This is a genomic window from Streptomyces abikoensis (assembly GCF_014648775.1).
Lineage (GTDB): Bacteria > Actinomycetota > Actinomycetes > Streptomycetales > Streptomycetaceae > Streptomyces > Streptomyces abikoensis.
This window is the reverse complement of the sequence record NZ_BMRT01000016.1, coordinates 1-57,258: the sequence shown is the minus strand read 5'-3', so window position 1 is coordinate 57,258 and position 57,258 is coordinate 1. Positions and strand designations below refer to the sequence as shown.

Genomic DNA, 57,258 nt, shown 5'->3' with positions numbered 1-57,258 from the left:
ATCCAGGCGTAGGGGGTGCCCGGGGGCAGGTCCGCGGCGCGGACGGCGTCCAGGGTGGGCGCCTCGCGGTGGGTGCCGCGGATCAGCCAGGTGATGTCCGCGTCGGCCTCCGTCTTGAGGTCCTGGACGTCGTCCGGGTGGCCGACCTCGATCCAGACGCGGGCCGGGGTGCCCACCGGGAGCCAGGCGAGGATGCCCGCGACGGCGGGCAGCGCGGACTCGTCGGCGGTGAGCAGCACCCAGTCCGTGCCGGCCGGCGGCTGGAAGTCGGCGCCGCCGTTGTCCTCGGCCACCGGGCCCAGGACGGCGACGCGGTCGCCGGGGCGGGCCGTGCGGGACCAGAGCGACGCGGGCCCGCCCCGGTGGCCGTCGCCGTCCCCGTGCTGGACGAAGTCGACGTCCAGCTCGTCCGGGTCGTGGCGCAGCTCGCGCACGGTGTACGAGCGCATGACGGCCCGGACCGCCGGGTCCTGGCGGCGCCACTCCGCGTACCAGCCGGTGCCCAGGTCGTCCGGCAGGACGGGGGCGTCCTGGCCGGGCTGCGGCAGGAAGAGCTTGAAGCGCTGGTCGCGGCCGTCGGTGACCATGTCGCCGAGGCGGTCCCCGCCCAGGGTGACGCGGACGAGCGAGGGGCTGACCCGCTCGGTCCGTATGACGTGGAGGTCGAACCAGCGGTAGGGCGGGGTGGGGGCGGCGTCGCTCATCGCGGGGGCGGTCCTTTCCGGGGGCGGGGGTCAGGAGGTCTTCTTGGCCTTCTCGACGGCCGCGGCGAGGCCTTCGAGGAGCGGCGCGCAGCCGGCGTAGGAGAAGCGGGGCTCGCTGAGCCAGGGGGTGACCTGGCCGGCCTTGACGGCGGGGAGCCGTTCCCAGGTGGGCTTGGCCGCGAGGTCCTTGGGCTGGAGGGCGGAGGTGCGGCTGTCCAGCAGGATCACGTCGGGCCGGTACTTGTCGGCGTTCTCCCAGCTGAGGCTCTCGAAGTAGCCGCCCTGGTCGGTCTTCTCGGGGACGACGAAGTCGATGCCGAGCTCGCGGAAGTACATGAGGTCGGCGTTGACGGCGGGGTTGGAGACGTAGAAGAGGTCGGCGCTGCCGGAGGCGGCCATGACCTTGACGGGGTTGCCCTTGGCGGCCTTGCGCAGGGTCTCGGCGGCCTTCTCGAAGCGGGCCTTGGCGTCGGTGACCTTGCGGTCCTTCAGGTCCGCGCCGAGGGATTCGGCGAGGGCCGCGTAGCGCTTGACGGTCTCCAGCATGGGGACGCGGGAGGCGGTGAGGGCGACGCTGGGGGCGAGGGCCAGGATCTTCTTCTTGCTGTCGTCGGGCACGTACCAGAGGGCGTCCGGCTCGTACATGTTGGTGACGAGCAGGTCGGGGTTCAGCCCGGCGTACTTCTCGACGTTGAACTCGCCCCAGGCGTTGCCGAGGACGGTGAGCTTGTCGACGGCGAGGTCGCCGGCCTGGGGGTCGGGCTTGCCGTCCTTGAGCTTGGTGGGGCCGAAGACGCCGACGCATTCGACGCCGAAGTCGTGGAGGGCGGCCGCGGTGCCGGTGAAGGCGACGATGCGGCGCGGCGTCCGGTCCTTCCTGACGGTCCGTCCGCGGTCGTCCTTGAAGGTCCAGGGGCCCTTCTTGCCGGCCGCCTGCCCGCTCTCCTCACCGGAGTCCGACGATCCGCCGCCCCCGCAGGCGGTGAGGAGGGCGCTGAGGCCCAGGGCGCCGCCGGCGGCCAGGAGGCCACGGCGGGAGGGGTTCGCGATGCGGGGGGTGCTCATGGGTGGTGCTTCTCTCCGTGAGGATCAAGAGTGTGAGGGTAGGCTAACCTAACCAGGTGTTGGTCGACACTTCTCCTCAAACCAGTAACGCCCCCCGAACCGCCGCCGCCCCCGAGGCCGTACCCCGTGGCAGAGGCGCCCGGCGCCTCGCCGGGCTGGTCGTCTCGACGGGCGTGCTCCTGCTGGTCGTCGTCGCGTCCCTGGCCGTCGGCGCCAAGCAGATCCCCGTCGACCAGGTCTGGCACGGGCTGTTCCACTACACCGGCGCCGACGCCGACGTGGTCGTCCGCGACGTCCGCGTCCCCCGCACCGCCCTCGGGCTGCTCGTCGGTGCCGGACTCGGCCTCGCCGGCACGGTGATGCAGGCCCTCACCCGCAACCCCCTCGCCGACCCCGGGCTGTTCGGCATCAACGCCGGCGCCGCGGCCGCCGTCGTCTCCGGCGTCAGCTTCCTCGGCGTCACCTCGCTCACCGGCTACGTGTGGTTCGCCTTCCTGGGCGCCGCCGCCGTCTCCGTCGTGGTGTACGCGCTGGGCGGCAGCCGGGGCGCCACGCCCGTACGCCTCGCCCTCGCCGGCACCGCCGTGACGGCCGCGCTCAACGGCTACGTCTACGCGGTGCAGCTGATGGACACCGCCGCCCTGGACCGGATGCGCTTCTGGACCGTCGGCTCCCTGGCCTCCGCCAACGCCACCGTCGTCCGGCAGGTCGCCCCCTTCGTCGTCGCCGGCATCGTGCTCGCCCTGCTCCTGGCGCGGCCGCTCAACGCCATGGCCCTCGGCGACGACCAGGCCCGCGCCCTGGGCACCCGGCTGACCGCGACCCGCGTCCTCGCCCTGCTCACCGTCACCCTCCTGTGCGGCGCGGCGACCGCCGCCTGCGGGCCCGTCGTCTTCGTCGGCCTGATGGTGCCGCACGTCGTCCGCTCCTTCACCGGCCCCGACCTGCGCTGGGTCCTGCCCTACGCGGCCGTCCTCGCACCCGTGCTGCTCCTCGGCTCGGACATCGCCGGCCGGATCCTCACCCGCCCCTCCGAACTCCAGGTCGGCATCGTCACCGCGCTGATCGGCGGGCCCGTCTTCATCCACCTCGTACGCCGCCGGAGGATGGCCCAGCTGTGAACACCACCGATTCCCGGCCGGCCGTACGGGCGCTGCGCACCCGCGGCGGGCTCTCCATACGCTTCGCGCCGCGCGCCGTGCTCGTCGCGGCCCTGCTGCTGGCCGCCGCGCTCGCCGCCTCCGTGGCCCTCATCGGCACCGGCGACTACCCCATGACCTTCGCCGACGTCCTCCGCACCCTCACGGGCGGCGGGACGGAAGCGCAGGAGTTCATCGTCCACGACCTGCGGCTGCCGCGCGTCCTCGTCGGCCTCCTGGTCGGCACCGCCCTCGGACTGGCCGGCGCCGTCTTCCAGTCCGTCTCCCGCAACCCGCTCGGCAGCCCCGACGTGATCGGCCTCGGCCAGGGCTCCTCCGTGGGCGCGCTCACCGTCATCGTCCTCTTCCACGGCGACCCCGCGGCCGTCGCCGCCGGAGCCGTCGCCGGCGGACTGCTCTCCGGCGCCGCGATCTACGCCCTGGCCTGGCAGCGCGGCGTGCACGGCTACCGGTTCGTCCTCGTCGGCATCGCCATGTCCGCCGTCCTCGTCGCCGTCATCGGCTACCTGCTCACCAAGGCCAACCTCACCGACGCGGCCCGCGCCACCGTCTGGATGGTCGGCTCCCTCAACGGCCGCGACTGGAGCCAGGTCTGGCCCCTGCTCGGCGTCTGCGCCGTGCTCGTCCCCGCCGTCCTCGGCCACGGGCGGAGCCTGCGCATGCTGGAGATGGGCGACGACTCCGCCTACGCGCTCGGCGTGCCCGTCGAACGGACCCGGCTGGTCACCACGGGCGCCGCCGTCCTGCTCACCGCCGTCGCCACGGCCGCCGCCGGACCCATCTCCTTCGTCGCCCTCGCCGCGCCCCAGCTGGCCCGGCGCCTCACCCGCTCACCGGGCCCCAACCTCACCGCCGCCGCCTCCACCGGCGCGGCCCTGCTGGTCGGCGCCGACTGGGCCGCGCAACGCCTCTTCGGCGCCGACCAACTGCCCGTCGGCGCGCTCACCGGCATGCTCGGCGGCTGCTACCTGCTGTGGCTGCTCCACACCGAGCGCAGGGCGGGACGGGTATGAGCACGTACGCACAAGGAGAGAACCCCATGAGCCGGCTGTCCGCCGAATCCGTCACCCTCGCCTACGACGGGCGGGTCATCGCGGAGGACCTCTCCGTCGCCGTCCCCGACAACTCCTTCACCGTCATCGTCGGCCCCAACGCCTGCGGCAAGTCCACCCTGCTGCGCGCCCTGTCCCGGATGCTCAAGCCGCGGGCCGGCTCCGTCCTGCTCGACGGCGCCGCCATCGGCTCGTACCCGGCCCGCAAGGTCGCCCGTACGCTCGGTCTGCTGCCGCAGTCCTCGGTCGCGCCCGACGGCATCACCGTCGCCGACCTCGTCGCCCGCGGCCGCCACCCCCACCAGGGGCTGCTGCGGCAGTGGTCGCCCGAGGACGAGCGGATCGTCCAGGAGTCGATGGCCGCCACCGGCGTCGCCGCCCTCGCCGACCGGTACGTCGACGAACTCTCCGGCGGCCAGCGCCAGCGCGTGTGGATCGCCATGGCCCTCGCCCAGCGCACCCCGCTGCTGCTCCTCGACGAGCCGACGACCTTCCTCGACATCCAGCACCAGATCGAGATCCTCGACCTGTGCGCCGAGCTCCACGAGAACCAGGGCCGGACCCTTGTGGCCGTTCTGCACGACCTCAACCACGCGGCCCGCTACGCCACCCACCTGATCGCCATGCGCGACGGGCGCGTCGTCGCCGAGGGGGCGCCCGGCGACATCGTGACGGCCGAGCTCGTGGAACGGGTCTTCGGGCTGCGCTGCCAGGTCATCGACGACCCGCAGACCGGGACCCCGCTCGTCGTGCCGGCGGCGCGGCGCGTTTCCACGGGGGTGCGCGTCTCCACCGGGGTTACAGGATCGAGCGCAGCCGCAGCACGTCCCGCAGGCCCGCCTTCAGCCTGACCCGGCCACCGGCCCAGGCCCGCGCGAAGTTCAGCTTTCCGTCGACCAGGGCCACCAGATCGTCCCCGGTCATCTCCAGGGCGATCTCGGCCCGCCGCTCCGGGACGCCCTCCACGGTCCGCACCTCCTTGAGGTGCCCTTCCCGGAGATGGCCCACGAAGGTGACGTCCAGGTCCGTCACATGGCAGCTGAGCGAGCGGTCGGGCGCGGCGGCGGCCCGGAGCTCGCCGCTCGCGCCCGCGAGGTGCTCCGCCAGCCGGTCGAGTGCGCCCCGGCACTCTTCGATCGTCGCCATCGCCATGGACGGTACCCCAGGCGGGCGGGAACGCAGGAGTAACACCCGCGACCGGGTAGCGTCGGGTTCATGACCGACTCGACACCGCCCTCCCTGGAGTCTCCGGAGTCTCTGGAGGCCCTGAAGTCTCTGGAGGTCCTGGAGACCCTGGAGGCCCTGAAGTCTCTGGAGGTCCTGGAGACCCTGGAGGCCCTGGAGTCCCTGGGGGATCCGGAGACCCCGGGGGCCGCCGTGCAGGCACCGGAGGCACCGGAGGCCCCGGAGCCTCAGCCGCTCGGCGTCGAGCGCGTCCCCACCGGCGACCCCGGCGTGGACGCCCACCTGGCCCGGCTCGCGGACGCCGACCACCTCGACGCGAGCGGTCACCTCGCGGTGTACGAGGATGTACACCAGGGGCTGCGCGACGCGCTCGGCGCGCTCGACCGGCCCCCGGGGCCGCCGCCCGGCCCCGCACGTCCGTACGACAACAGGAGCTGAACCGCCCGTGGCAGTGACCCGCCGCCGACTCGACGCGGAGCTGGTGCGCCGCAAGCTGGCCCGTTCCCGCGAGCACGCGAGCCAGCTGATCGCCGCCGGCCGGGTGACGGTGGGAGGGACGACGGCGACCAAGGCCGCCACCCAGGTGGAGACCGCCGCCGCCATCGTCGTCTCCCAGGACGACAGCGACCCCGACTACGTCTCGCGCGGCGGCCACAAGCTCGCCGGCGCGCTGGCGGCCTTCGTGCCGCTCGGCCTGAAGGTCGAGGGGCGCCGCGCGCTCGACGCCGGTGCCTCCACCGGCGGGTTCACCGACGTGCTGCTGCGGTCCGGTGCCGCGCACGTCGTCGCCGTCGACGTCGGTTACGGGCAGCTCGCCTGGTCCCTGCAGAGCGACGAGCGCGTCACCGTGAAAGACCGTACGAACGTACGCGAATTGACGCTGGAGCAGATCGACGACGAGCCTGTCGATCTGGTCGTCGGTGATCTGTCCTTCATTCCGCTCGGGCTGGTGCTGCCCGCGCTCGTGCGCTGCTCCGCGCCCGACGCGGACCTGGTCCTCATGGTCAAGCCGCAGTTCGAGGTCGGCAAGGAACGCCTCGGCGCCGGCGGCGTGGTGCGCAGCGCCGAGCTGCGGGCCGAGGCGGTGCGCGCGGTCGCCGGGCGCGCGGCCGAGCTCGGGCTCGGCGTACTCGGGGTTACCGCGAGCCCGCTGCCCGGGCCGTCCGGCAACGTCGAGTACTTTCTGTGGCTGCGCGCCGGTGCGCCTCAACTGGACCCGGCGGATGTCGACCGTGCAGTGGCGGAGGGGCCCCGTTGACCACTTCAGAAGCACCATCCGGACGTACTGTCTTCCTGCTCGCCCACACCGGTCGCCCGGCGGCGATCCGCAGCGCCGAACTCGTCGTCCAGGGGCTGTTGCGTTGCGGCATCGGCGTGCGGGTGCTCGCCGAGGAGGCCGCGGACCTGCCGCTGCCGGCCGCGGTCGAGCGCGTCGAGGCCGGGCCGGGGTGCGGCGACGTTCTGGCGGGTTGTGAGCTGTTGGTCGTGCTCGGCGGCGACGGCACGCTGCTGCGGGGCGCGGAGTTCGCGCGCAGCTCGGGGGTGCCCATGTTGGGCGTCAACCTCGGGCGGGTCGGCTTCCTGGCGGAAGCCGAGCGGGACGATCTCGACAAGGTCGTCGACCGGGTGGTCACGTGTGCCTACGAGGTCGAGGAGCGGATGACCCTCGACGTGCTGGTCCGTACGGACGGGCGCGTCGTGCACACCGACTGGGCGCTGAACGAGGCGTCGGTGGAGAAGGCGGCGCGGGAGCGGCTGCTGGAGGTCGTGACCGAGGTCGACGGGCGGCCGGTTTCCCGTTTCGGCGGGGACGGGGTGGTGTGCGCCACGCCCACCGGGTCGACGGCCTACGCCTTCTCGGCCGGTGGGCCCGTGGTGTGGCCCGAGGTGGAGGCGCTGCTGATGGTGCCGATCAGTGCCCACGCTCTTTTCGCCAAGCCGCTGGTGACGGCGCCGGACTCGGTGCTGGCGGTGGAGGTGCAGCCGCAGACGCCGAAGGGTGTGCTGTGGTGCGACGGGCGGCGCAGTGTGGAGCTGCCGGCGGGGGCGCGGGTGGAGGTGCGGCGGGGAGCCGTGCCGGTTCGGCTGGCGCGGCTCCATCACGCCTCGTTCACGGACCGTTTGGTCGCGAAGTTCGCCCTTCCCGTGGCGGGGTGGCGGGGGGCGCCGCACTAGGCCGCCGGGCCGTACCCACCGTCCCGCGCCGTCAGGCGCGGGAGACCCCCACCGGCGGTCAGTTGGACGTCAGGCGTGCCCGCGCCTCCGCGAGAGCGGAGTCGCGGCCCGACGCCAGCTCGTCGTCCGTGAAGACCGGCGTACGAACGTCCGGCGCGATGCCGTCCCCGTCGTACGACACCCCCGTCCGCGGGTCGCGGAACTCCTCGTTCGGCAGCCCGAACGTCCAGCCGTTGGGCAGCCGGCGTTCCATGACGTCGGAGAACGAGCCGTTCGTGTTCGCGCCGATGCGCGTGGGCCGGGAGGGGCGGCCCATGAGGGCCTGGGTCGTGGTTTCCCCCGCGCTGATCGTCAGGCGGCCGGTGAGGACGGCCAGCGGGCCGGTGTAGACCGGACCGCCGCGGTGCGGGAGCACCCGGACCGGTTCGGCCGGGGTGAACTTCCGGGGGTCCTTCGCGTCGTCGCGCGCCTGCTTCAGGTACGCCGTGTACGGCCGGTCCGTCAGCCGTTCGGCCACGTGGAGGCCGAGGCGGTCCGAGCCGCCGCCGTTGAAGCGGAGGTCGAGGACGAGGCCGCGCAGGGCCTTCGGGCCGGTGGTCCGCTCGTGGGTGAGGACGGCGTCGAGGGCGCGGTCGAGCTCGGCGCGGTCCGCCGCGAAGGTCTCGTCGTCGGTGTAGTTCAGGAAGCCGGTCAGACGGAGGTAGCCGATGCCGTCCGGGAGCTCGGCGAAGGAGATCTTGCCCCTGCCCCATCGCTGGAGGCGGTCCTCCCCGACGCTGTGGGCGATCGACGTGTCGATGCGGCGGATCAGCTCGCCCGTCGGGAACGGGGTGTCCTCGCGGTGGCCTCCGAAACGGTCCTCCGGGCCCTCGCCCTTGACCAGGTACGTGTGGCCGTCGTGCAGCGGCTCGATCATCGCTCGCAGGATGCCGAACAGCTCCTGGTCGGTGGTCCGGTCGGTGACCATCGGCCGGTAGTGGTCGCGGACGGCCCGCCAGTCGATGTGCTTCATGGCGAAGAAGGGGTAATTCTCCGCGTACGTCTGCCAGAAGACGTCGAAGACCGCCCGGGGGTCCTTCGCCGGGCGCGGGGCGCGGCACGCGTCCGGCAGCGCGGGGATGCGCCGCAGGACGCGGTGGCCGACGCTGCTCGCGTAGCTCAGCCGGGCCCGGCCCGGGCCGTCGGGGGCGACCGTGGCGGTGGCCTCCCCGAGCGCGGTGACCTCGCCGGGCAGACAGCCGACGGACGTCGTCTCGTATGCGCGCAGGAGCCGGCCCCCGTTCTCGACCGAGACGACCGTGCCGTAGCCGTCCGTCCGCCACACCCCGTCGAGGGAGGCCGTGGGGCGGGCGGTCGCCGTCGGCGTGGCGGTGAGGACCACGGACGAGGCCAGGAGGGCGAGGGAAACGCTTTTGATCATGATGTAAGCCTGATGCCGCAAGGGTCCCCGTGCCCATGGGGCCGTCACCCGGAACGGTGGTGGGGTTCTCCCCCGGGGCGATCGGTGGGGGAGGCCGTCGCGAGCCGCCCCCGGAACCTCGTATGGTCGTATCCGTGTTGGAGGAGATGCGGATCCGGTCCTTGGGCGTCATTGACGACGCGGTGGTCGAGCTGTCGCCCGGTTTCACGGCGGTGACCGGCGAGACCGGTGCCGGCAAGACCATGGTCGTCACCAGCCTCGGGCTGCTGCTCGGCGGGCGCGCCGACCCCGCGCTGGTGCGGGTGGGCGCCAAGGCGGCCGTGGTCGAGGGGCGGCTCGCCGTCGGCGGCCGGTCGTCCGTGGCCGTGCGGGCCGAGGAGGCCGGCGCCGAGCTGGACGACGGGACGCTGCTCGTCAGCCGCACCCTGTCCGCCGAGGGGCGCTCCCGCGCCCACCTGGGCGGGCGGAGCGTGCCCGTCGGGCTGCTGGGCGAGCTGGCCGACGACCTGGTGGCCGTGCACGGGCAGACCGACCAGCAGGGGCTCCTGCGGCCCGCCCGGCAGCGGCAGGCCCTCGACCGGTACGCCGGTGACGCCGTGGCCGCCCCGCTGGCCAAGTACGCCGACGCCTACCGGCGGCTGCGGGCCGTCGTCGCCGAGCTGGGCGAGATCACCGAGCGGGCGCGGGAGCGCGCCCAGGAGGCCGATCTGCTGCGGTTCGGGCTCGACGAGATCGCCGCGACCGAGCCCCTGCCCGGTGAGGACGCCGAGCTGGCCGCCGAGGCCGAGCGGCTCGGCCACGCCGAGTCCCTCGCCTCCGCCGCCACCGCCGCGCACGCCGCGCTCGCGGGCGACCCCGAGGACCCCGAGGGCGTCGACGCCGGCACCCTCGTCGCGGGCGCCCACCGGGCCCTCGCGGCCGTGCGCTCCCACGACCCGGCCCTCGCCGCGCTGGCCGACCGGCTCGGCGAGCTCGGCATCCTCCTCGCCGACGTGGCGGGCGAGCTCGCCTCGTACGCCTCCGGCCTGGACGCCGACCCCCGCCGCCTCGCCACCGTCGAGGAGCGCCGCGCCTCGCTCGCCCACCTCACCCGCAAGTACGGCGAGGACATCGCCGGGGTCCTGGCCTGGGCCCGGGCGAGCGCCGACCGGCTCGCCGAGCTCGACGGCGACGACGACCGCATCGGCGAGCTCACCGCCGAGCGCGACGCGCTCCGCGCCGAACTCGGCGGGCTCGCCCAGGAGCTGACCGACGCCCGTACCGAGGCGGCGAAGCGATTCGCCGACGCGGTCACCGCCGAGCTCGCCTCGCTCGCCATGCCGCACGCCCGGGTGACCTTCGCCATCCGGCAGAACGAGACGGCCGACCCGGAGTCGGGCGTCGAGGTCGGCGGGCGCGCCGTCGCCTACGGGCCGCACGGTGTCGACGACGTGGAACTCCTGCTCGCCCCCCACCCCGGTGCCCAGCCCCGGCCCATCGCCAAGGGCGCCTCCGGCGGTGAGCTCTCCCGGGTGATGCTCGCCGTCGAGGTCGTCTTCGCCGGGTCCGATCCCGTGCCGACGTACCTCTTCGACGAGGTCGACGCCGGTGTCGGCGGCAAGGCCGCCGTCGAGGTCGGCCGGCGGCTGGCCAAGCTGGCGCGCACCGCCCAGGTCGTGGTCGTCACCCACCTGCCGCAGGTGGCCGCGTTCGCCGACCGCCACCTCGTCGTGGAGAAGACCGTCGACGGCGCCGTCACCCGCAGCGGGGTGAAGGCCATGGAGGGCGAGGACCGCATCCGCGAGCTCTCCCGGATGCTGGCCGGCCAGGAGGACTCCCAGCTGGCCCGGGCACACGCGGAGGAACTGCTGCAGGCGGCCCGGGCGGGAAGCTGAGCACCCGGCCGGGTAGCTTGGGACGCACCGGAACGATCTTCAGGAGCGCCATGACTGCCCGGCCCCGCGTCCTCTACGTAACCGACCTCGCCTACGAGGCCAAGGGACGGCGGTACTGCGACGAGGACATCTTCCTCACCTCCCGGCTCCGCGCGGACTTCGACATCGCGCTGTGCCACCCCGGGGACGCGCTCGCCCTCATGGACGCCTTCGACGCCGTCGTCGTCCGCAACAGCGGCCCCGTGCTCACCCACCAGGAGCAGTACGACGCCTTCCGCGCCCGCGCCCTCGAGACGGGCAAGCCCGTCCACAACCAGCTGACCGGCAAGGCCGACATGCGCGGCAAGCGGTACCTGCTCGACCTGACCGCCGCCGGGTACCCGGTCATCCCGACCGTCGACCGCGCCGAGGACCTCCACCGCCTCCCCGAGGCCGCCGGGTACGTGCTCAAGCCCAAGGCGGGCGCGGACTCCATAGGACTGCGCTTCGTCCCCCGCGTCGAGCCGGCCGACCTGACCGGCGACGTCCTCGCCCAGCCGCGCGTCGACTTCCGCTACGAGGTGTCGTTCTACTTCGTCGACGACGACTTCCAGTACGCGCTGTACGCGCCCCACCCCGACCGCCGCTGGGCCCTCGAACGCTACGAGCCCACGGCCGAGGACCTGGACTTCGCCCGGCGCTTCATCGCCTGGAACGACATCGAGCACGGCATCCAGCGCGTCGACGCCTGCCGCACGCCCGAAGGCGGCCTCCTCCTCGTCGAGCTGGAGGACCTCAACCCCTACCTCTCCCTGGACCTCCTCGACGCCCCGACCCGGGACGCCTTCGTCGACCGGTTCGCCACGTCCCTCCGCGGCCTGCTCGCGTGATCGGCACCCTGGCCGCGGCGGCCACGACGGCCCGGGGAACGTACGAGGCCCTGCGCCGCGCCCGCCCCGGCGGCCCCGCCGTCTGGGACCGCGTGAACCACGCCGGCCGCACCGTGACCCTCTGCGCCGGACCGGCGGCCGCGCTCGGCACGGCGGTGGCCACCGCCGCCGCCCGCGCCCTGCCGGCCCGGCACCGCCTGGCCGGCGCGCTGACCGTGCTGGCGGCCGGGGCCTGCGGGGCGTACGACGACGTCGCCGGGGACGACCGGCGCGGCTTCCGGGCCCATCTGTCGGCGCTGCGCCGGGGCGAGGTCACCAGCGGCGCGGTCAAACTCCTGGGCATCGGCGCGGCGGGCCTCGCCGCCGGGGCGGCGCTCAAGGAGCGGCCCCTCGACCGGCTGCTGGCCGGAGTGGTGATCGCCGGTTCGGCCCACGCGGTCAACCTGCTGGACGTCCGCCCCGCCCGGGCCGTCGGCGCGACGCTGGCGCTCGGCGCGGGCGGGCTGCTGCGCGGCGGCCCCGGCGCCGCCCTGGCCGCCGCCCCGGTGGGCGCGGCGGCGGCCCTGCTGGCCGACGACGCGGCCGGGCGCACGATGCTGGGCGACTCCGGCGCGCACGCGCTCGGCGCGGGGCTGGGCCTGGCCGTCGTGGGGGCCAACGGCCGTGCGGGGCTGGCCCTCCACGCCGCCGTACTGGTGGCCGCGACCATCGCCGCCGACGTACGGAATCCCCAAAGCGGGTGAATCCGGGGAACTACGGGCGAGGTAGGACGGGCCGACCTCGCGCCAGTGGTGCCCCGACACCGGCGGGGGCTGGCATCCTGGCCTGAGCACCTCGCCGTACGCCCCGCCCGACGTCGACCCAGGAGCTTCCCCCGCGTGAGCAGTACACCCGTTCCCTCGCACGGGCGGCCGCCGCTGCACGCCGTTCAGGTCCTGGGCAGCGGGAGCGCGGGCAGCGGGGCGCACGTACGGTCGCTGGCGGGCGGGCTGGTGGCCCGGGGCCTGCGGGTGACGGTGTGCGGGCCGTCGACGACGGGGGAGCGGTACGGAATCCCGGAGTCGGGGGCGGCCTTCTCCCCGCTGGACCCGGAGGCGAGCGCCCAGGCGGTGGCGGGGATCCGCGCCGCGAGCGAGGGCGCCGACGTGGTGCACGCGCACGGGCTGCGCTCCGGGACGCTCGCGGCGCTGGCCCTGCGCGGGCGGCCCACGCCGCTGGTGGTCACCTGGCACGCGCGGGCCCGCACGGAGGGGTTCCTGCTCCGGCTGATGGAGCGTCAGGCCGCGCGGGGGGCGGCCGTGCTGCTCGGCGCCACGCCCGATCTCGTCGACCGGGCCCGGCGGCGCGGCGCGCGGGACGCCCGGCTGGCCCCGGTGGCCCTCCCGGCGCCGCGCCGGGCGCCGCCGCCGACCGAGGACGACGAGTACCTGCGCTTCAAGGCCCGCGCCGAACTGGGCGCGGTGGCCCGCCCCCTGCTCGTCACCGTCGGCCGCCTGGAGCCGGACCAGGGCCACGGCCCCCTCCTGGACGCCGCCCGGCTCTGGCGGGACCTCGACCCCGAACCGCTGCTCATCATGGCGGGCGAGGGCGGCGAACGGTCCGCTCTGCAGCGGCGCATCACGGAGGAGGAACTTCCGGTGCTGCTCGTGGGGCGGCGGGACGACGTTCCCGAGCTGCTCGCCGCGGCGGACGTGGCGATCCTGCCCAGCCGCTGGGAGGGCAGCTCGCTGCTGGCGCAGGAGGCGTTGCTGGCGGGGGTGCCGTTGGTTGCCACGTCGGTGGGGGGCGTCCCTGACTTCGTCGGGGACGCGGCCGAGTTGGTCCCGTACGGGGACGCGGACGCCCTCGCGGGGGCGGTCGCTCGCCTGCTGGCGGACCCGCTGCGGTGCGCGAGGCTTGCCGCGGCCGGGAGGGTGCGGGCGGCGGGGTGGCCGTCGGAGGACGACACGGTGGCGCACGTCCTCGCCGTCTACGACGAGCTCAGCGCCCGGTAGTTCCGGGCGCCCGTGGCGTTCCGGCTGCCCGCCGGTGGGGGTGCCCGCGCCTTCGGCGCGGGTTCTACCCCACCCGCCCGCCCGATTGCCCGGCACGGGTTGCCCGGGTACGGGGCCGGCCCGGCTGGGGTGACGTGAGGGGGCGGGGTGGGGTGGATGGGCCCTGGTAGGGGCGTAAGGAGCTCTTCGCCGCTGGTGACAGGGGCCGGGTGCCCCTACTGGATACCAGGGGCCGCGAAGAGCTCAGCCCCGTAAGGGCCCGTCCGCCCCACCCCGCCCCCGACCACCCACATGCCGCCGTGCCCGCAGCGCCAGCCCCAGTGCCAGTGCCGTCTCCGGATCCTCCAGGTCCACCCCCAGCAGCCGCCCGATCCGGCCCAGCCGGTCGTACAGCGTCTGCCGGTTCACATGCAGCTCCCGTGCCGTCTCCGCCTTTCGCCCGCCACAGGCGAGATACGCCTCCAACGTCGGCAGCAGCTTGTGGGCCAGGAGCGGCCCGAGGACCCGGTCCACGAACGCCGCCAGCTCCCCGTCGCCGTGCGAGCGCAACCGCCACAGCAGAACGTCGACCGCCAGCCGCCGCACGTCGTGCCACGGACGGTCCGGACGCGCGGCCTCCGCCGCCTCCGCCCCCTCCGCCGCGTGCCGCAGCTCCGCCCCCGCCGTCGCCCACGTCGCCGTCCCGCCCACGACCACCACCGGCGGCCGCAGCCCCGCCCGTGCCGCCCCCGCCCGCAACGCCGCCGCCACCCGCCCCGCCACCGCCTCCCGTTCGTCCTCCCCGCGCTCCCCGCGCTCCCCGCGCAACCCCACGAGCAGCGGCACCCGCCCCTCCGGCAGCCGGACGCCCACCAGCACCGGCGCCCCCACCCCCGCCAGCTCCTGCCGCACCGCGCCGGCCAGCGCGGACCAGCCGTCGGCCGGTACGAGCTCGGCGGGCAGCCGCATCACGACCGGGAGCAGCGGCCCCGGCCCCGGCCGGAACCCCAGTACCCGCGCCTGGGCGGGGGCGTCCGCGACCTCCAGCCGCCCCTCGGCGAGGTCGGTGAGGAAGTCGCCGCGCCCGCGCGCCGCCAGCTCCTCCTCCTGCCGGGCCTGGAGGAGGACGACCGCAAGCAGCCCGGCGGCCCGGTCGGCGGCGATCCGGTGGACGGGGGCGAGCGGCGCGTTCACCGGCAGGACGGACAGCCGGGCCCGCACGCCGGGACCGTGCCCGGGGACGTCCACGACGACGCCGCCGGGCAGCCCGGCGGCCCCCAGCCCGTCCCAGACCTGGAGGGGCTCGGCGGCCCCCGGCGGCGCGGGGGAGGGCCCGGCGGCGTACAGCAGCCGCCCTTCCGGGGTCTGGAGGAAGACCGGGTTGCCCGTGAAGTCGGCGAAGAGCCGCAGCACTTCGGGGACGCCACCCCCGCCGAGCAGCACCTCCGTGCAGCGCCGGTGGACGTCCTCGGCCCGCCGCAGCAGCGCGTAGTGCTCGTTGACGAGCTCGGTGTGGATCTCCTCGGTGACCGCCACGAACGGCACCTCCCGGTGCAGCTGCACCAGCGGCAGCCCGCAGGAGCGGGCGGTGTCCACGACCGCGGCGGGCAGGGTCGGCAGGTGCGAGCCGAGCTCGACGACGAGCGCCGCGATGTCCCGCTCGGCGAGCCGCCGGACGAAGGCCCGCTGCTCGGCGGGGCGGCCGCCGAGCCCCAGACCGGTGGTCAGCAGCAGCTCGCCGCCCTTGAGCAGGTCGGCGATGTGGGGCACCTCGCCCGCGTGCACCCAGCGCACCGGCCGGTGCAGCCGGTCGCCGCCCGCCATCACCTCGGGCAGACCCCGGCGCAGGGCGGGCAGCTCCAGGGCGCGGGCCACGGTGACGGCCCCGGCGGAGGACGGAGCGTACGGTTCCATGGCGGGAATTTATGCCACGACCGCGAGGGCCCGACGCCCCTACCCTGTCCCGCATGACGTCAGCCGCCGAATCCCGCTCCTCCGCCGCCCCGGGCATACCCGGCAGACCCGACCTCGCGGCGGTGCAGCGCCATACCGTCCGCGTCCTGATGACGGCTCAGGTCGTCGCCGGGATCGGCATGGGCTCGATGCTCTCCTCGGGTGGCCTGCTGGTGGAGCACCTGACGGGTTCCCGCTCGGTGGCGGGCCTCGCCACGACGCTCACCACGCTGGGCGCCGCGCTGATGTCCGTACCGCTGGCGGCCCTCTCCCGGGCCCGGGGCCGGCGGGCCGGGCTGGGCGCGGGCTGGCTGGTGGCGGCGGCCGGCGCGGTGGTCGTGCCGGTGGGGGCCGGGCTGGGGCTGCTGGGGCCGACGCTGCTGGGGATGCTCCTCATCGGCGCGGCCTCGGCCGTGAACCTCCAGTCCCGCTACGCGGCCACCGATCTGGCGGGGCCGGACACGAGGGCGGGGGCGCTCTCGCTGGTCGTGTGGGCCACGACGGCGGGCAGCGTGCTGGGCCCCAACCTGAGCGGGCCGGGGGAGGCGGTGGCCCGCCCGCTGGGGCTGCCGGACGCGGCGGGCACGTTCGTCTTCTCGGTGGGGGCGTTCCTCGCGGGCTGGGCGGTGATCCACAAGGGGCTGCGCCCGGACCCGCTGCTGCTGACGCGTGCGGCGCCCGCACCCGGAACGGCGGTCGAAGGCGTCGGAACCCGCCGCTTCCGCACCCGGATGCGCGAGGCGACCCGGCACGTCCTCGCGTCGCCCGCGGCCCTGACGGGCCTCGGCGCGCTGGTCGTCGGCCATGCCGTGATGGTGTCGGTGATGACGATGACGCCGGTCCACCTGGCCCATCACGGGGCCTCGCTGAGCGTGGTCGGCTTCACGATCAGCCTTCACATCCTGGGCATGTACGGGCTGTCCCCGCTGGTGGGCCGGGCGGCCGACCGGCTGGGCCGGATACCGGTGATCCTCGCGGGGCAGGTGGTCTTCACGGCGGCCACGGTGCTGGCGGGGACGTCGGGCGGCCGGCAGTGGCCGGTGACGGCGGGGCTGTTCCTGCTGGGTGTGGGGTGGTCGTGCGCGACGGTCGCCGGGTCGGCGCTGCTCAGCGAGTCGGTGGCGGGGGAGCACCGCTCCGAGGTGCAGGGCCTGTCGGACATGCTGATGAATCTGGTGGGGGCGGCGGGGGCGGCGCTGTCGGGGGTGGTCCTGGCGGGGTACGGGTACGGAGGGCTCAACGTCGCCGCGGGTGCGCTTGTCGTGCCGGTGAGCGCGTTGGCGCTCGTCTTCGCCCTCCGGCGGCGCCGCTGAGCGTACGACTGCGGGCCCGTCGTGGCTGATCGCGCAGTTCCCCGCGCCCCTTACGGGGCACACGCCGGGTGTGCGATCGCGCAGTTCCCCGCGCCCCTTGCGGGGCGCGGGAGCACTGTCAGCCGCCGAACGCGCTCGACGCCGTCAGCCTCAGCGCCGTGTCGATCAGCGGCACGTGGCTGAAGGCCTGCGGAAAGTTGCCCACCTGCCGCTGGAGCCGCGGGTCCCACTCCTCCGCCAGCAGCCCCAGATCGTTCCGCAGGGCGAGCAGCTTCTCGAAGAGCTGGCGGGCCTCGTCGACCCGGCCGATCATCGCGAGGTCGTCCGCGAGCCAGAACGAGCAGGCGAGGAACGCGCCCTCGTCGCCCTCCAGCCCGTCCACGCCCGCCTCGTGGCCCGCCGTCGGGTAGCGCAGCACGAACCCGTCCGGGGTGGACAGCTCCCGCTGGATCGCCTCGATGGTGCCGATGACGCGCTTGTCGTCGGGCGGCAGGAAGCCCATCTGCGGGATGAGCAGCAGGGAGGCGTCCAGCTCCCGGGAGCCGTAGGACTGGGTGAAGGTGTTGCGCTCCTTGTCGTAGCCCTTCTCGCAGACGTCCCGGTGGATGTCGTCGCGCAGCTCGCGCCACCGCTCCAGGGGGCCGTCGACGTCGCCGGACTCGATGAGCTTGATGGTCCGGTCGACGGCCACCCACGCCATGACCTTGGAGTGGACGAAGTGCCGGCGCGGGCCGCGGACCTCCCAGATGCCCTCGTCGGGCTCGTTCCAGTGGTCCTCCAGATAGCCGATGAGGCGCAGCTGGAGCACCGAGGCGTAGTCGTTGCGGGCGAGCCCGGTCATATGGGCCAGGTGGAGGGCCTCGGTGACCTCGCCGTAGACGTCCAGCTGGAGCTGGCCGGCGGCGCCGTTGCCCACCCGCACCGGGGTGGAGTTCTCGTAGCCCGGCAGCCAGGGCAGCTCCGCCTCGCCGAGCTCGCGCTCGCCGGCGATGCCGTACATGATCTGGAGGTTCTCGGGGTCGCCGGCGACCGCGCGCAGCAGCCACTCGCGCCAGGCGCGGGCCTCCTCGCGGTAGCCGGTGCGCAGCAGCGAGGAGAGGGTGATGGCGGCGTCGCGCAGCCAGGTGTAGCGGTAGTCCCAGTTGCGGACGCCGCCGATCTCCTCGGGCAGCGAGGTCGTCGGGGCGGCGACGATGCCGCCGGTGGGGGCGTACGTCAGCGCCTTGAGGGTGATCAGCGAGCGGACCACGGCGTCCCGGTAGGGGCCGTGGTACGTACAGTGGCCGACCCACTCCCGCCAGAACTCCTCCGTGGCCGCGAGCGAGCCCTCGGGGTCGGGCAGGGCGGGCGGCTCGCCGTGGGAGGGCTGCCAGCTGATGGTGAAGGCGATCCGCTCGCCGGGGGAGACGGTGAAGTCGGAGTAGGTGGTCAGGTCCTTGCCGAAGGTGTCGGCGGTGGTGTCCAGCCACACGGAGTCGGGGCCCGCGACGGCCACCGTGCGCTCGCCCCGCTTGTGCACCCAGGGCACCACGCGCCCGTAGGAGAAGCGCATCCGCAGGGCGGAGCGCATCGGCACCCGGCCGCTGACGCCCTCGACGATGCGGATCAGCTGGGGGGCGCCGTCGCGCGGGGGCATGAAGTCGATGACGCGGACGGTGCCGCGCGGGGTGTCCCACTCGGATTCGAGCACGAGGGAGTCCCCCCGGTACCTGCGGCGGTCGGCGGCCGGCGGGGCGGCCCCCGAGGGGTGCGCCGGGCCGATCCGCCAGAAGCCGTGTTCCTCCGTGCCGAGGAGCCCGGCGAAGGCCGCGTGCGAATCGAAGCGGGGCAGGCACAGCCAGTCGGCCGTACCGTCCCGGCAGATCAGTGCGGCGGTCTGCATATCGCCGATGAGTGCGTAATCCTCGATACGCCCGGCCACGGTCATCTCCAGTCGAACGGCATCCAGGACCCCTGGGGGTCGAACGGCAACCAGGACCCCATCCCCATGGTGGGGTCCGTATGACGGTGAAGCGATTGATGGTGAAGCGATCTTCGACGAGCTCTTGTTCCGGAGGTGAGGGTGCCTTCCAGCGGTAGCTGGGAGGGGCGCCCGGGTGGTGCCGCGCCGGCCGGCTCGCTGCGTGTGTCCGAGCAGGATACGACGCGGAGTTGGGACACGCGCGACGGTTCGCGGGGGAACATGTGCCGAATGGGTGGCCCGGTGCGCGCCGGGCGCGCGGCCCGTGACGGGCTCCCGAGGCGCGCGGTGACACAGCGCCCACGGAGGCGTCGCGCCCCGTCACGACGGGCCTCGGGCGAGGTCGCCGGACGCGTCACCGGACGCGTCCGGGCCCGGGCGCTGATACCCTGGTACCCCGTGGACCGGTGGGTGCAAGACCCCCCAACCGCAGCGACGGCACCCCCGGAATCGACCGGGTGATCGCCGGTACGCACCTTCACCTCGCGACCACGGGAGCCCCCCTTTGGCCATTGCCGCAAAGCCCACGACGACCAAGCACCTCTTCGTCACCGGGGGTGTCGCCTCCTCGCTCGGCAAGGGCCTGACGGCCTCCAGCCTGGGCGCGCTGCTCAAGGCGCGGGGCCTGCGGGTGACGATGCAGAAGCTCGACCCGTACCTGAACGTCGACCCGGGCACGATGAACCCGTTCCAGCACGGTGAGGTGTTCGTCACCAACGACGGCGCCGAGACCGACCTGGACATCGGCCACTACGAGCGCTTCCTCGACGTCGACCTGGACGGCTCGGCCAACGTGACCACCGGCCAGGTGTACTCCACGGTGATCGCCAAGGAGCGCCGCGGCGAGTACCTGGGCGACACGGTGCAGGTGATCCCCCACATCACCAACGAGATCAAGCACCGCATCCGCCGCATGGCCACCGAGGACGTCGACGTCGTCATCACCGAGGTCGGCGGCACGGTCGGCGACATCGAGTCGCTGCCCTTCCTGGAGACCGTCCGCCAGGTGCGCCACGAGGTCGGCCGGGACAACGTCTTCGTCGTCCACATCTCGCTGCTGCCCTACATCGGCCCCTCCGGCGAGCTGAAGACCAAGCCCACCCAGCACTCGGTGGCCGCGCTGCGCAACATCGGCATCCAGCCCGACGCGATCGTGCTGCGCGCCGACCGCGAGGTGCCCACCGCGATCAAGCGCAAGATCTCGCTGATGTGCGACGTGGACGAGGCCGCGGTGGTCGCCGCGATCGACGCCCCGTCGATCTACGACATCCCCAAGGTGCTCCACGCCGAGGGCCTGGACGCGTACGTCGTGCGCAAGCTGGACCTGCCCTTCCGTGACGTGAACTGGACCCAGTGGGAGGACCTGCTGGACCGCGTCCACAACCCCTCCCACGAGGTGACCGTCGCGCTGGTCGGCAAGTACATCGACCTGCCCGACGCCTACCTGTCGGTGACCGAGGCCATCCGCGCGGGCGGTTTCGCCAACCGCGCCAAGGTCAAGATCAAGTGGGTCACCTCGGACGACTGCAAGACCCCCGAGGGCGCCGCCGCCCAGCTCTCCGACGTGGACGCCATCTGCGTCCCCGGCGGCTTCGGCGACCGCGGTGTCAACGGCAAGGTCGGCGCGATCACCTACGCCCGTGAGAACAAGATCCCGCTGCTGGGCCTCTGCCTGGGCCTGCAGTGCGTGGTCGTCGAGGCGGCCCGCAACCTGGCCGGCATCGAGGGCGCCAACTCCACCGAGTTCGACCCCGCCACCGCCCACCCGGTCATCTCCACCATGGCCGAGCAGATGGACATCGTCGCCGGTGAGGGCGACATGGGCGGAACGATGCGCCTGGGCATGTACCCGGCCAAGCTCGCCGAGGGCTCCATCGTCCGCGAGGTCTACGGCGACGCCGCCTACGTGGAGGAGCGCCACCGCCACCGCTACGAGGTGAACAACGCCTACCGCGCGGAGCTCGAGAAGAAGGCCGGCATCGTCTTCTCCGGCACCTCCCCGGACAACAAGCTCGTCGAGTACGTCGAGTACCCGCGCGAGATCCACCCCTACCTGGTGGCCACCCAGGCCCACCCGGAGCTGCGCTCCCGCCCGACCCGCCCCCACCCGCTCTTCGCGGGCCTGGTGAAGGCGGCCGTCGAGCGCCAGCAGCAGGGCTGATCCGTCCGGCCTATACGGTTGACCGGGGTGAGCGCCTCTCGCACGAGAGGCGCCCGCCCCGGTTTCCGTATTCCTGGAGGACGTAACCATGGCGCACGAGTCCGTCGACGAGCCCATCAAGGACACCGCCGAGGAGTGGCGGGTCATCGCCAGCGAGACCCCGTTCACCGGCAACAAGACCGGCGTCCGCACGGACACCGTCGTCATGCCCGACGGCTCCACGGCCAAGCGCGACTACCAGACCCACCCCGGCTCGGTCGCCGTCCTCGCCCTCGACGAGCAGGACCGGGTGCTCGTCCTCAACCAGTACCGCCACCCCGTCCGGCAGCGGCTGTGGGAGATCCCGGCCGGCCTGCTGGACGTCCCCGGGGAGAACCCGCTGCGCGCCGCACAGCGCGAGCTCTACGAGGAGGCCCACGTCAAGGCCGAGGACTGGCGGGTGCTGACCGACGTCTACACCACGCCGGGCGGCTGCGACGAGGCCGTGCGGATCTTCCTGGCGCGCGGGCTCTCCGACGCCGAGGGCGAGCGCTTCGCCGTCGAGCACGAGGAGCTCGACATGGAGGTCGCGCGGATTCCGCTGGCGCTGCTGGCGCGCGGCGTCCTCAAGGGCGAGCTCCACAACAACTGCCTGGTCGTCGGGGTCCTGTCCACCATGGCCGCGCTCGCGGGCGACGGGCTGGAGGCGCTGCGCCCGGCCGACGCCCCCTGGCCGGCCCGCCCCTTCGAGGCCTGACGGCCCGTCGGGCCGGTGGTCCGGCCGGGCCCTGCGGTCCGACCATCAGCCAACCCGAATAGGTGATCTTCAGCAACGCGGTACCGCGTTACCCGGAGTGCGGTGGGTGGTGAACTAGGCTCGACGCATCCCCCACCGCGGCCGCGGCGGGGGTTGAGCGTGCAGCAGGTTCCCGTGCGTGCGGGTCGGGGGATCCCCCACCGCGGGCAGGGGAAGGGAGTGGACCCGTGGCGGAGCGGACGGTGGAGACCGGCGGACCGGCGGTGGTCCCGCCCGAGCGGCGGCCGGCGGGCGCCGCTCCCGTGGTGAGCCCCCGTCAGCGGCCCGCCCGCACACCCTCCTTCACGACCCAGCGCACCGAGCTGTTCGTCGGCCGGCAGCGCGAGCTCAAGGAGCTGCGCGCCGACATCGTGCGCGCGGGCCTCGACACCCTCTCCGGCCGCAAGAAGCCGCGCGGCCGGGTGCTGCTCATCGCCGGACGGCCCGGCTCCGGCCGCACCGCCCTCGCCGAGGAGCTCGCCCGGCAGCTCGCCGTGGACTACCCGGACGGAGTACTGCGCGCCCGGCTGACGGGCGCCGACGGGGCGCCCGTGCCGACCGAACGGACCGCGCGCGCCCTGCTGGCCGAGCTCGGCGCCCCCGTACCGGCCGGCGCCGAGGAGGACCAGCTCACCCAGGCCCTGCGCGACGCCCTCCACGGGCGGCGGGTGCTGCTCGTCCTGGACGACGCGGCGGGCGCCGAACAGGTGGACCCGCTGCTGCCCGACGAGCCCGAGTGCCTCATCGTGGCCGTCTCCCGGGGCCCGCTGACCGGCGTGCCGGACGTCCGGCCCTGCGCCCTGGGCGGCCTGGACACCCCGGCGGCCGTCGAACTGCTGGAGTGGTTCGCCGGCCCCACCCGGATCACCTGCGACCCGGTGGCCGCGAAGACGGTCGTCGAGGAGTGCGGCGGCCAGCCCGCCGCGCTGGTGCTGGTCGGCGGCTGGCTCGCCGCCCAGCCCAAGACGACGGTCGTCGACGCGGCCAAGCGGCTGCGCGAGCTGCCGCCCGCCGACGGCCACGACAAGGGCGGCCGGCTGCTGGCCCGGGCGTTCTGGCTGGCCTACGAGGCCCTGCCCGCGCCCACCGCCCGGCTGCTCCACCTGCTCGCGCTGGCCCCCGCGGGGCTGGCCGACGCCCACACCGCCTCCGCGCTCGCCGGCACCTCCCTGACCACCGCCCAGTCCGTGCTGGAGGACCTGACCGCCCGGGGCCTGCTGCGCCTGGAGACGCCCGGCGAGGGCCCGGACGGACTGCCTCCGCAGTACCGGGTGCCGACCTGCCTGGCGCCCCTGCTCGGCACGCTGCTGCACGCCCAGGAGCGGCCCGGCGAGATCGAGCTGGCCCGGGCGCGGATGCTGGAGCGGACCGTCCGCCAGCTCCACTCCTGCCGCGCCACCACGGAGCGGAACGATCCGGCGGTCCGCCGCAGGATCGAGCAACTGCCCCGGCCGCTGCGCTTCCCCTCCCGCCGCGCCGCCGAGGAGTGGCTGCTGGCCCGGCTGCCCGCGCTGCTCGCGGCGGCCCGGCTCGCGGTGGAGGACGGCCGGCTGGACACCCTCGCCCGGCGCCTGGTCTCCGCCCTGACCCGCGCCCTGACGGCCCATCTGGGGCCGGAGGCGGCGGCGCCCGAGCTCTACGGGCTGCACCAGCTCGTCCTGGACGTGGCCCGGCGCTGCGAGATGCCGCTGGAGAAGGCCGCGGCGCTGCTGAACCTCGGCGACCTCGACGCCCGGGCCGGCCGGACCCCGGAGGCGCTGGACCGCTACCGCCAGGCCCTCGCGTCGGCGCGCGAGGCCGGGGACCCGTACGCCACCAGCCGGGCGCTGGAGTCCATCGGGGCCGCGCACCAGGAGCTGGGCGACTTCCAGCGGGCCGCCGACTGGTACCGGCGCGGCCTGGAGCTGCGGCTGACGCGCGGGGAACTGGCGGACGAGGCGCGGCTGTACGGGCGGCTGGGCACGGTCCACGGCTACGCGGGCCAGTGGCCGGAGGCCCTGCGCGACTGGCGCGCGGCGGCCGCCGCCCACCGCAGGCTGCGCGATCATGCCGGGCACGCCCGGGCGCTGGGCGAGGCCGCCCGGGCGCAGGAGCACACGGGCCGGCCGCGCGAGGCGGCGCGCACCGCGCTGGAGGCGGTGGAGTCCGCGCAGGCCGCCGGGGACGCCCGGCTGGAGGCGGCGCTGCGGCTGCTGCTGGCGGAGACCTTGGACCGGCTGGGTGACGCGGCGGGGGCGCTGCGGCACCGGGGCTGTGCGGAGCGGCTGCTGGACGGGCCGGGCGCGCCCGGCCCCGCCGGTGGTCCGGGGGCTTCGGACGAGGGGGTGGAGCCACCCGGGGTCCAGTAGGGGGTACCGCAGGGTAACGGATCTTCTACCTAAGAAATCAGTGGCGCATCGCGCAAAGATTGGTGCATTGCAAGGCTAGACAACGCGCAATCCTTCAATAGACTGGCTGGGCCGCGTTCGACGCGGTCTGCTCTGGTGTGCCCGGCATATCAGGATTAGCCTGTCATTCTCTGATTCAAGGACCGTGATCGACGTGAAGGTCGGCATCCCCCGCGAGGTCAAGAACAACGAATTCCGCGTGGCCATCACCCCCGCGGGCGTGCTCGAGCTGGTGCGCAACGGCCACCAGGTCTTCGTCGAGAAGGGGGCCGGTCTCGGCTCCTCCATCACCGACGCCGAGTACGTCGCGGCCGGCGCGGCCATCCTGGACTCGGCCGACGAGGTCTGGGCCACGGCCGACCTGCTGCTGAAGGTCAAGGAGCCCATCGCCGAGGAGTACCACCGCCTCCGCAAGGGCCAGACCCTCTTCACCTACCTCCACCTGGCCGCCTCGCGCGAGTGCACGGACGCGCTGCTGGAGTCCGGCACCACCGCCATCGCGTACGAGACGGTCGAGCTCGCCAACCGCGCGCTGCCGCTGCTCGCCCCGATGTCCGAGGTCGCGGGCCGGCTGGCCCCGCAGGTCGGCGCCTACCACCTGATGCGCTCGGTCGGCGGCCGCGGCGTGCTCCCGGGCGGCGTCCCGGGCACCCACGCCGGCAAGGCCGTCGTCATCGGCGCCGGCGTCTCCGGCTGGAACGCCGCGCAGATCGCCGTCGGCATGGGCTTCCACGTGACCCTGCTCGACCGCGACATCAACAAGCTCCGCGAGGCCGACAAGGTCTTCGGCACCAAGGTGCAGACGGTCGTCTCCAACGCCTACGAGCTGGAGAAGGCCGTCGTCGAGGCCGACCTCGTCATCGGTGCCGTGCTCATCCCGGGCGCCAAGGCCCCCAAGCTGGTCACCAACGAGCTCGTCGCCAAGATGAAGCCCGGAAGTGTACTTGTCGACATTGCGATCGACCAGGGCGGCTGCTTCGAGGACTCCCGTCCCACCACCCACGCGGAGCCGACCTTCCAGGTCCACGACTCCGTCTTCTACTGCGTCGCCAACATGCCGGGCGCGGTGCCGAACACCTCCACCTACGCGCTCACCAACGCCACGCTGCCCTACATCGTGGAGCTGGCGAACCGCGGCTGGCAGGAGGCGCTGCGTCGCGACGCCGCGCTGGCCAAGGGTCTCAACACGCATGAGGGTCAGGTCGTTTACGGCCCGGTCGCCGAGGCGCACGGACTGCCGCACGTCGAACTGAGCACCCTGCTCGGCTGACCGTAGAGCAGCCGATCGGCGAAGAGCACATACCCGGCCGGGCCTTGCGCAGCAAGGCCCGGCCGGGGCGTTTCGCCATGGTTTGACCCGCCCGTGATTCTTCCGGGTTATCCGCCGCACACCCTTGACAGAAGGGTGTTCGATTGCCGACACATCGTGCCGTCTCCGGCGGATTGTGTTGCTGCGGACCGCCGACACGCCATAGAGTCGCCAACCGTCGGCATGGTGCCACGCTGACGTATCTAGATGTTTCCTGGTCACCAAGGAGGTAGGACGACTTGTGAATGAGTCGACATTTGCTCCCGGGGGTGGTCACCCAGGAATGTCTGCGCTGGGCCAGAGTCCCGTGGGACTCCACGCTGTCGGCTCCGTCGCTGTCCACACCTACTCAGCACTCGCAGCGCACCAGGACATCCAGAGCATGACGACAGCCCACCAGAGCATGGACGGTCACCACATGAACGCCATGGCCGGCGACGGGGCGGAGTCCACCCGTCTCGCCGACTACGAGAACGTTCCCGAGGGGCACTTCTACGACCCCGACGCGGAGTACGAGCCCGACCCCGAGTACGCGGCCACCCTCGCGCCGGACGCCGCCCGCCAGCGTCGCGAGCGCATCGGCCCCACCGGGCGTCCCCTGCCGTACTTCCCGATCCCCGGACCGCTGGCCGACCACGGCCCGGCCAAGATCATTGCCATGTGCAACCAGAAGGGCGGGGTCGGCAAGACCACCTCGACCATCAATCTGGGCGCGGCGCTCGCGGAGTACGGCCGCCGGGTGCTCCTCGTCGACTTCGACCCGCAGGGCGCGCTCTCCGTGGGCCTCGGAGTCAACCCGATGGAGCTGGACCTGACGGTCTACAACCTGCTCATGGAGCGGGGCATGCAGGCCGACGAGGTCCTGCTGAAGACGGCGGTCCCCAACATGGACCTGCTGCCCAGCAATATCGATTTGTCAGCGGCCGAGGTCCAGCTGGTCAGCGAGGTGGCCCGCGAGTCCACCCTCCAGCGGGCCCTGAAGCCCCTGATGGCCGACTACGACTACATCGTGATCGACTGTCAGCCCTCGCTGGGCCTGCTCACCGTCAACGCCCTGACGGCGGCTCACAAGGTGATCGTCCCCCTGGAGTGCGAGTTCTTCGCGCTGCGCGGTGTCGCCCTGCTCACCGAGACCATCGAGAAGGTCCAGGAGCGGCTCAACCCGGACCTGGAGCTCGACGGCATCCTCGCCACGATGTACGACTCGCGCACCGTGCACAGCCGCGAGGTCCTCGCGCGGGTGGTCGAGGCGTTCGACGACCACGTCTACCACACGGTCATCGGCCGTACGGTCCGCTTCCCCGAGACCACGGTCGCGGGCGAGCCCATCACCACCTACGCGTCCAACTCCGTGGGTGCCGCCGCGTACCGCCAGCTGGCCAGGGAGGTGCTCGCCCGTTGTCACGCCGAGTGAGCCTGCCCGGCGCCGACGAACTGTTCCGCACCACCGGCGGGATGGGCCTCCAGGCCTCCTCCCCGCGCCGCAAGGCGAACGGCGAGACGCCGCCGAGGGTGCCGGGCCCGGGTGACGCGCCCGACGGCGAGCGGCCGGGGAAGACGGCCGCGGCCGTCCCCGAGGGCCGCACCGCCGCCGTACCGCCGGCCGCGGCGGGTCAGGAGCCGGAGGCCGAGCGGCGCACCGCCGCCCCCCAGCCCCCGGCCGCCCGCACGGTCGAGCCCGCCGCCCAGCCCAAGCGCCGCGGCCGCGCGGCAGGACGCCGCCCCAGCGGCCGGGAGCGGCACGACGAGAAGATCACCGTCTATGTCTCCGCCGAGGAGCTCATGGACCTCGAACACGCCCGGCTGGTGCTGCGCGGCGAGCACGGGCTCGCCGTCGACCGGGGCCGGATCGTCCGGGAGGCCGTCGCGGTCGTCCTGGCCGACCTGGAGCAGCGCGGCGACGCGAGCATCCTCGTACGGCGCCTGCGCGGCCGCTGAGCGGTTTCGCTGCGCTAGCCTCGCTGGTCCCTGGCCGTACGGCCCGCTCCGCCCCACCCTGGAAACCCGATGCCCGCAGCCGCCGCCTCCTCCCCGGCCCGCCGACCCCTGGGCCCCGGCCCGGGCCCCCGGCCCCAGCCGACCCGACCCGGCGGCGCCGGCACCCCCGACGAACACCCCGCCACCGAGCCGGTGCCGCCGAGCGCCGCCCCCGAGCCCCTCGCCGAATCCACCGCGAGCGTGCCCCCGGCGCCGGGCGCCGCCGCGTCGGAGACCCCCGCCGGAGGCGAGGGGCGGTTCACCGTCCGGCTGGCGAACTTCGAGGGCCCCTTCGATCTGCTGCTGCAGCTGATCGCCAAGCACAAGCTCGACGTCACCGAGGTGGCCCTGTCCAAGGTCACCGACGAGTTCATGGCGCACATCCGCGCCATGGGCCCCGACTTCGATCTCGACCAGACCACCGAGTTCCTGGTCGTCGCGGCCACGCTCCTCGACCTCAAGGCGGCCCGGCTGCTGCCCGCCGCCGAGGTCGAGGACGAGGCGGACCTCGCCCTGCTGGAGGCCCGCGACCTGCTCTTCGCCCGGCTGCTCCAGTACCGGGCGTACAAGCGCATCGCGGAGATCTTCAGCGGCCGGCTGGCCCACGAGGGCCGCCGCCACCCCCGTACGGTCGGCCTGGAGCCGCACCACGCTGAGCTGCTGCCCGAGGTCGTCCTCGGCATCGGCCCCGAGCGGCTGGCCGAGCTGGCCGCCAAGGCCATGCGGCCCAAGCCCCCGCCGCAGGTCTACGTCGACCACATCCACGCGCCCCTGGTCAGCGTCCGGGAGCAGGCCGAGGTCGTCGTGGCCCGGCTCCGGACGGCGGGCGAGGCGACCTTCGCTCAGCTCACCGCCGACGCCGCGGACACCCTCACCGTCGTGGCGCGCTTCCTGGCCCTGCTGGAGCTCTACCGCGAGAAGGCCGTCGCCCTGGACCAGGGCGAGGCGCTGGGGGCCCTGACGGTCCGCTGGACGGGCGGCACGGCCGACGCCGCCCCGCTGGTGACCGACGAGTTCGACCGCGAGCCGGAGACGGATCCGAAGACAGAGCCGGAGACCGGTTCCGGGACCGAGCCGGAGACCGACCCGGAGGAGAGCGCACGGTGACCGAGAGCACGACGTATCCCGAGGGCGTGGCGGGGCTCGCCCTGAAGCCCGCGCTGGAGGCCGTCCTGATGGTCGTCGACGAGCCGGCCACCGACGAGCACCTCGCGAGCGTCCTGGGCCGGCCCCGCCGCGAGATCGCCGACGCGCTGCGCGAGCTGGCCGACGAGTACACGATCCAGGGGCGCGGCTTCGAGCTGCGCCAGGTGGCGGGCGGCTGGCGCTTCTTCACCCGTCCCGAGTACGCCGACGCCGTCGAGGCATTCGTCCTCGACGGCCAGCAGGCCCGGCTCACCCAGGCCGCGCTGGAGACTCTGGCCGTGGTCGCGTACCGTCAGCCGGTCAGCCGTTCGCGGGTCTCGGCCGTACGCGGAGTGAACTGCGACGGCGTCATGCGCACCCTCCTCCAGCGGGGCCTGGTGGAGGAGGCGGGGACGGAACCCGAAACAGGTGCGATCCTGTACAGGACGACGAACTACTTTCTGGAGCGGATGGGCCTGCGCGGCCTGGACGAGCTCCCCGAGCTCGCCCCGTTCCTCCCCGAGGCGGAAGCGGTCGAGGGCGACTCCCCGGAAGGGGTGCCGTCATTCGATCCGGATGCCCCGGACACCGAAGCGGACGACAAGACGGAACTTTGATGCGAAGCAGCGGCAGGAACAGCGGAAGCGGCGACCGGGACAACCGGGGTGCCCGAGGAGGGTCCCCCCGTCCGGGGTCCGGTGGCGGGCGCCCGGGCGGCGGCCGCTCCGGTGGCGGACGCCCCGAGAGCGGCGGCCGCTCCGGCGGCTACGGCGGCGGCTACGGCGGCCGCTCCGAGGGCGGGCGTTACGAGGGCGGTCGCGGCGGGGACCGTCGGGACGACCGCCGCGACGACCGTCGTGACGACCGGCAGCAGGAGCGTCCGCGCCGTCCGCGCCCCGAGGAGCGCCGCTACGACGTGGGTCCCGACGCCGAGCGCACCCGTGGCGGTGCGACCAGCGGCCGTCAGAGCGGTCCCACGAGCGGCCGCGGCGCGGCGGCCCGCGGCGGTGCCAAGGGCGGTCCCAAGCGGAGCTCCACGGCCGGCTCCGGCGGCCGCAGCAGCGGGCCCGCCCGCGGCCACGGCTACGCCCCCGCCCGCCCGCGCGAGCTCGACGCCAAGATCGAGGAGCGCAACCGGGAGCGGCACAACAAGCCGCAGGTGAAGACGCCCAAGACCTTCCCCGGCGCCGAGCAGGAGGGCGAGCGCCTGCAGAAGGTGCTGGCCCGTGCCGGCATGGGCTCGCGCCGCGCCTGCGAAGAGCTGATCGAGATGGCCCGCGTCGAGGTCAACGGCGAGATCGTCACCGAGCAGGGCATGCGCGTCGACCCGGAGAAGGACGAGATCAAGGTCGACGGCCTGACGGTCGCCACCCAGTCGTACCTGTTCTTCGCGCTGAACAAGCCGGCCGGCGTCGTCTCCACCATGGAGGACCCGGACGGCCGCCAGTGCCTCGGCGACTACGTCACCAACCGTGAGACCCGCCTCTTCCACGTGGGCCGGCTCGACACGGAGACCGAGGGCATCATCCTGCTCACCAACCACGGTGAGCTGGCCCATCGCCTCACGCACCCCAAGTACGGCGTGCAGAAGACGTACCTGGCCGCCATCACGGGCCCGCTGCCGCGCGACATCGGCAAGCAGCTCAAGAGCGGCATCCAGCTGGAGGACGGCTGGGCCCGCGCGGACAACTTCCGCGTCATCCAGCAGACCGGCAAGAACTACCTCGTCGAGGTCACCCTCCACGAGGGCCGCAAGCACATCGTCCGCCGGATGCTCGCCGAGGCGGGCTTCCCGGTCGAGAAGCTCGTCCGCACCGCGTTCGGCCCCATCGCCCTGGGCGACCAGAAGTCGGGCTGGCTGCGCCGCCTGACCAACACCGAGGTCGGCATGCTGATGCGCGAGGTCGACCTGTAGGCCGCGTTGTCCCGGGGCTCCGCCCCGGACCCCGGCCCTCAAGCGCCGGACGGGCTCTCAGCCCGTCCGGCGCTTGAGGACTAGGAGCGCCCGTCCGGCGCTTGAGGACAGGGCACAGCGCCCGTCCGGCGGACGCGTATGAGGAAGTCCTCCACACGGGCCGTGTCCGGCTCCTCCGGCAGCGGCGTGCCCCGCAGGGCCTCCTCGCACTCCTCGAACAGCCGTGCCGCCCACGCCTCGACCCGGTCCCACGGCACCTCGCCGCGGCGCACGGACAGGAAGTCCTCCCGCCGGGCGCCGACGTCGATCGACAGCGCCCCCGTGCGCAGCAGATCGCGGCACGAGGTGAGCAGCCGCAGCATGTGCATGACGTGCTTCCAGCGCGGCGCCTCCTGGCGGAAGCGCCGGTACTGGGCCCTGGCGTAGCCGACGTGGCTCTGATGGGCCCGGCGGGAGAGGAACGCCCCGCGCAGCTCCAGCAGCTCGCGCCCCGTCGCGTCCACGTGCTCGACCAGCGGGGAGTGGAGGATTTCGAGGGCGTTGGGGTTCGCCCGCAGGGCCAGCTCGCAGAAGCGTTCCAGCTCCCAGGAGAACCGCTCCTCCTCCGGGCCCTCCACATGCGCCGGGGGCTTGTCGAAGCCCCAGAAGAGCGGCGTCGGCGCCACGAACACGCCGCGCCGGTCGGTGTCGCTGGCCTCCGTGGCCAGGCCGAAGGCCCGGGAGCCCATGACGCAGGAGTAGATCGTGTGCTCGGTCACCAGGGCGTGGTGGGTCACGACCACACCGCCAGGCCCGTCGCCCGGCCCTCCTCGTCGCGCTGGATCTCCATCATCCCCTCGACCGCGTCACGCGTGATCCGGCCGAAGACGTGCGGGAAAAGGGTGCCGGGGGCCACGCCGGGCGGCGGGGCGGGGGCGGCGGCCTCCCAGCGGACCATCACGTCCAGCTTGTGCTCGTCGATCAGCAGCACCATCAGCGGTCCCGGCACCTCGCGGTAGAACGCCGTCGCCACGGCCAGCGTGGTCTCCTCGTCGGGCGAGCAGTGGACGAAGCCCTCCTCGGAGAGGGAGGCGGGGGAGTAGGGACGGTCGGGCACGGCGAGCCAGTCGTCCAGGGGCACCACGTGATAGATCATGGACATCGTTCTACCCGACGGGACCTTTCCGATCATGCCGCCCCGGCCGCCCCACTAGGCTGGGGGCGTGAGAACCGCCCTCGTCATCGGAACCGGACTGATCGGCACGTCCGCCGCCCTCGCCCTCGCGGGCCGCGGTGTGCGGGTGCACCTGATGGACCACGACCCCGCCCAGGCCCGTACGGCCGCGGCGCGCGGCGCCGGCACGGACCAGGCGCCCGACGGGCCCGTGGACCTCGCCATCGTGGCCGTGCCCCCCGCGCACGTCGCGGCGACCCTCGCCGAGGCGATCCGGGGCGGTCTCGCCCGCGCCTATCTCGACGTCGCCAGCGTCAAGGGCGGCCCCCGCCGCGAGCTGGAGGCGCTCGGCTGCGACCTCAGCGGCTACCTGGGCACCCACCCGATGGCCGGCCGGGAGCGCTCCGGGCCCATGGCGGCCATCGCCGACCTGTTCGAGGGCCGGCCCTGGGTGCTCACCCCGACCCGCGAGACCGACACCGAGGTCCTCAACCTGGCCCTGGAGCTGGTCGCCCTGTGCCGGGCGGTGCCCGTCGTGATGGACGCCGACGCCCACGACCGGGCCGTCGCGCTGGTCTCCCACACCCCGCAGCTGATCTCCAGCATGGTCGCCGCCCGGCTGCGGAACGCCGACGACACGGCCGTGCGCCTGTGCGGCCAGGGCATCCGTGACGTCACCCGGATCGCCGCCTCCGACCCCCGGATGTGGCTCGACATCCTCTCGGCCAACCCCGGCCCGGTGGCCGACGTCCTCGCGGGCGTCGCCGCCGACCTCGACGAGACCGTACGGGCGCTGCGCGCCCTGGAGTCCGCCGACGAGGACAAGCGGGCGGACGGCGTGGCCGGCATCGAGGACGTGCTGCGGCGCGGCAACGACGGCCGGGCCCGGGTGCCGGGCAAGCACGGCGCGGCCCCGGCCACCTACGAGACGGTGATCGTCCTCATCGGCGACCAGCCGGGCGAGCTGGCCCGGATCTTCGCGGACGCGGGCCGCGCGGGCGTCAACATCGAGGACGTCCGCATCGAGCACGCCACGGGCCAGCAGTCGGGTCTGATCCAGCTGATGGTCGAGCCCTCCGCCGCGGCGGGCCTGGCCGCGACGCTGCGCGACCGGGGCTGGGCGGTCCGCCAGTAGGGCCCGTACGGCCCGGGGGCCGAAGGGCGGCGCGGGGCGGTCCGGCGAGCCAGTAACCTTGAGTGAGCCATCAAGGCGATCCGCCAGGAAACGCCCCGTGTACGAGGAAGGTGCCCAACACCGTGGAAACCGCCGCCCGGACCGCTCCGGCAGCAGTCGTCGTCGGCATCGACGGCCCCTCCGGCACGGGCAAGTCCAGCACGTCCAAGGCCGTGGCCGCCAAGCTGGGCCTGCGCTACCTGGACACCGGCGCCCAGTACCGGGCGATCACCTGGTGGATGCTGAGCAACGGCATCGATGTGAACGACCCGGCCGCCGTGGCCGACGCCGCGGGCAAGCCGGAGATCGTCTCCGGCACCGACCCGTCCGCGCCCACGATCACGGTCGACGGCGCGGACGCCTCGGCGCCCATCCGCTCCCGGGAGGTCACCGGGGCCGTCAGCGCGGTCAGCGCCGTGCCCGAGGTGCGCACCCGGATGACCGAGCTGCAGCGCGCCATCGCCGCCGAGGCGCCGTACGGCATCGTCGTCGAGGGCCGGGACATCGGCACCACCGTGCTCCCGGACGCCGACGTCAAGATCTTCCTCACCGCCTCCCCGGAGGCGCGTGCCGCCCGCCGCAGCGGTGAGCTCAAGGGCAAGGAGGCCGCCGACCTGGCCGCCACGCAGGCCGCCCTGGTCAAGCGGGACGCGGCCGACTCCGGCCGGAAGACGTCCCCGCTGGCGAAGGCCGCCGACGCCGTCGAGGTGGACACCACCGAGCTGACGTTGGAGCAGGTCATCGAGTGCGTGGTGACTCTCGTAGAGGAGAAGCGGTCGGCGTGACCTCCTCCGGTGCCGCCGTCGGGCGGCGGATCGGCATCGGCCTGATGTACGGGCTGTGGAAGCCCCGGGTGCTGGGCGCCTGGCGGGTGCCTGCCACCGGGCCCTGCATACTGGCCGTCAACCACACCCATAACGTCGACGGCCCGATGATCATGGGTACCGCCCCCCGGCCCGTGCACTTCCTGATCAAGAAGGAAGCGTTCGTGGGTCCGCTCGGCGCCTTCCTGCGCGGCATCGGCCAGCTGGAGGTCGACCGCACGGGCACCGACCGCACGGCCATCACCAGTGCGCTGGGCGTGCTGGAGGACGGCGGGGTCCTGGGCATCTTCCCCGAGGGCACCCGGGGCGAGGGCGACTTCGCCTCGCTCCGCGCGGGCCTGGCCTACTTCGCCGTACGGTCGGGCGCGCCGATCGTCCCGGTGGCGGTGCTGGGCAGTGGCGAGGCGAAGAGCCGGGCCGTTCCGGGGCTGCCGCCCCTGCGCAGCCGCGTCGACGTGGTCTTCGGAGACCCGTTCGAGGCGGGCGACGGCAGCGGCAGGCGCACCCGCAAGGCGCTGGACGAGGCGACCACGCGCATCCAGGAGCGCCTGGGCGCCCACCTGGCGGACGCCAAGCGGCTGACCGGCCGCTGACCGAGACTTGAAGTAGCGGGCCGTAAGGGTCCGCCGACGATACAGAAGAACGAGGAACGGACTTCATGGACGACCAGATCCACACCGGCGACGAGCACGGTGAGCTTGGCGACGCCGAGTACGCGGAGTTCATGGAGCTCGCGGCGCAGGAGGGCTTCGACGCCGAGGAGATCGAGGGCGCGCTCGGCGAGGCCGGTCACGGCCCGCTGCCCGTGCTCGCCGTCGTCGGCCGCCCCAACGTCGGCAAGTCGACGCTGGTGAACCGCATCATCGGCCGCCGCGAGGCCGTCGTCGAGGACAAGCCCGGCGTCACCCGCGACCGCGTCACCTACGAGGCCGAGTGGGCGGGCCGCCGCTTCAAGGTCGTCGACACCGGCGGCTGGGAGCAGGACGTCCTCGGCATCGACGCGTCCGTCGCCGCCCAGGCGGAGTACGCGATCGAGGCCGCCGACGCGGTGGTCTTCGTCGTGGACTCCTCCGTCGGCGCCACCGACACCGACGAGGCCGTGGTGAAGCTGCTGCGCCGGGCCGGCAAGCCCGTCGTGCTGTGCGCCAACAAGGTCGACGGCCCCTCGGGCGAGGCCGACGCCGCCATGCTGTGGTCGCTGGGCCTGGGCGAGCCGATGCCGGTCTCCGCGCTGCACGGCCGCGGCACCGGCGACATGCTCGACGAGGTCCTCAAGGCGCTGCCCGAGGCCCCGGCCCAGACCTTCGGCGGGGTGCTCGGCGGTCCGCGCCGCATCGCGCTGATCGGCCGTCCGAACGTCGGCAAGTCCTCCCTGCTGAACAAGGTCGCGGGCGAGGAGCGGGTCGTCGTCAACGAGCTGGCCGGCACCACCCGTGACCCGGTCGACGAGCTGATCGAGCTGGGCGGCACCACCTGGAAGTTCGTGGACACGGCGGGCATCCGCAAGCGCGTCCACCTCCAGGAGGGCGCCGACTACTACGCCTCCCTGCGGACGGCGGCCGCCGTCGAGAAGGCCGAGGTCGCGGTCATCCTGATCGACGCGAGCGAGAGCATCTCGGTCCAGGACCAGCGCATCATCACCATGGCCGTCGAGGCCGGCCGTGCCATGGTCATCGCCTACAACAAGTGGGACAACCTCGACGAGGAGCGCCGCTACTACCTGGAGCGGGAGATCGAGACCGAGCTCCAGCAGGTCGCGTGGGCGCCGCGGGTCAATGTCTCGGCCCGTACCGGCCGGCACATGGAGAAGCTCGTCCCGGCGATCGAGACGGCGCTGGCGGGCTGGGAGACCCGGGTGCCCACCGGTCGGCTGAACGCCTTCCTCGGTGAGCTCGTCGCGGCCCACCCGCACCCGATCCGGGGCGGCAAGCAGCCGCGCATCCTCTTCGGTACGCAGGCGGGCACCAAGCCGCCGCGTTTCGTGCTCTTCGCCTCCGGCTTCCTGGAGGCCGGTTACCGCCGCTTCGTCGAGCGCCGACTGCGCGAGGAGTTCGGCTTCGAGGGCACCCCGATCCACATTTCGGTGCGGGTGCGGGAGAAGCGCGGCAAGAAGAAGTAACGCGGAGCACGCCGGGGCGGCTCGGGGCCCGGGGCTGGGTCAGAAGCCCCGGCCGCGGCCGTCCCGCTGCCCCGGGGGCAGCGCGGGCAGCTGACCACCGCGCTGCCGTCCGTAGTACGAATCCCAGACCGCGTTGTACCCCGAGGAACCGGGGTACGCGGCCGGGCCGGTGAGCTGACCCGCGTAGCCGAAGGTGCCGCGGTGGCCGAAGGCCTTGAAGGTCAGCTCCTCCTCGCCGGAGCGGTCACCGGGCAGGGCCCGGAAGGCCCGCCGGTATTCGGAGCAGAGGGCGTCGTAGATCGGGGTGACCGAGGCGGGGTGACTCTCCGAGGAGGCGTCGCGGGGCGGCCGCATGCCGGGGATGTGGTTGTACGAGGTCCGGGCGGGTTCGTATGAGTACACATCCCTGCCAACGACCTCAAGGCCCGTCGGATGCGGTCCACGCGGCGAATGGATGGCGGGGAGCATCCCGCCCGGGTGGACTACAGGATAAAAGTCCTGGTTTTCCGAGGAGTGCGACTCCGGCTCGTCCGCCCCGTGCCCGTTCACGCGCCCCCCGTTCATGTGCCCGCGAGCGGCATGGCCGCCCCCACCAGACGCCCGGCCGCCGCCGCCCGGTCCAGTGCCTCCCGCAGCAGGTCCTCCCGGGGCTGGGAGCCGATCGTCCCCGCCGGGGCGCAGTAGACCAGTACCCGGCGCGTCTTGTTGACGGCGGCCCGCCAGCCGTCGGCGACCTGCATCGCCTGGTGCGCCTGCCACCACGCCTGGGGCGCGGTGCCGCCGGCCGGCGGCTGGAGGACCGCGTGCAGCCGGCCCATGGCGAGCAGCACCGACCAGCCCGGCAGCGGCGCCGGGGCCTGCTCGACGTCGGTGACCGGGGCGAAGCCCTGCTCGTGGAGCAGCTCCAGGAAGACGTCCACCGGCCCGGTGGTGCCCGGGCGGGCGATCGGCCCCAGCGGCTCGACGACCAGCGCCGGCTGCACCTCGCCGCCGACCAGCACCAGCCCGCTCGTCACCCCGAGCTCGGCCTGGAGCGGGATCTCGCGGGGGACGCCCGTCGCGCCGCCCTCGGCCGTGATGGAAGCGACGGCGCCCTGGAGCTGTGCCTCGGCGACCGGGACGACCTGGGAGGGAATGCAACTGGCGTGGGCGAAGGCCAGCACGGCCGTCTCCTCGCCGACGAACAGCACGGTGCTGGTGGGCACCTGGCCGGTGTGGCCGGGGGTACGGCAGGAGGTGCAGTCGTACACATCCGGGGCGTTCTCGCCGCCGAGCAGTCGCTCCGCCTCTTCGTCGCCGATCTCGGCACGTACCTCGTCGCTGACATCGAGCATGCGCGGCACGGGGGCTCCTCGAAACCTAGGTAGGTCGGTAGTTCTCATCGCAGGGCGCGGTCGAACCGGGCGGTTCCCGGCTCGTAAGGAGACAACGGAGGATCCATGGCATGGGTCACGCTCCGGAAAAGTTCCCGGACGCGGCTACCGATGGGGCAACGCTTGCGGCACGACTTGGCGATCAAGGCCAACCCCGGGCCCCCGCCCACGGTCTAACCTCTCGGTAGAGGCGGGCCCGGGACGGATCCGCGGCATACGGCGGCATGGGGACGAATGCGCATCTCATTCCTGATCCACAACGCGTACGGGATCGGCGGCACGATCCGGACCACCTCCACCCTCGCCGGCACCCTCGCCGAGCAGCACGACGTGGAGATCGTCTCCGTCTTCCGGCACCGCGAGGAGCCCGTCCTCGCCCCGGGCGGCAAGGTGCGGCTGAGGCACCTGGTGGACCTGCGCAGAGGCGGCCCCGGCTACGAGGGCGACGACCCGGAGCACGGGCGCCCCGCCGTCGTCTTCCCCGCCGCCGAGGGACGCCACGGGCAGTACAGCGCCCTGACGGACCGGCGGATCGCCGAGCACCTGCGCCGCCTGGACTGCGACGTGGTCGTCGGCACCCGGCCCGGCCTCAACATCCACATCGCCCGGCAGGCCCGGCGCGGCCCGGTCCGCGTGGGCCAGGAGCACCTGACGCTCGGCACCCACTCCGAGCGGCTCAAGCGCGTGCTGCGGGCGCACTATCCGCGCCTCGACGCCGTCACCACCGTGACCGAGGCGGACGCGCGCACCTACCGGCGGCTGATGCGGCTGCCCGGGGTGCGCGTCGAGGCGGTGCCCAACGGGGTGCCCGTCCCGGCGGTCGCGCCCGCCGACGGCAGCGGCAAGTGGGTGATCGCGGCCGGGCGGCTGGCCCCCGTCAAGCGCTACGACGTGCTCGTCCGGGCCTTCGCCCTGGTCGTGGCCGAGCGCCCCGACTGGCGGCTGCGGATCTACGGCGCCGGTGCCGAGCGCGCCCGGCTGCGGGCACTGATCGAGAAGCTCGGCCTCTACAACCACGTCTACCTCATGGGCCCCGCCAACCCCCTGGAGGCCGAGTGGGTCAAGGGATCCATCGGCGCGGTCACCTCCAGCCTGGAGTCCTTCGGCATGACGATCGTCGAGGCCATGCGCTGCGGGCTGCCGGTGGTCGCCACCGACTGCCCGCACGGCCCCGGCGAGATCATCACCGACGGCACCGACGGCCTGCTGGTGCCCGTCGGGAGGACCGAGGCCATCGCCGCCGGGCTGCTGCGGCTGATCGGCGACGACGAGCTGCGCCGGCGCATGGGCGCGGCGGCGCTGGCGAGCTCGGCGCGCTTCGACCCCGCGGCCGTCGCCGCCCGCTACGAGTCCCTCTTCGCCGGCCTGCGCACCCGCGGCGGCCTGCGGGGCGGGCTCCACCGCACTCGGGGCGCCCTGCTCAGCACGGCCTTCCAGGCCAAGGACCGGGGCCGCTCCGCCCTGCGGAAAGTACGCGCCGCATGACGCCGACCCAGCCCACCGTGCCCGAGCGGGCCGGGGACCGCCCGTTCACCGCGGCCGCCCCGCCGGCCCCGACCACCACTTCCGAGGAGTGCGTCATCGTGTCTGCCCCTCCCCTGTCCGCCGGCGCGGGGAACCCCAGCGCCGACTGCATCGCGGACTCCGCGGGCGGGCTCACCTTCGACCTCGACGCCCCCGGCCGCGCCGCCGACGCCCACTGGTCCGCCGCGCTCGTGCTGCGCCCGCGCGGCGGGGAGGAGGACGAGGAGGTGCGGCTGCCGCTCACCCCCAATGGGACCGGCCGGCTGCGGGCCGTGCTGCCCAGCACCGTCGCCCTGCCCGAGGGCCGCTGGGACGTCCATCTGGCCTGCGGGGAGGAGCCCCCGCGCCGGCTGCTGCCCGGCCTCGCCGATCTGCGCTCCCTGGTCGACCGCCGGCCCGGCCCCAGCACCTCCCCGCTGGCCGTGCGCATCCCCTACGCCACCAAGCACGGCAACCTCTCGCTGCGCAGCTGGCAGCGCGCCCCCCACGCGGAGGCCGGGGACGTGCTCGTCGAACCCGAGGGCATAACCGTCCGGGGCACCCTCTACCGGGTGGAGGACCCCGGGGCCTGGCTGGCGGGCGCGGTCGTGGAGGCCCGCTGCCGGCGGGCGGGCCCGACCGTCACGGTCCCGCTCACCGCCGCCGAGGGGCAGGACTTCACCTTCGCCCTCCCCTTCGCCGGGCTGTGCGCGGAGTGGCGGGGCGGCCCGCAGGTGTGGGACCTGTGGCTGCGCGGACCGGAGGGGACCCCGGCCCGCCTGGCCCGCATCCTGGACGACGTCGCCGACAAGAAGCACGTCTTCGTCTATCCGGCGCGGGACGTGACCGCCCCGCATGCCCCTGCCCAGGCCGGCCCGTACTACACCGCCGACAACGACCTCTCGGTGCGCGTCGTCGAGCGCCCGCCGGCGGCCGGCCGGTAGCGGCCGGGCTCAGCCGGCGGACTCGGCCGGGGCGTGCGGCTGTTCCCGCCGGGCGGTCTCCGGGTGGTGGAGGTCGAAGGCCGGGGACTCGGAGCGGATGCGCGGGATGCAGGTGAAGTTGTGCCGGGGCGGCGGGCAGGAGGTCGCCCACTCCAGGGAGCGCCCGAAGCCCCAGGGGTCGTCCACCTCGATCTTCTTCCCGTACCTGGCGGTCTTCCAGATGTTGCAGAAGAACGGCAGGTTGGACAGGCCCAGCAGGAACGCCCCGATGGAGGAGACGGTGTTGAGCGCGGTGAAGCCGTCGGCCGCCAGGTAGTCGGCGTAGCGGCGGGGCATCCCCTCGGCGCCCAGCCAGTGCTGGACGAGGAAGGTGAGGTGGAAGCCGGTGAACAGGGTCCAGAAGTGCATCTTCCCCAGCCGCTCGTCCAGCATCTTCCCGGTGAGCTTCGGCCACCAGAAGTAGAAGCCGGCGAACGTCGCGAAGACCACCGTGCCGAAGACCACGTAGTGGAAGTGGGCCACGACGAAGTAGGTGTCGGTGACGTGGAAGTCCAGCGGCGGCGAGGCGAGGATCACCCCGGTCAGGCCGCCGAAGAGGAAGCTCACCAGGAAGCCCACCGCCCACAGCATGGGCGTCTCGAAGGACAGCGAGCCCTTCCACATCGTGCCGATCCAGTTGAAGAACTTCACCCCGGTCGGCACCGCGATCAGGAACGACATGAACGAGAAGAAGGGCAGCAGCACCGCTCCGGTGGCGAACATGTGGTGCGCCCAGACCACCACCGACAGGGCCGTGATGCTCATGGTGGCGCCGATCAGCGTCAGATAGCCGAAGATCGGCTTGCGGGAGAACACCGGGATGATCTCGGTGATGATGCCGAAGAACGGCAGCGCGATGATGTACACCTCGGGGTGGCCGAAGAACCAGAACAGGTGCTGCCACAGCAGCGCCCCGCCCCACTGGGGTTCGAAGACCAGGGCCCCGAACCGCCGGTCCGCCTCCAGGCTGAGCAGCGCCGCCGCCAGCACGGGGAAGGCGAGGAGGATGAGGATCGAGGTGAAGAGCACGTTCCAGGTGAAGACCGGCATCCGGAACATCGTCATCCCCGGCGCGCGCATCCCGATGACCGTGGTCAGGAAGTTGACCGCGCCGAGGATGGTGCCGAAGCCGGAGAGGGCCAGCCCCATGATCCACATGTCGGCGCCCATGCCCGGTGAGCGGACCGCGCTGTTCAGCGGGGCGTAGGCGGTCCAGCCGAAGGCGGCGCCGCCCTCGGGCATCAGCAGGCTGGCGACCACGATCAGCCCGCCGAAGAGATAGAGCCAGTAGGCGAACATGTTCAGCCGGGGGAAGGCCACGTCCGGCGAGCCGATCTGCAGCGGCATGATCGCGTTGGCGAAGCCGGCGAAGGCCGGTGTGGCGAACAGCAGCAGCATGATCGTGCCGTGCGCGGTGAACGCCTCGTTGAACTGCTCGTTGCTCATCAGCTGGAGCCCGGGCCGGGCCAGCTCGGCCCGCATCAGCATGGCGAGCAGCCCGCCGATGAGGAAGAAGCCGAACGATGTGATCAGGTAGAGGTTCCCGATCTTCTTGTGGTCGGTGGTCGTCAGCCAGTCCACGATGATCCGGCCGGGGCTGCGCTCCCCGGCCGGCCCGGCCGGTCCGGCCGCGGCGGCCTGCGCGGTGTCGGTCCCCATCCGTGCCCCCTCGCTTGTGGTGCTCTCGGATACGCGAGTGTCCTCGCGGGCACCCGCCATGATGCTCCGGTGGCGCCGCGCGCGCGAGGGTGCCTCACCCCCGGGACGTTCCGGAACGCTGAATTCCGAGGGCTCTCGCGCCGATAGGGCCGTACCTCCGGTAATTCCCGTGGATCAATGCCGGGCAGGGGTGCGGGGCGGGAATTCGCCGGGGCGCCGGGGGGGTTGCCGGAGGGGCGTCCGGGAAGGAGTGGTGAATTCACCGGCGAGTTTTTGTGGAGGCGTCGCGAGGGAAAAGGAACACCCCGTGGGGGTGAGGGAATTCGGCGCAAACCCCCTCGGGGTCACTGTGACAGAAGTGTGACCAGTGGCGGACCCGGCGGCGACGGGAGGCTGGGCGACGCCCCGTCCGGCCGCCTACGGTGACTGCCATGGCAACCCTCCCCGGACTCCCCGCCGATCCCGACGACGACCCCGCCGCCTACGTCGGCCTCCCCGCCGACGAGGCCACCGCCCGGGCCCGTGCCCAGGGCTGGACGGACGTACGGACACTGCCGCCCGGCGCGATCGTCACCATGGAGTACCGCGCCGGCCGGCTGAACTTCGAGGTCGAGCACGGCACCGTACGGCGCTGCTGGAAGGGCTGACGGCCCGGACGCGCGCGAAGGCGGCCCCGGAGGAGTTCCGGGGCCGCCTTCGCGGTGTGCGTGACCGGCCTCTCCCGGCGGGCTCAGGCCCGGCCGCGCCCGGCCGACGGGCCGAACGACGTGCCGCGCGGCATCCGGTCGGCGTGCGGCGGCCGGCGGCTGCCGGCCGGGGTGACCGGGCTCCGCTCGGAGCGGACCGTGTGCGGCCGGGGCACCAGATGCGTCCTGCCCTCGGCGACCCGGGTGGCCGACCCGCCGCCCGAGCGGCTGCCGGCGCCCACGGGCTCGCGGACCGGCAGCTCGTCGTCGGCCGGGGCGCGCGGCGCGCCCAGCGGCACGGACGCCGCGACCGGCGCGGGGACGGGCACCGCGGTGAGCAGCCGGCCGCTGCGCAGCCGCAGCCAGACGCCCAGCAGCCAGCCCTCGGCACGGGCCATCAGCGGCTCGAACCAGGGCAGGGCCAGCAGCACCAGCAGACCGGCGGTCCAGCCCAGGGTGACGTCGCTCATCCAGTGCGTGCCCAGGTAGACCGTGGTCATCCCGACGCCGAGCGCCAGCATCGCGGCGCACACCGAGGAGATCCGCCGGGTGCGCGGCGTGGTGGCCAGATAGGCGAGGACGCCCCAGGTCACCACCGCGTTCGCGGTGTGGCCCGAGGGGAATATGTCGCCGCCGGCGAACATCTCGTTCGAGCCGATGGCGGTGGCGTAGTGCGGACCGAGCCGGCCCATGCCGATCTTGGCGGCGCCCACCGTCGCGTTGAGCAGCAGCAGCGACGTGCCCAGCACCAGCAGCGGGCGCAGGGTCTTCTGCTTGTACGTACACCAGCCGAGCCAGGCCGCGACCGCCACGGCGGTCGGGCCGCGCTGGCCCAGGACCACGAAGTAGTCGAGGAAGGCGTGGATCTCCGGCCACTGCTTGTAGGGCCGGAAGAGCATGACCTGCCAGTCGAAGCGCACCGGCCAGGACGTGGTGAGCACGCCGACCACGATCGCCACGTAGACCACGGAGGTCGCCACGAAGATGCCCAGGCGGGTCCGGGTCATCCGCGGCCGCACGGGTTGGGAGCGCTCCTCCGCAGGGACGAGCTCGTCGTTGGTACGCACTCAATCGACGTTACATTGCGTGACAGGAGGGTTCGGCCGATCGAGGCTCTTTGTGATGACGATGTGATGTGGAATGCGTCTCAATCGTGGCTCACCGCATGTTTGAAACGGCGGAATAAGAATCGGCTAAAGAAGTGCCGAGCGGCTTTGGTCAAAGCCTGGCGAGGTATTAATTCCTTTTCGTGGGACCCCGTTTATCGGTGTGTGGCCGAGGGGTTCCGCGCCGTTTCCCGGCGGGCCGCCGGGCCGACCGGGAATTACGATCATGGTGGGCCGGAACCGTGCAGCCAGAACGCGCCATAGGCAGCCGACGCGAGCGCGACAGCCGTCATCACCGTCACCACGCGTACCGTGCGTAGCCGGGCCAGGGCCACCGCCAGGGGCAGCAGCAGGGGAAAGGCCGGCAGCATCAGCCGTGGCTTGGACCCGAAGTACCCCTTGGCCGTGAGCGCCAGCAGCAGCACCGTGCCCGTATAGACGAGCAGCGGCAGCGGCTGCCCCTGACGCACTCCGGCCAGATACAGCCGGATCACCAGGGCCACCCCGAGCAGCAGCGCCGCCCCCGCCGGCCAGGCCGGGCCCGTCAGCCGTTCCCAGATGAACGAGCCGAAGGCCAGCCCACCGTCGAAACCATTGCCCCAGCCGCCCTGGACATCGAGATAACCGGTGGCGGAACCGGTGCGCACCCCCACCCAGGCGACATACGCCAGCCACCCCAGCGGCGCGAGCACCACTCCCGGCAGCACCCGGGCGAACGGCGGCGCCCCGCCCCGGCGGCGGGCCCGGACCAGGACGACCGCCGCCGTCAGCCAGACCGCCGCGACCACGGCGGCGCCCACCGGCCGGGTCAGCCCGGCCAGCGCCGCCAGCGCGCCCGCCCACGCCCACCGGCCGGTCAGCACGCAGTACAGGCCCCACGCCGCCAGCGCCGTGAACAGCGACTCCGAATACGCCATCGACTCGACGACGCCCACCGGCAGCGCCGCCCACAGCACCGCCAGCGCCACCCCGGCCCGGCGCCCGTACCGCAGCGCGCCGACCGCGAAGATCCCCCACGCCGCGGCGAGCGAGGCGACCGCCGAGACCACCAGGCCCGCGTCCCCCGCCGACAGCGGCAGGACCGCCGACAGCGACCGCTCCAGCCAGGGCAGCAGCGGGAAGAACGCCAGATCGGAATGGACCTTGCCGCCCGCCAGCTGGAGCGTGTAGCCGTAGCCCTGCTCGGCGATGCGCGCGTACCAGATCGAGTCCCAGCGCGCCGACAGCAGATGACGCGCCTCCTTGCCGTCCGCCAGCCCCCACAGCGCCAGCGCCACCACGCCCAGCACGCGCACCGCCGCGTACAGCAGCAGCGCGGGCGCCGCCCGGCGGAGCGCGGCACGCGCCCGCGCGGGCCGGCCGCCGACGGGGACGCCGGCGGATATGCCGGTGGGCCCGCTGGTGGACATGCCGGCGGAGGCGGAGGAAGCGCGAACGGTCACCGATCGATTGTCCCAGCCCGGCGACGTGAGAGGGGCCACGTGGGTTCCGCCGGGGTTCGCGTACGCTGTCGACTCACTCGCCCCCTGATACCGCCGGGGCTCATTGGTCCCCAACTGGTTTCCCCGGCCCCCTGGCCGCGAGCGCATGACACGGAGGTGTGTGGATGTCCGGGACGACCACCGCCGGCCCCAGAAGGCCGGTCGGCGTTCCCCGGCAGCGGCTCCGGCCGCGCCGCGCGGAAGGGCCGGGTGCCGCCTCGACGAGCCGGTGGACCGTGCTCGTCGTCCTCTGCGTCAGCCTGCTCCTGGTCGCCGTCGACGCCACCGTGCTGCACGTCGCGGTCCCGGCCGTCACGGAGGACCTGCGCCCGGGCGCGATACAGCTGCTGTGGATCGTCGACGTCTACCCCCTCGTCTGCGCCTCGCTGCTCATCCTCTTCGGCACCCTCGGCGACCGGGTCGGCCGCCGCCGGGTGCTGCTCCTCGGCTACGCCCTCTTCGGCGTGGCCTCCGGGCTCGCCGCCGTCGCGCCGACACCGGAGATCCTGATCGCCGCCCGGGCGCTGCTCGGCGCCGGCGGCGCGATGATCATGCCGGCGACGCTCTCGATCCTCCGGCAGGTCTTCCCCGATCGCCGGGAGCGCGCCCTGGCCATCGGCGTGTGGAGCGCGGTGGCGGCGGTGGGCGCGGCCGTCGGGCCGCTGCTCGGGGGATTCCTGCTGGAGCACTTCTGGTGGGGCTCCGTCTTCCTCATCAACATCCCGCTCATGGCCGTCAGCCTCCCCGTCGGCCGCTGGCTGCTGCCCGAGTCGACCGGCGACCACGACGGCCCGTGGGACGTCCTCGGCGCGCTGATGGCGGCGTTCGGCCTGTTCGGCGTCGTCTACGGGGTCAAGCGGGTGGGCGGAGCGGAGGCGCTCTCGCTGGGCACGGTCGTCCCGGCCGCCGTGGGCGCCGCCCTGCTCGTCCTCTTCGTCCGGCGGCAGCGGCGGCGGGCCCATCCGCTCGTCGACCTCACGCTGTTCGCGCGGCCCGCCTTCGGCACCTCCGTCGGCTGCATCGTGCTGGCCATGCTGGCGCTGGTCGGCCTGGAACTCATCGCCGCCCAGTACCTCCAGCTCGTCCTCGGCCTCACCCCGCTCGAGACGGGCCTGCGCCTGCTGCCCCTCACCCTCGCCGCGATGGCCGCCGGCCTCGCCGGCTCGCGGGTGCTCCAGCGGTTCGGGCCGCGCGCGATGGTCTCGGCGGGCTTCGTGCTCACCGCGATGGCGGTGCTCTCACTGACCGTCATGGGCGCGGAAGACCGCCCCTACGCGCTGATCGCCGGCTTCGTCCTGCTCGGCTTCGGCCTGGAGACCACGCTCTTCGGAGCGTACGAGTCGATGCTGAGCGAGGCCCCCGCGCGGGCGGCGGGCGGCGCGGCCGCGATCGGCGAGACGTCGTACCAGCTCGGCGCGGGCATCGGCATCGCGCTCCTCGGCAGCGTCATGAACGCGGCGTACGCGCCGGGCGTCGACGCCGTCCCCGGCGTCCCGAGCGCGGCGGGCCTGGCCGCGAGCCACTCGCTGGGCGAGGCGTACGAGGTCGCCGCCCGCCTCGACGGCCCGGCGGGCGCCGCGCTGCGGGTGGCCGCGCGGGACGCCTTCGTGCACGGCCTCCACGTGACGCTCGTGGTGAGCGCGGGGCTGCTCGCGCTGGGCGCGGTGGCGGCGCTGCGGCTGCCGCGCGGGCTGGAGCCGGCGGAGGGCTGAGGCCGCCCCGGCGGGTGCCGAACCCCACCCCGGCCGGGTCTGGACGCCGGGGGTTACCCACCCGTAGCGTTCTGGGCAGGCGATGATCACCCCGAACCGAGCCGGAGGCTGCCCCGTGTTCGATCCACATGATCCGCTCGGCATCGACGACCTGCTCACCGACGAGGACCGGGCCATCCGGGACTCCGTCAGGAGCTGGGCGCGCGACCGTGTGCTGCCGCACATCGCGGAGTGGTACGAGAGCGGCGAGGTCCCCGTGCGCGAGCTCGCCCGGGAGCTCGGCGCCATGGGCGCCCTCGGCATGCAGCTCACCGGCTACGGCTGCGCGGGCGCGAGCGCCGTGCAGTACGGGCTGGCGTGCCTGGAGGTGGAGGCGGCCGACTCCGGCATCCGTTCCCTCGTCTCCGTGCAGGGTTCCCTCGCGATGTACGCCATCCACCGCTTCGGCTCCGAGGAGCAGAAGCGGCGCTGGCTGCCCGGGATGGCGGCCGGCGAGATCATCGGCTGCTTCGGGCTGACCGAGCCCGACCACGGCTCGGACCCCGGCGGGATGCGGACGTACGCCAAGCGCGACGCCGGCGGCGACTGGCTGCTGACGGGCCGCAAGATGTGGATCACCAACGGCTCGGTGGCCGGCGTCGCGGTCGTCTGGGCCCGGACGGACGAGGGGATCAGGGGATTCGTCGTCCCCACCGACAGCCCCGGCTTCTCCGCGCCCGAGATCAAGCACAAGTGGTCGCTGCGCGCCTCCGTCACCAGCGAGCTGGTCCTGGACGAGGTGCGGCTGCCCGCCGACGCGGTGCTGCCCGGGGCGAAGGGGCTGGGCGGCCCGCTCGGCTGTCTCAACCACGCCCGGTACGGCATCGTCTGGGGCGCGATGGGCGCCGCGCGCACCTGCTTCGAGACGGCCCTGGACTACGCGCGCACGCGCGAGCAGTTCGGCCGGCCCATCGGCGGCTTCCAGCTCACCCAGGCCAAACTGGCCGACATGGCGCTGGAGCTCCACAAGGGCGTACTGCTGGCCCACCATCTGGGCCGGCGGATGGACGCGGGGCGGCTGCGGCCGGAGCAGGTGAGCTTCGGGAAGCTCAACAACGTGCGGGAGGCGATCGAGATCTGCCGTACCGCCCGGACGGTCCTGGGCGCCAACGGGATCTCGCTCGAGTACCCCGTGATGCGCCACGCGACGAACCTGGAGTCGGTGCTGACCTACGAGGGCACCGTGGAGATGCACCAGCTGGTGCTGGGCAAGGCGCTCACCGGCCTCGACGCGTTCCGGTGAGCACCGGGCCCTGCCCGTGCGTCAGCTCTGGTTGAAGAAGCCGCCCTGTGCGCGGCCCCCCTCCCCGCTGACGACCTTGTAGTCGGCGGGGGTGAGCAGGAAGACCCTGTTCGCCACGCGTTCGATCGAGCCGCGGAGGCCGAAGGTCAACCCGGCGGCGAAGTCCACCACCCGCTTGGCGTCGCTGGGCTCCATGCCCGTGAGGTTGACGATGACCGGTACGCCGTCCCGGAACAGCTCGCCGATGCCGCGGGCGTCCCGGAAGCCGTCCGGGGTGACCGTGGCGATACGGGTGCCCTGTTCCTGTGCGACCTCGTCGGCCACACGGACCTTGGGGTTGGTCACCCAGGAGTCGCCGGGCTCGGTCCCCTCGTCCGAGTCCTCTTCGTAGCCGCCGTAGTAGCGCTCGTCATCGCTGTCGTCGACGAGGCCAAGCCACGCACTCGCCTTGCGCACCGATCCCATGGACGCCTCCTCTCACACGCGGTGTGTTCCGCCCGCTCCTCTATGGTCGTCCATGATGCGGATGATGTGCCAAGTGGATGGCGGCCATGCGGGGATTTCGTGACGCATCTGGTGCAAAGTGGGTGGCGGTGCGTCAGAAACTCCTATGAGCCGACCTTAGGCGCCGGACCTGGGCATATGCGGCATGGACCGGAGTGGACGGCCTCCGGCCCAGCTCGATTGTCCCCGCTGACTAGGATGCCCGGGCACATCGACACCACACACGGGGACACGTTTTGTTCGGGATCATCAGGCCATGCCGTCACAGACTCTCGGAGCGCATGCGAGCGGAGTGGATGGCGCATCTCTGCGGACTCTGTCTGGCGTTGAGGGGTGATCACGGGCAATTCGCTCGAATAGCAACCAACTATGACGGTCTCGTCATATCGGTGCTGGTCGAGGCGCAGTCCACGGAGACGAAGGAGGCCGGCGCCTGGCGGCGCACCGCCGGGCCCTGCCCGCTCCGCGGGATGCGCTCCGCGTCCGTGGCCCACGGTGAGGGCGCCCGGCTGGCCGCCACGGTCTCGCTCGTCCTGGCCTCCGCGAAGATGCGCGACCATGTCGCCGACGGCGACGGGTTGTTGGCGCGCCGTCCGGTCGCGGCGGCCGCGCGCGGCATCGCCGCCCGCTGGGAGGGGGCGGGTGCCCGTACGGGGGCGGAACTCGGTTTCGACACGGCCGTTCTGGTCGACGCCGTCGAACGGCAGGCGGGCGTCGAGGCGCTGGCCGGTCCGGGCACCCCGCTGCTGGAGGTCACCGAGCCCACCGAGACGGCCACCGCCATGGCCTTCGGATACACGGCCGTGCTCGCGGGCAGGCCCGCCAACCGGCCGGCGCTGGAGGAGGCGGGCCGGCTCTTCGGCCGGCTCGCCCATCTCCTCGACGCCGTCGAGGACCTGGAGGAGGACGCCCGCACCGGGTCCTGGAACCCCATCACCGCCACCGGTACCGGCCTCGACGAGGCGCGGCGGCTGTGCGACGACGCGGCGCGCGGGGTGCGGCTGGCCCTGCGGGACGTTACGTTCGCGAGCAAGTCCCAGGGCAGGCTGGCGCACCTCCTGCTGGCGCACGAGCTGGAACGTTCCGTGGACCGGGCGTTCGCGACCGGCGGCTGCGCGACCCACGGGCACACCGCCGACGGGCACGCGGCGGGGCACGGGCACGCCGCGCCCGAGGGCGCCTTCGGGCCGCCGCCCGTGATGCCGCCGACCGCGCCGCCGGAGCCGCCGAGGGGCGGCCGCCGGCGACGCCGGGGGCTCATCGCGGGCTGCGCCGTCTGGACCGGCATGTTCTGCACCGGCCAGATCTGCTGCAAGGACCCCTACTCGGACCCCTGGGACGGGCGGCCGCGCGAGGGTTGGTGCGCCAAGTGCTGTGACAACTGTGATGGTGGCGATTGCGGCGACTGTGGTGACTGCTGCAATTGCTGTGACTGTTGCAGTAAGTGCTGCGATGGATGCGACTGCTGTGACGGTTGCGATTGCGGCTGTGACTGCTGAACCGCCCGGCCCGAAGGGCCGGGCGAAGGGGCGGTGCGTGGACGTGCGAGGGGAGGGCGCGGCAGAACTGCCGCGCTGGTGAAGGCAGCGGGCGCCGGGGCGCGCGGGCGCCACGGCGCGCGTCGTGTCTCGGCGGTACGAGGACGCGCGGTCAGCTCGTACAGGAGGCGGACCACACCCGGCCGAAGTCGATGTGGTCGCGGGTGACGAGCCGCTGCCCAGGACGCATGACGTAAGTGGAACAGCCATCCGGTTGTCCCGTCAACCGAGTTGAGACGGGCTGCCCACACTGTGGACGCCGTTCTGGACAGGGTTGACAGCGCCCCGAGGCCCCGGCTTAGCCTCGACGTCCGGCCGTGCTGAGGGGCGCGTCCGGTGAAGGCGGCACCATCCCGTGTTCGATCACCGCATCCACGGAGCCTTCGCATGCCCGCGCACCCGCGCCCCCCGTCCCACCCGCGTCCCGCCCCCTCCCTCGTCGTCGTCGGCGCGGGCCCGCGTGGCACCGGCCTGGTCGAGCGCATCGCCGCCAACGCCCCCGAACTCCTCGCGGGCGCCCGCCTCGACCTCCACCTCGTCGACCCCCACCCACCGGGCGGCGGCCGGGTCTGGCGGCACGACCAGTCCCCGCTGCTGTGGATGAACTCCATGGCCGAGGACGTCACGATGTACACCGACGACTCCGTCGAATGCGCCGGCCCGGTCCGCCACGGCCCCTCGCTCGCCGAGTGGGCGGCCCGCGTCCGCGACGGTGCCGAAACGATCCACCTCGATCCCGGAACGGCCGCCGAGGCCCGGGAGCTGACGCCCCGGAGCTTCGCCGGCCGACGGCTCCAGAGCGCCTATCTGTCCTGGGTGTACGACCGCGCGGTCGCCACCCTGCCCGCCGGGATCACCGTCCACGAGCACCGCCGCCGGGCCGTACGGCTCTCCGGGCCCCGCGACGGCCGGCAACGGGTGTGGCTGGAGGGCCGGGGACAGCCGCTCCTCGCCGACGCCGTCGTCCTCGCCCTCGGCCACCTCGACGCCGACCCCGGCCCCGGCGAGCGGGCCCTCGCCTCCTTCGCCACCGACCACGGACTGACCTACCTGCCGCCCGAGTTCACCGCCGACAGCGACCTGGACGCCCTGCGCCCCGGCGAGCCCGTCCTCGTCCGCGGCTTCGGCCTCGCCTTCGTCGACCTCATGGCCCTGCTGACCGAGGGCAGAGGAGGCCGGTTCACCACCGACGCCAAGGGCGCGCTCACCTACCACCCCTCCGGGCGCGAGCCCGTCCTCCACGTCGGATCCCGGCGCGGCGTCCCCTACCGCGCCAAGCTGAGCTACGGCTGGCACGGCGAACCGCCCCCGCTGCCGCGCTTCCTGGGCCCCGCCGAGATCCAGGAGCTGCGCGCCCGCCCCGGCCGGCTCGACTACCACCGCGACATCCGGCCGCTGGTGGAGAAGGAACTCGGCTTCGCCCACTACCACCGGCTGTTCACCGCCCACCCGGCGCGGACGGCAGTCGACTGGCAGGTCTTCGAGGAGAAGTACGCCGTCTGCGCACCCGGCAGCGCCGAACTCGACGCGCTGGTCTCCGCGTCGGTGCCCGACCCCGCCGACCGGCTCGACCTGGAGGCGCTCGACCGCCCGCTCGCCGGGCTGCGCTTCCCCGACGGGGAGGCCCTCCAGGAGGGCCTGCGTGCCCACATCGAGGCCGACCTCGCCCGCCGCCACAACCCCTGCCACAGCCCGGACCTCGCCGTCTTCCTCGGGCTGCTCTCCGTCTACGGGCAGCTCGCCGCGCTCGGCGACATCGGCACGGAGTGGCACGGCTTCTTCAGCTACCTCGCCTCCGGGCCGCCCGGCCCCCGGCTGCGGCAACTGCTCGCGCTCTCCCGCGCGGGCGTCGTCCGGTTCCTCGGCGCCGACACGGCCTACGAGACGGACGCGGAACGCGGGGTGTTCCGGGCGCGGAGCGTCAGCGCGCCGGGCCTCGGCGTCGAGGCGCGGGCGCTGGTGGAGGCGCGGTTGCCCGAGCCGTCCGTCGACCGGTCGCGCGACCCGCTGCTGCGGGAGCTGCGGCGAGAGGTGCGCGTCACGCCCGCCGGGCTGCTCGCCGTCCACCCCGAGGACGGGCGGGTCCTCGGGACCGACGGGGTGCCGCATCCTCGGCGGTTCGCGCTCGGGCCGCATACGGACGCGCGGTCGTCCGGTGCGTTCGCTCGGCCCGGGACCAACGCGCCTGCCTTTCGGCAGAACGATGCCGCTGCGCGGGCGCTTCTTGCGCTGTGCGCCGGTGTGCGCTGAGGCCGGTTCGCGGCCGCGGGCCGGTTGTGCCCACCTGTGCCGCCCTTGCGGCACGACTGCCCACAACCTCTGAGGGAGATCCCCATGCCTGAACCTACTCGTCCGCTTCATCTCTCCGTCGCTCTCGACCGGCCCGGGACCTACGCCGCCGAGCCCTACGTCGAGGCCGCCCGGCTCGCCGAGCGGGGGCGGTTCGACTTCGTCACGCTCGGCGACTCGTTCGGGCCGCCCCGGCGGGGGCGGGGGCGGCTCGACGCGCTCGCCGTGCTCGCCCGGGTCGCGCCCGCCACGGAGCGGATCGGGCTCGTGCCCACCGTCACCACCACCCACACCGAGCCGTTCCACGTCTCCTCCGCCCTGGCCACCCTCGACTGGGCGAGCCGGGGCCGCGCCGGGTGGACCGTCGAGGTGTCCACGGACGACCGCGAGGCGGCGGTCTTCGGGCGGCGCGAGGCGCCGGACGCCTGGGCCGCCTGGCGGGAGGCCGAGGCCGTCGCCGACGTCGTCGCCCGGCTGTGGGACAGCTGGGAGGACGACGCCGAGATCCGGGACGTCGCCTCCGGGCGGTTCGTCGACCGCGACAAGCTCCACCACGTCGACTTCGAGGGCCCCGGCTTCAGCGTGCGCGGCCCCTCCATCGTGCCCCGCCCGCCGCAGGGCCGGCCCGTGGTCGCCGTCGACGCCACCGCACCGGCCGCCCAGGCCACCGCCGCCCGCCACGCGGACGTCGCCTACGTCCGCGTCGGGAACCCGGACGACCCCCGGGCCGCGCACGCCGTCCGCGCCGCGCGCGGCGACTTACGGCAACGCGCCCGGGCCCACGGCCGCGACCCCGGCGGCCACGGCGGCCGGCTCGTCGTGCTCGCCTCGCTGCCGGTCGCGCTCCACGCGGCCGCCGACGCGGTCGCGCTCGCCGACCTCGTCGACCGCTGGTACACCGACGGCGTCGCCGACGGCTTCCACTTCCGCCCGCAGGACCCCGACCGGGACCTCGCCCTGCTCGTCGACGGCACCGTGCCCGTCCTCCAGCACCGGGGCCTGCTGCGCGGCTTCTACCCCGGCTCCACCCTCCGCGAGCACCTCTGTCTCGCCCGCCCCGCCAACCGCTACGCCACCGTCCGGGAGACCACCGTCAGGGAGACCGCATGACCACCCGCAAGCGGATGCACCTCGCCGCGCACTTCCCCGGCGTCAACAACACCACCGTCTGGGCCGATCCGCGCGCCGGGAGCCAGATCGACTTCTCCTCCTTCGAGCACCTCGCGCGCGTCGCCGAGCGCGGGCTCTTCGACTTCTTCTTCCTCGCCGAGGGGCTGCGGCTGCGCGAGCACAAGGGGCGGCTGCACGACCTGGACGTCGTCGGCCGGCCCGAGTCGGTCACCGTGCTGAACGCGCTGGCCGCCGTCACCGAGCGGCTGGGCCTCGCCGCCACCGTCAACGCCACCTTCAACGAGCCCTACGAGCTCGCCCGGCGCCTCGCCTCCCTCGACCACCTCAGCGGCGGGCGCGCGGCCTGGAACGTCGTCACCTCCTCCGACGCCTTCACCGGCGAGAACTTCCGGCGCGGCGGCTACCTCGACCGGGCCGACCGCTACACCCGGGCCGCCGAGTTCGTCGCCACGGCCCGCGAGCTGTGGGACTCCTGGCTGCCACATTCGTCGGGGGCGGACGGCACCCCCCGCCCCTTCGTCCACCGAGGGCGGCACTTCTCCGTCTCGGGGACCTTCGACGTGCCCCGCAGTCCGCAGGGCCACCCCGTGGTGATCCAGGCGGGGGACTCCGAGGAGGGCCGGGAGTTCGCTGCGTCCGCCGCCGACGTCGTCTTCACCCGGCACGGCACCCTGGAGGCGGGCCGCGCCTTCTACGCCGACGTCAAGGGGCGGCTGGCGGCGTACGGGCGGCGGCCCGAGGAGCTGAAGATCATGCCCGGGGTCACCTTCGTGCTGGGCGACACCGCCGCCGAGGCGCAGGAGAAAGCGGACGTCATCCGCGAACAGCAGGTCTCCCCGCAGACCGCGATCCTCACCCTGGAACAGGTCTGGGGCCGGGACCTGTCGGCCTACGACCCCGACGGGCCGCTGCCCGACGTCGACCCCGACCCGGAGGGGCGGCTGACCCAGGGCCGGGTGCCGCTGGGCGATCCGTTCGCCGTCGCCGCCAAGTGGCGCGCCCTGTCGGAGGCCAAGGGCCTGTCCATCCGGCAGACCGTGATCGAGGCGACCGGGCGGCAGTCCTTCATCGGCACCCCGCGCCAAGTGGCCGCGCGAATGGACGAGTTCGTCACCGAGGAGGCCGCGGACGGCTTCATCCTCGTCCCCCATCTCACCCCCGGCGGGCTCGACGACTTCGTCGAGCGGGTCGTCCCCCTGCTCCAGGAGCGTGGCGCGTTCCGTGCGGAGCACTCGGGGTCGACACTCCGGGACCACCTAGGGCTGCCGCTGCCCGTATGGAAGGGTTGACCGCCATGAGCACGAGTGACGCGCGACAGCGGTGGAAAGAGTGGCGCGAGGAGCGCGCCGAGGCGGCCTCGGCCCCCTACGGCCCGCTCGCCCTGACGGGCACGCACTGGCTGTCCGAGCTTCCGGAGGGGCGAATCCCGGACACTCCCGGGCGCTGGACCGAGGCCCCGGACGGCGCCGGGGTCCTGCTGACCGCTTCCGCCGGCGACGGGCTCACCCTGGACGGGCGGCCGTTCGAGGGCGCCACGACGCTCACCGCCGACGCCGGGCCGGGCTCGGCCCGGGTCGCGCACGGGGAGCGGAAGCTGCTCGTCCTGTGCCGCGAAGGGCAGTGGGCGGTCCGGGTGTTCGACCCGGCCGCCCCGGGCCGCCGGGATCGACGCCTTCGCGTACGACGCGAGCTGGGTGCTGCCCGGGGTGTTCCGTCCGTACGACCGTGACCGGACGGTCGCGGTGGAGAACGCCGACGGGCGGACGCGCGGCCTGGGCGTCGCGGGTGAACTGGCCTTCGTCAAGGACGGGGAGGAGTACGCGCTGCGGGTCTCGGCGGAGGCCGACGGCTCGCTGTGGGCCGTCATCGCCGACGGCACCAGCGGCGTCTCCAGCTATCGCTTCCGTTTCCTCAAGCCCGGGGTGCCGGACGCCGAGGGGCGGCTGACCGTCGACTTCAACCGGGCGCTGCTGCCGCCGTGCGCCTTCGCCGAGCACTTCATCTGCCCCTTCCCGCCGCCGGGCAACCGGCTGCCCTTCGACGTCCCGGCGGGGGAGCGGAACCTCCTCGCCCGCTGACGCGTCACAGTGTCTGCTCAGAGCGATGTTCGGGCAGGGCCGGGCGGGGACCCCGGCGGCCGGAGAGCCGCCGGGGCGCTTCGTGGTGCGCGGGGGCGCGTCCGAAAGGAGCCCTTGCGCCATGCCGCCGATGGCCCGAATACTCCCGAACAGCGCTTGTCAGGGGCACGGCGAAAGCGGAATCCGGTGTGCCTTTTTGGCTGCGCCTCACGGGTCCGCGCCCACCACGTGGACCCCCGACCCCCCTCGGGAGGAAGAACGTGAGGATCAAGCGCACCACCCCCCGCAGCGGCACCACCGGCCACCGCAGGGTCCTGGCCGTGACGACCGGACTCCTGGCCGCCTCCGCCCTCGTCACCGGCGTCGCCCGGGCCGAGCCCGGCGCCCAGGCCGCCACGTCCGCTTTGTCCGCCGCCCGGCTGGCCTCGCTGAGCACGGCCGTGGAGTCCGCCGACGTCCCCGGTACCGCCTGGGTCGTCGACCGGGCCACCGGATCCGTCGTGGTCACCGCCGACTCCACCGTCTCCGACGAGGCCATCGAGAGCATCAGACGCTCGGCCGGGGACGACGCGGACGCGATACGCGTCGAGCGCACCCCCGGCACCTTCCGGAAGCTGCTCGCCGGCGGCGACGCGATCTACGCGCCGACCTGGCGCTGCTCCGTCGGCTTCAACGTGCGCAAGGGCAACACCTACTACTTCCTGACCGCCGGCCACTGCACCCAGGGCAAGCCGCAGTACTACACCAACTCCAGCCACACCACGAGCATCGGCCCCACCACCGGCACCAGCTTCCCGGGCAACGACTACGGCATCGTCCAGTACGCCAACGGCTCGATCCCGCACCCCGGCGCGGTCGACCTCTACAACGGCGGATCGCAGCGCATCACCACCGCCGGCAACGCCACCGTCGGCCAGCGCGTCCAGCGCAGCGGCTCCACGACCGGGGTCCACGGCGGCACCGTCACCGGCCTGAACGCCACGGTCAACTACGGCAACGGCCAGGTCGTCCGCGGCCTGATCAAGACCAATGTCTGCGCGGAGCCGGGCGACAGCGGCGGCGCGCTCTTCGCCGGCTCCACCGCCCTCGGCCTCACCTCCGGTGGCAGCGGCAACTGCTCCTCCGGCGGCACGACCTTCTTCCAGCCGGTCACCAAGGCGCTCGCCGCCTACGGGGTGAGCGTCTTCTGACCCGTCCGCCCGGCACTCCTCCAGGCGCCTGACCGCGAGCGCGCTCCGCCCTTCCCCACGCCTGCGGCCAGCAGCACACGAGCCCCCGGCCCCCCTGGGCCGGGGGCTCGACCACACCCTGGCGCGGGCATACCGTGGAGATGTATCACCCGACGGTAACGGCAGGGGGTCATGATGCTCGAAGACCTCGTGGCGGCGGCGGTGGCCGCCGGGTCGGCCGGGGCGGTGTACCTGGCCGCGGCGTCCCGGGTGGTCAAGCAGTACGAGCGCGGTGTGGTGCTGCGGCTGGGGCGGCTGCTGCCGAACATCCGGCAGCCGGGATACACCATGATCGTTCCGGGTGTCGACCGGCTGCGCAAGGTGAACATGCAGATCGTCACGATGCCCGTCCCGGCCCAGGAGGGCATCACCCGCGACAACGTCACCGTCCGGGTGGACGCGGTCGTCTACTTCAAGGTCGTCAACCCCGCCGAGGCCGTGATCGCGGTCGAGGACTACCGCTTCGCCGTCTCGCAGATGGCCCAGACCTCGCTGCGCTCGATCATCGGCAAGAGCGATCTGGACGATCTGCTCTCCAACCGGGAGAAGCTCAACCAGGGGCTGGAGCTGATGCTCGACAGCCCGGCCATCGGCTGGGGCGTGCAGATCGACCGGGTCGAGATCAAGGACGTCTCGCTGCCGGAGACGATGAAGCGCTCGATGTCGCGCCAGGCGGAGGCCGAGCGCGAGCGCCGGGCCCGGGTGATCAACGCGGACGCGGAGCTGCTGGCGTCGAAGAAGCTCGCGGAGGCGGCGGGCACGATGGCGGCGCAGCCCGCCGCGCTGCAACTCCGGCTGCTCCAGACGATCGTGGCGGTGGCGGCGGAGAAGAACTCCACGCTCGTGCTGCCGTTCCCGGTGGAGTTGCTGCGGTTCCTGGAACGGGCGGGGGCGCCTGCGGAGCCGGAGGCTCCGGAAGCTTCGGGTACGCCGGACGTGCCGCCCGCCGTTCCGGATACCGGTGACGGGGAGGCCGGTATCGGACACGCGTAGTCCCGGAGACTCCGCCCCCGGACCCCTGGGATGCCGTTGGCGAATTCGGGGTTTGATCACTTCGCCCTGTCGGGTTGTTACCCGACAGG

At 73.7% G+C, this 57,258-nt stretch carries 49 protein-coding genes and 1 pseudogene (1 of these 50 only partly in view); 36 read left to right on the top strand and 14 right to left on the bottom strand.

Annotated features, from left to right (window positions below; translation table 11 throughout):
* Window positions 1–704, bottom strand: partial view of a siderophore-interacting protein gene (locus IE096_RS30530; protein ID WP_189457241.1) — the 5' portion only. It extends 142 nt beyond the left edge of the window; the window shows 704 of its 846 coding nt (coding positions 1–704); the start codon lies at window positions 702–704; its stop codon lies off the left edge, out of view.
* A 30-nt stretch (window positions 705–734) separates the two neighbouring features.
* Window positions 735–1,769 carry an ABC transporter substrate-binding protein gene (locus IE096_RS30525; protein WP_189457240.1) on the bottom strand — a complete coding sequence of 345 codons (1,035 nt, stop codon included), beginning with the start codon at window positions 1,767–1,769 and terminating at the stop codon, window positions 735–737.
* A gap of 59 nt (window positions 1,770–1,828) precedes the next feature.
* Between IE096_RS30525 and IE096_RS30520 the strand changes: the two genes are divergently transcribed.
* From IE096_RS30520 to IE096_RS30510, 3 genes are read left to right on the top strand one after another with little or no spacing between them, the layout of a single operon-like run.
* Window positions 1,829–2,890: a FecCD family ABC transporter permease gene (locus tag IE096_RS30520; RefSeq protein ID WP_229820738.1), complete on the top strand. Its 1,062-nt coding sequence runs from the start codon at window positions 1,829–1,831 to the stop codon at window positions 2,888–2,890.
* Window positions 2,887–3,942, top strand: a complete 1,056-nt coding sequence (locus IE096_RS30515; protein WP_189457235.1) for a FecCD family ABC transporter permease — start codon at window positions 2,887–2,889, stop codon at window positions 3,940–3,942. The genes IE096_RS30520 and IE096_RS30515 overlap by 4 nt, the downstream gene beginning before the upstream one ends.
* Before the next feature lie 26 nt (window positions 3,943–3,968).
* The gene (locus IE096_RS30510) at window positions 3,969–4,832 is read left to right on the top strand and encodes an ABC transporter ATP-binding protein (RefSeq protein WP_229820730.1); all 864 of its coding nucleotides are present in this window, start codon (window positions 3,969–3,971) and stop codon (window positions 4,830–4,832) included.
* Here the strand turns inward: IE096_RS30510 and IE096_RS30505 are convergent.
* Entirely contained in the window at window positions 4,780–5,127 is a 348-nt protein-coding gene (locus IE096_RS30505; protein WP_189457233.1) for a sterol-binding protein, read from the bottom strand. The genes IE096_RS30510 and IE096_RS30505 overlap by 53 nt on opposite strands.
* Before the next feature lie 69 nt (window positions 5,128–5,196).
* On the opposite strand from IE096_RS30505, the gene IE096_RS32035 reads away from it, so the two are divergent.
* From IE096_RS32035 to IE096_RS30490, 3 genes are read left to right on the top strand one after another with little or no spacing between them, the layout of a single operon-like run.
* On the top strand, window positions 5,197–5,604 hold the full coding sequence (locus IE096_RS32035) for a hypothetical protein (protein ID WP_308430400.1): 408 nt from the start codon (window positions 5,197–5,199) through the stop codon (window positions 5,602–5,604).
* A 13-nt stretch (window positions 5,605–5,617) separates the two neighbouring features.
* Entirely contained in the window at window positions 5,618–6,424 is an 807-nt protein-coding gene (locus tag IE096_RS30495) for a TlyA family RNA methyltransferase (protein WP_189457261.1), read from the top strand.
* A complete protein-coding gene (locus IE096_RS30490; RefSeq protein WP_189457231.1) occupies window positions 6,421–7,341 on the top strand; it encodes an NAD kinase in 921 nt (306 codons plus the stop codon). The genes IE096_RS30495 and IE096_RS30490 overlap by 4 nt, the downstream gene beginning before the upstream one ends.
* A 58-nt stretch (window positions 7,342–7,399) precedes the next feature.
* On the opposite strand, the gene IE096_RS30485 is transcribed toward IE096_RS30490, so the two are convergent.
* Window positions 7,400–8,761: a S41 family peptidase gene (locus tag IE096_RS30485; RefSeq protein WP_189457229.1), complete on the bottom strand. Its 1,362-nt coding sequence runs from the start codon at window positions 8,759–8,761 to the stop codon at window positions 7,400–7,402.
* Between the two features lie 122 nt (window positions 8,762–8,883).
* On the opposite strand from IE096_RS30485, the gene recN reads away from it, so the two are divergent.
* From recN to IE096_RS30465, 4 genes are all read left to right on the top strand, one after another.
* Complete coding sequence (gene recN / locus IE096_RS30480; RefSeq protein ID WP_189457227.1) at window positions 8,884–10,635, top strand: DNA repair protein RecN; 1,752 nt, start codon at window positions 8,884–8,886, stop codon at window positions 10,633–10,635.
* Between the two features lie 50 nt (window positions 10,636–10,685).
* Window positions 10,686–11,504 (top strand): ATP-grasp domain-containing protein, encoded by an 819-nt coding sequence (locus tag IE096_RS30475; RefSeq protein WP_189457225.1) that lies wholly within the window; start codon window positions 10,686–10,688, stop codon window positions 11,502–11,504.
* Window positions 11,501–12,247: a hypothetical protein gene (locus IE096_RS30470; RefSeq protein ID WP_189457223.1), complete on the top strand. Its 747-nt coding sequence runs from the start codon at window positions 11,501–11,503 to the stop codon at window positions 12,245–12,247. Before IE096_RS30475 ends, IE096_RS30470 begins: the two co-directional genes overlap by 4 nt.
* Before the next feature lie 135 nt (window positions 12,248–12,382).
* Complete coding sequence (locus tag IE096_RS30465) at window positions 12,383–13,498, top strand: glycosyltransferase family 4 protein (protein ID WP_189457221.1); 1,116 nt, start codon at window positions 12,383–12,385, stop codon at window positions 13,496–13,498.
* Window positions 13,499–13,741: 243 nt separating this feature from the next.
* Here the strand turns inward: IE096_RS30465 and IE096_RS30460 are convergent, their stop codons facing one another.
* Window positions 13,742–15,391, bottom strand: a complete 1,650-nt coding sequence (locus tag IE096_RS30460; protein WP_189457219.1) for a PucR family transcriptional regulator — start codon at window positions 15,389–15,391, stop codon at window positions 13,742–13,744.
* A gap of 53 nt (window positions 15,392–15,444) precedes the next feature.
* On the opposite strand from IE096_RS30460, the gene IE096_RS31940 reads away from it, so the two are divergent.
* A complete protein-coding gene (locus IE096_RS31940) occupies window positions 15,445–16,743 on the top strand; it encodes an MFS transporter (RefSeq protein ID WP_189457216.1) in 1,299 nt (432 codons plus the stop codon).
* Window positions 16,744–16,861: 118 nt separating this feature from the next.
* Here the strand turns inward: IE096_RS31940 and IE096_RS30450 are convergent, their stop codons facing one another.
* Complete coding sequence (locus IE096_RS30450) at window positions 16,862–18,664, bottom strand: glycoside hydrolase family 15 protein (RefSeq protein WP_189457214.1); 1,803 nt, start codon at window positions 18,662–18,664, stop codon at window positions 16,862–16,864.
* Window positions 18,665–19,208: 544 nt separating this feature from the next.
* Here IE096_RS30450 and pyrG point away from each other — a divergent pair.
* The 9 genes from pyrG (at window position 19,209) to IE096_RS30405 (ending at window position 30,352) form a co-directional block, all read left to right on the top strand.
* Window positions 19,209–20,864 carry a CTP synthase gene (gene pyrG, locus IE096_RS30445; RefSeq protein ID WP_373298228.1) on the top strand — a complete coding sequence of 552 codons (1,656 nt, stop codon included), beginning with the start codon at window positions 19,209–19,211 and terminating at the stop codon, window positions 20,862–20,864.
* 88 nt (window positions 20,865–20,952) lie between these two features.
* Window positions 20,953–21,600, top strand: a complete 648-nt coding sequence (locus IE096_RS30440; protein WP_189457211.1) for an NUDIX domain-containing protein — start codon at window positions 20,953–20,955, stop codon at window positions 21,598–21,600.
* Between the two features lie 227 nt (window positions 21,601–21,827).
* Complete coding sequence (locus tag IE096_RS30435) at window positions 21,828–23,987, top strand: tetratricopeptide repeat protein (RefSeq protein WP_189457210.1); 2,160 nt, start codon at window positions 21,828–21,830, stop codon at window positions 23,985–23,987.
* 193 nt (window positions 23,988–24,180) lie between these two features.
* Window positions 24,181–25,296, top strand: coding sequence for an alanine dehydrogenase (ald, locus tag IE096_RS30430; RefSeq protein WP_189457258.1), 1,116 nt, complete (start codon window positions 24,181–24,183; stop codon window positions 25,294–25,296).
* 322 nt (window positions 25,297–25,618) lie between these two features.
* Complete coding sequence (locus IE096_RS30425; protein WP_126913525.1) at window positions 25,619–26,749, top strand: ParA family protein; 1,131 nt, start codon at window positions 25,619–25,621, stop codon at window positions 26,747–26,749.
* A complete protein-coding gene (locus tag IE096_RS30420; protein WP_189457208.1) occupies window positions 26,734–27,273 on the top strand; it encodes a hypothetical protein in 540 nt (179 codons plus the stop codon). The genes IE096_RS30425 and IE096_RS30420 overlap by 16 nt, the downstream gene beginning before the upstream one ends.
* Before the next feature lie 69 nt (window positions 27,274–27,342).
* A complete protein-coding gene (locus tag IE096_RS30415) occupies window positions 27,343–28,419 on the top strand; it encodes a segregation and condensation protein A (protein WP_229820729.1) in 1,077 nt (358 codons plus the stop codon).
* Entirely contained in the window at window positions 28,416–29,054 is a 639-nt protein-coding gene (scpB, locus tag IE096_RS30410; RefSeq protein ID WP_189457206.1) for an SMC-Scp complex subunit ScpB, read from the top strand. Before IE096_RS30415 ends, scpB begins: the two co-directional genes overlap by 4 nt.
* On the top strand, window positions 29,054–30,352 hold the full coding sequence (locus IE096_RS30405) for a pseudouridine synthase (protein ID WP_189457204.1): 1,299 nt from the start codon (window positions 29,054–29,056) through the stop codon (window positions 30,350–30,352). Before scpB ends, IE096_RS30405 begins: the two co-directional genes overlap by 1 nt.
* A gap of 80 nt (window positions 30,353–30,432) precedes the next feature.
* On the opposite strand, the gene IE096_RS30400 is transcribed toward IE096_RS30405, so the two are convergent.
* Window positions 30,433–31,128 carry a nucleotidyltransferase domain-containing protein gene (locus tag IE096_RS30400; RefSeq protein ID WP_189457202.1) on the bottom strand — a complete coding sequence of 232 codons (696 nt, stop codon included), beginning with the start codon at window positions 31,126–31,128 and terminating at the stop codon, window positions 30,433–30,435.
* A complete protein-coding gene (locus tag IE096_RS30395) occupies window positions 31,125–31,487 on the bottom strand; it encodes a DUF952 domain-containing protein (RefSeq protein WP_189457201.1) in 363 nt (120 codons plus the stop codon). The genes IE096_RS30400 and IE096_RS30395 overlap by 4 nt, the downstream gene beginning before the upstream one ends.
* Window positions 31,488–31,554: 67 nt before the next feature.
* Between IE096_RS30395 and IE096_RS30390 the strand changes: the two genes are divergently transcribed.
* The 4 genes from IE096_RS30390 (at window position 31,555) to der (ending at window position 35,622) form a co-directional block, all read left to right on the top strand.
* Window positions 31,555–32,640: a prephenate dehydrogenase gene (locus IE096_RS30390; protein WP_189457199.1), complete on the top strand. Its 1,086-nt coding sequence runs from the start codon at window positions 31,555–31,557 to the stop codon at window positions 32,638–32,640.
* 122 nt (window positions 32,641–32,762) lie between these two features.
* Window positions 32,763–33,464, top strand: coding sequence for a (d)CMP kinase (gene cmk / locus IE096_RS30385; protein WP_189457197.1), 702 nt, complete (start codon window positions 32,763–32,765; stop codon window positions 33,462–33,464).
* 44 nt (window positions 33,465–33,508) lie between these two features.
* Window positions 33,509–34,096 carry a lysophospholipid acyltransferase family protein gene (locus IE096_RS30380; protein ID WP_189457254.1) on the top strand — a complete coding sequence of 196 codons (588 nt, stop codon included), beginning with the start codon at window positions 33,509–33,511 and terminating at the stop codon, window positions 34,094–34,096.
* A gap of 65 nt (window positions 34,097–34,161) precedes the next feature.
* Window positions 34,162–35,622: a ribosome biogenesis GTPase Der gene (der, locus tag IE096_RS30375; RefSeq protein WP_189457195.1), complete on the top strand. Its 1,461-nt coding sequence runs from the start codon at window positions 34,162–34,164 to the stop codon at window positions 35,620–35,622.
* A 39-nt stretch (window positions 35,623–35,661) separates the two neighbouring features.
* Here the strand turns inward: der and IE096_RS30370 are convergent, their stop codons facing one another.
* Together IE096_RS30370 and IE096_RS30365 are read right to left on the bottom strand one after the other, a co-directional pair.
* Complete coding sequence (locus IE096_RS30370) at window positions 35,662–36,024, bottom strand: hypothetical protein (RefSeq protein ID WP_189457194.1); 363 nt, start codon at window positions 36,022–36,024, stop codon at window positions 35,662–35,664.
* Between the two features lie 158 nt (window positions 36,025–36,182).
* Window positions 36,183–36,965 carry a DUF8842 C-terminal domain-containing protein gene (locus IE096_RS30365; RefSeq protein ID WP_189457192.1) on the bottom strand — a complete coding sequence of 261 codons (783 nt, stop codon included), beginning with the start codon at window positions 36,963–36,965 and terminating at the stop codon, window positions 36,183–36,185.
* A gap of 264 nt (window positions 36,966–37,229) precedes the next feature.
* Here IE096_RS30365 and IE096_RS30360 point away from each other — a divergent pair, with 264 nt between their 5' ends.
* Entirely contained in the window at window positions 37,230–38,480 is a 1,251-nt protein-coding gene (locus IE096_RS30360) for a glycosyltransferase family 4 protein (RefSeq protein ID WP_189457190.1), read from the top strand.
* A gap of 98 nt (window positions 38,481–38,578) precedes the next feature.
* Window positions 38,579–39,442, top strand: coding sequence for a hypothetical protein (locus tag IE096_RS30355; protein ID WP_229820727.1), 864 nt, complete (start codon window positions 38,579–38,581; stop codon window positions 39,440–39,442).
* A 9-nt stretch (window positions 39,443–39,451) separates the two neighbouring features.
* Here the strand turns inward: IE096_RS30355 and ctaD are convergent, their stop codons facing one another.
* Window positions 39,452–41,140, bottom strand: a complete 1,689-nt coding sequence (gene ctaD, locus IE096_RS30350; RefSeq protein ID WP_189457188.1) for an aa3-type cytochrome oxidase subunit I — start codon at window positions 41,138–41,140, stop codon at window positions 39,452–39,454.
* 431 nt (window positions 41,141–41,571) lie between these two features.
* Here ctaD and IE096_RS30345 point away from each other — a divergent pair, with 431 nt between their 5' ends.
* The gene (locus IE096_RS30345) at window positions 41,572–41,787 is read left to right on the top strand and encodes an I78 family peptidase inhibitor (protein ID WP_189457186.1); all 216 of its coding nucleotides are present in this window, start codon (window positions 41,572–41,574) and stop codon (window positions 41,785–41,787) included.
* Between the two features lie 83 nt (window positions 41,788–41,870).
* Here IE096_RS30345 and IE096_RS30340 read toward each other — a convergent pair whose 3' ends face one another.
* Together IE096_RS30340 and IE096_RS30335 are read right to left on the bottom strand one after the other, a co-directional pair.
* The gene (locus IE096_RS30340) at window positions 41,871–42,893 is read right to left on the bottom strand and encodes a phosphatase PAP2 family protein (RefSeq protein WP_229820726.1); all 1,023 of its coding nucleotides are present in this window, start codon (window positions 42,891–42,893) and stop codon (window positions 41,871–41,873) included.
* A gap of 263 nt (window positions 42,894–43,156) precedes the next feature.
* Window positions 43,157–44,341, bottom strand: a complete 1,185-nt coding sequence (locus IE096_RS30335; RefSeq protein ID WP_189457248.1) for a putative hexosyltransferase — start codon at window positions 44,339–44,341, stop codon at window positions 43,157–43,159.
* 197 nt (window positions 44,342–44,538) lie between these two features.
* Here IE096_RS30335 and IE096_RS30330 point away from each other — a divergent pair, with 197 nt between their 5' ends.
* Together IE096_RS30330 and IE096_RS30325 are read left to right on the top strand one after the other, a co-directional pair.
* Window positions 44,539–46,125 carry an MFS transporter gene (locus IE096_RS30330; RefSeq protein ID WP_189457184.1) on the top strand — a complete coding sequence of 529 codons (1,587 nt, stop codon included), beginning with the start codon at window positions 44,539–44,541 and terminating at the stop codon, window positions 46,123–46,125.
* Between the two features lie 82 nt (window positions 46,126–46,207).
* On the top strand, window positions 46,208–47,407 hold the full coding sequence (locus IE096_RS30325; protein WP_189457182.1) for an acyl-CoA dehydrogenase family protein: 1,200 nt from the start codon (window positions 46,208–46,210) through the stop codon (window positions 47,405–47,407).
* Window positions 47,408–47,428: 21 nt separating this feature from the next.
* Here IE096_RS30325 and IE096_RS30320 read toward each other — a convergent pair whose 3' ends face one another.
* The gene (locus tag IE096_RS30320) at window positions 47,429–47,872 is read right to left on the bottom strand and encodes a cell division protein SepF (protein ID WP_126913509.1); all 444 of its coding nucleotides are present in this window, start codon (window positions 47,870–47,872) and stop codon (window positions 47,429–47,431) included.
* Between the two features lie 275 nt (window positions 47,873–48,147).
* Here IE096_RS30320 and IE096_RS30315 point away from each other — a divergent pair, with 275 nt between their 5' ends.
* The 7 genes and pseudogenes from IE096_RS30315 to IE096_RS30285 all read left to right on the top strand — a co-directional run bounded on the left by IE096_RS30315 (window position 48,148) and on the right by IE096_RS30285 (window position 57,169).
* The gene (locus IE096_RS30315; RefSeq protein ID WP_189457180.1) at window positions 48,148–49,410 is read left to right on the top strand and encodes a DUF5685 family protein; all 1,263 of its coding nucleotides are present in this window, start codon (window positions 48,148–48,150) and stop codon (window positions 49,408–49,410) included.
* A 426-nt stretch (window positions 49,411–49,836) separates the two neighbouring features.
* Window positions 49,837–51,699 carry an FAD/NAD(P)-binding protein gene (locus tag IE096_RS30310; protein ID WP_189457178.1) on the top strand — a complete coding sequence of 621 codons (1,863 nt, stop codon included), beginning with the start codon at window positions 49,837–49,839 and terminating at the stop codon, window positions 51,697–51,699.
* Window positions 51,700–51,783: 84 nt separating this feature from the next.
* On the top strand, window positions 51,784–52,848 hold the full coding sequence (locus tag IE096_RS30305; RefSeq protein ID WP_189457176.1) for an LLM class flavin-dependent oxidoreductase: 1,065 nt from the start codon (window positions 51,784–51,786) through the stop codon (window positions 52,846–52,848).
* Window positions 52,845–54,158 carry an NtaA/DmoA family FMN-dependent monooxygenase gene (locus IE096_RS30300; RefSeq protein WP_189457174.1) on the top strand — a complete coding sequence of 438 codons (1,314 nt, stop codon included), beginning with the start codon at window positions 52,845–52,847 and terminating at the stop codon, window positions 54,156–54,158. Before IE096_RS30305 ends, IE096_RS30300 begins: the two co-directional genes overlap by 4 nt.
* Window positions 54,146–54,947: pseudogene (locus IE096_RS30295) on the top strand (DUF1684 domain-containing protein). Before IE096_RS30300 ends, IE096_RS30295 begins: the two are co-directional and overlap by 13 nt.
* A 260-nt stretch (window positions 54,948–55,207) precedes the next feature.
* Window positions 55,208–56,137 carry a S1 family peptidase gene (locus IE096_RS30290; protein WP_189457172.1) on the top strand — a complete coding sequence of 310 codons (930 nt, stop codon included), beginning with the start codon at window positions 55,208–55,210 and terminating at the stop codon, window positions 56,135–56,137.
* Between the two features lie 174 nt (window positions 56,138–56,311).
* On the top strand, window positions 56,312–57,169 hold the full coding sequence (locus tag IE096_RS30285) for a slipin family protein (protein WP_229820731.1): 858 nt from the start codon (window positions 56,312–56,314) through the stop codon (window positions 57,167–57,169).
* Window positions 57,170–57,258 lie beyond the last annotated feature (89 nt).

What these genes read in the sequence shown, in the direction of transcription:
- IE096_RS30525 (WP_189457240.1), bottom strand. Translation starts at nt 1,769, where the DNA reads ATGAGCACCCCCCGCATCGCGAACCCCTCCCGCCGTGGCCTCCTGGCC.
- IE096_RS30335 (WP_189457248.1), bottom strand. Translation starts at nt 44,341, where the DNA reads ATGTCCACCAGCGGGCCCACCGGCATATCCGCCGGCGTCCCCGTCGGC.
- recN (WP_189457227.1), top strand. Translation starts at nt 8,884, where the DNA reads ATGGTCGTATCCGTGTTGGAGGAGATGCGGATCCGGTCCTTGGGCGTC.
- IE096_RS30300 (WP_189457174.1), top strand. Translation starts at nt 52,845, where the DNA reads ATGACCACCCGCAAGCGGATGCACCTCGCCGCGCACTTCCCCGGCGTC.
- IE096_RS30360 (WP_189457190.1), top strand. Translation starts at nt 37,230, where the DNA reads ATGCGCATCTCATTCCTGATCCACAACGCGTACGGGATCGGCGGCACG.
- ctaD (WP_189457188.1), bottom strand. Translation starts at nt 41,140, where the DNA reads ATGGGGACCGACACCGCGCAGGCCGCCGCGGCCGGACCGGCCGGGCCG.
- IE096_RS30505 (WP_189457233.1), bottom strand. Translation starts at nt 5,127, where the DNA reads ATGGCGACGATCGAAGAGTGCCGGGGCGCACTCGACCGGCTGGCGGAG.
- IE096_RS30485 (WP_189457229.1), bottom strand. Translation starts at nt 8,761, where the DNA reads ATGATCAAAAGCGTTTCCCTCGCCCTCCTGGCCTCGTCCGTGGTCCTC.
- IE096_RS30310 (WP_189457178.1), top strand. Translation starts at nt 49,837, where the DNA reads ATGCCCGCGCACCCGCGCCCCCCGTCCCACCCGCGTCCCGCCCCCTCC.
- IE096_RS30405 (WP_189457204.1), top strand. Translation starts at nt 29,054, where the DNA reads ATGCGAAGCAGCGGCAGGAACAGCGGAAGCGGCGACCGGGACAACCGG.
- IE096_RS30425 (WP_126913525.1), top strand. Translation starts at nt 25,619, where the DNA reads ATGTCTGCGCTGGGCCAGAGTCCCGTGGGACTCCACGCTGTCGGCTCC.
- IE096_RS30380 (WP_189457254.1), top strand. Translation starts at nt 33,509, where the DNA reads ATGTACGGGCTGTGGAAGCCCCGGGTGCTGGGCGCCTGGCGGGTGCCT.
- IE096_RS30285 (WP_229820731.1), top strand. Translation starts at nt 56,312, where the DNA reads ATGCTCGAAGACCTCGTGGCGGCGGCGGTGGCCGCCGGGTCGGCCGGG.
- IE096_RS30475 (WP_189457225.1), top strand. Translation starts at nt 10,686, where the DNA reads ATGACTGCCCGGCCCCGCGTCCTCTACGTAACCGACCTCGCCTACGAG.
- IE096_RS30395 (WP_189457201.1), bottom strand. Translation starts at nt 31,487, where the DNA reads ATGATCTATCACGTGGTGCCCCTGGACGACTGGCTCGCCGTGCCCGAC.
- IE096_RS30305 (WP_189457176.1), top strand. Translation starts at nt 51,784, where the DNA reads ATGCCTGAACCTACTCGTCCGCTTCATCTCTCCGTCGCTCTCGACCGG.
- IE096_RS30460 (WP_189457219.1), bottom strand. Translation starts at nt 15,391, where the DNA reads ATGGAACCGTACGCTCCGTCCTCCGCCGGGGCCGTCACCGTGGCCCGC.
- IE096_RS31940 (WP_189457216.1), top strand. Translation starts at nt 15,445, where the DNA reads ATGACGTCAGCCGCCGAATCCCGCTCCTCCGCCGCCCCGGGCATACCC.
- IE096_RS30415 (WP_229820729.1), top strand. Translation starts at nt 27,343, where the DNA reads ATGCCCGCAGCCGCCGCCTCCTCCCCGGCCCGCCGACCCCTGGGCCCC.
- IE096_RS30330 (WP_189457184.1), top strand. Translation starts at nt 44,539, where the DNA reads ATGTCCGGGACGACCACCGCCGGCCCCAGAAGGCCGGTCGGCGTTCCC.
- IE096_RS32035 (WP_308430400.1), top strand. Translation starts at nt 5,197, where the DNA reads ATGACCGACTCGACACCGCCCTCCCTGGAGTCTCCGGAGTCTCTGGAG.
- IE096_RS30320 (WP_126913509.1), bottom strand. Translation starts at nt 47,872, where the DNA reads ATGGGATCGGTGCGCAAGGCGAGTGCGTGGCTTGGCCTCGTCGACGAC.
- IE096_RS30325 (WP_189457182.1), top strand. Translation starts at nt 46,208, where the DNA reads ATGATCACCCCGAACCGAGCCGGAGGCTGCCCCGTGTTCGATCCACAT.
- IE096_RS30440 (WP_189457211.1), top strand. Translation starts at nt 20,953, where the DNA reads ATGGCGCACGAGTCCGTCGACGAGCCCATCAAGGACACCGCCGAGGAG.
- IE096_RS30345 (WP_189457186.1), top strand. Translation starts at nt 41,572, where the DNA reads ATGGCAACCCTCCCCGGACTCCCCGCCGATCCCGACGACGACCCCGCC.
- IE096_RS30510 (WP_229820730.1), top strand. Translation starts at nt 3,969, where the DNA reads ATGAGCCGGCTGTCCGCCGAATCCGTCACCCTCGCCTACGACGGGCGG.
- der (WP_189457195.1), top strand. Translation starts at nt 34,162, where the DNA reads ATGGACGACCAGATCCACACCGGCGACGAGCACGGTGAGCTTGGCGAC.